Origin of the sequence: Rathayibacter sp. AY1A5, from assembly GCF_002930875.1 — a bacterium.
Classification (GTDB): domain Bacteria; phylum Actinomycetota; class Actinomycetes; order Actinomycetales; family Microbacteriaceae; genus Rathayibacter.
This window is the reverse complement of record NZ_PSTM01000004.1, coordinates 56718-112776: the sequence shown is the minus strand read 5'-3', so window position 1 is coordinate 112776 and position 56059 is coordinate 56718. Positions and strand designations below refer to the sequence as shown.

Sequence of the window (56059 nt, the reverse complement as noted above, 5' to 3'; positions counted from 1 at the left end):
GCGCCCGCGGCCATGCCGGAGTGCAGGGCGATCCAGCCGACGTGGCGGCCCATGACCTCGGCGACCATGCAGCGGCCGTGCGAGTCGCCGGTGGTGCGGAGGCGGTCCATCGCGTCGGTCGCGATGCCGACGGCGGTGTCGAAGCCGAAGGTGTAGTCGGTGGCGCCGAGGTCGTTGTCGATGGTCTTCGGGACGCCGACGATCTTGAGGCCCGCGTCCGTGAGGCGCTTGGCCGCCGCCAGGGTGCCCTCGCCGCCGATCGCGATGATCGAGTCGATGCCGTTGCGGTCCATCATCTCGGCGATCTTCTCGGGGCCGCCGTTCTCGCCCTCGAAGGGGTTCGTCCGGCTGGTGCCGATGATCGTGCCGCCCTGCTTGGCGATGCCCTGGATCTCGGGGCGGCCCAGGGGCAGGAGGTCGCCGTCGACCACTCCGCGCCAGCCGTTCCGGAAGCCCACGAACTCCTGGTCGTAGACCTTGATGCCCTTGTAGACGGCACCGCGGATGACGGCGTTGAGGCCGGGGCAGTCGCCACCGGAGGTCAGGATCCCGATCTTCACCCGCTCAGGTTAGAGGACCCGGTGAACGGATGTGCACGCGGACGACGACGGGCCCCTCCTCGCCGCCTCGAGGAAGGGCCCGTCGTCGTGCTCTGTGCTGGTGGGACTAGGTCGTGACGAGCTCGCCGTTGACGCCGCGGGGGAAGAATCCGCCGGTGCGCGTGCCGGCCGCGGGGTTCAGGTACACGATGTTGAGGACCTGGCCCGGGGTGCGGCTGAACGCGATGGAGCTGCCGTCGGTCGGGACGATGTTCGCCTGGCCGTTGACCTTGACGCCCTGGTCGAGGTCGGTCTTGCCGTCGAGGCTGTCGCGCGCGTCGGAGAGCTTGTTCGCCGAGTCGGACAGGTCGGCGGCGTAGATCGCCGAGCGGATCGCGCCCGCGTGGTACGCCTCCACCGCGAGGATGCCGGCGGCCGCGTCGAGGTAGGTCTTCGACTGGATGAGCGGGGCGGCGCCCTTGTAGGCGGTCACTCCCACGTCCTCGAAGACGAAGGCGCCGAGCAGGAAGTTCGACTCGCTCGCGAACGGGTCGAACGACTGACCGGCCTTGATCAGCCCCGCCGCAACGGCGGCGGAGTTGAAGCTGTCCTTCAGGTTGATCGCCGGGCGGGCCACCTTCGCGGTGCCCAGCGCGGCCCGCAGGAACTGCACGTGGGCCTTCTCGTCGTTCGCGACCTCGGTGGCGAAGCTCTTCAGCCACGGGGTCTTGAAGTCGACGGGGCGGCCGCCGATGACGCCGCCGGGCGTGCCCTTGCCGGTCACGTCCGAGCCGCCGAGGCCGGTGCCGTAGACGGCGCGGAGGTAGAACTCGGCCTCGAGGTACTCGAGGTTGAGGGCGAAGTTGAGGATCGAGGCGTCGCTGGGGCCGCTGGCAGCGACCTCCTCGGCGGAGGCGGTGGGCGCGGCGAGGGCCGCGGCTCCGATGCCGAGGCCGGCGACGCCGGTGGCCTCGAAGAAGCGGCGACGGTCGAGAGCGGTCTCAGAGCTCTTGACGATCGCGTTGCGGATGAAGGTCGTGTCGAACATGTGCGCATCTCCAGTGTTAGGCGGGTGCCGGGCAGCTGGAGCGCCGCCGCGACAGCGCGAAGCTACGCCCGGGACCGACCTGCTGACCAGTGGAAACGGGCGATCGGATCCGCGCATGTGTTCACGCCGTCTGAACCAATCCGCCGGGCGTGTCGCTCCGAACACGTCGTGGATGGGGGTTCTGCGGAGGAGCGTCCGATGCGGTGTCGGAGCCGCCGGTTAGCATCACTGCGTGTCGATCCCCGCCCCCGCTCCCGAGCCCTCCTGGGCGACGGTCTACGCGCCGTCGGAGCCCGTGAGCCTCGCGCTCACCCTCCGCACGCTGCTGCGGGGCTCGGGCGACCCGACCATGCTCCTCGACGCGTCCGGCTTCTGGCGGGCGTTCCGCACGCCGCTCGGCCCGGGCACGTTGCATCTGCGGCAGGCGGCGGACGGCGCGATCCACGCGCGCGCCTGGGGCGGGGGAGCGGAGTGGCTGATCGACGCGGTCCCCGAGCTCCTCGGCCACGGCGACGACTGGAGCGGGCTCGACCTGTCGGCCCACGCGCCGCTCGCCGAGGTGCTCCGCCGCTCGGCGGGCCTGCGCCTCACGCGCACGAACCTGGTGTTCGAGATGCTCGCGCCGTCGGTCCTCGAGCAGAAGGTCACGAGCACGGAGGCGTGGCGCGCCTACCGGGTGCTGGTGCGCCTCCACGGGGAGCCCGCCCCGGGGCCGGTCGCTCTGCACGTGGCTCCGAGCGCGCAGCAGTGGCGGCGCGTGCCCTCGTGGGACTGGCACCGCGCGGGAGTGGATCCGCGGCGCTCGCGGACCGTCCTCACCGCCGCGCTCGTCGCCTCCGGCCTCGAGCGGACCCTCGCGCTCGGGCGGGGCGGCGACGAGGTCGCCCGCCGGCTGCAGTCGGTGCCGGGGATCGGGCCGTGGACGGCGTCCGAGGTGATGATGCGGGCCCACGGCGATCCGGACGCGGTCAGCGTGGGCGACTACCACCTGGCCGCGGCCGTCGGCTTCGCGCTCACGGGCCGGCTCGGGGTCGACGACGACGGGATGCTCGAGCTCCTCGAGCCGTGGCGCGGGCACCGGCAGCGGGTCATCCGGCTGATCGGCTGCAGCGCAGCGAGGAAGCCGCGGCACGGCCCGCGGATGACCATCCAGGACCACCGCCGGCACTGATCCGCTCCTCCACAGGGGCGGCTCGCGGGCGAGTCGGCGCGACCACCGCGTCACGCCGCGTTCGCGCGGCGGGTCGGGCTTAGCCTCGGAGGATGCAGCAGTCGACGACCCCAGGTGTGCCCGGCAGCGACCCGGAGCGCGAGCCCGACGACGCGGCCGTGCGGAGCGGGGTCGCCGCGACTGTCGGTGGTCGGACGCCGGAGGGCGGCACGAAGTCGGACGACGAGGTCGAGGTAGGTGAGGCCCGCGACTCCGTGAGCGGGGCCGAGGTCCTGCCGGCGCCGGAGTCCGCGTCCGAGGACGTGGCCGAGCCTCAGGACGAGCAGGAGTCCGACGCTGAGGACGAGGACCTGCGCGAGTCCGGTGTTCAGGACGAGGACGAGGTCGTGCGCGACGCTCAGGACGAGGCCGTGAGCGAGTCCGAGATCCAGGACGAGGACGAGGTCGTGCGCGACGCTGAGGACGAGGTCCTGCGCGGGCCCGACGCCGCGTCGGAGTCGGAGCTCGCCGCGCCCGCCGCCGCCGAGCCCGAGGTCGACGACCGCCCGATGATCGAGCGCGTCGAGTCCCTGGTTCGCCGCTGGATCGCGCGCAGCGGCGAGTTCCCGGTCGAGCCCGCCGCCCAGCGGCTCGCGGGCGTGCTCCAGGACCCGAACGGACTCGACTTCACCGTCGGGTTCGTCGACGGCGTCGCCCGGCCCGAGGACCTCTCGGTCGCGGCCGAGAACCTCGCGGCGCTCACCGCGAAGACGCCCGCCTTCCTCCCCTCCTACCTGCGCGCCGCGATCAGCACCGGCGGCGCCGTCGGCCCCGTGCTGCCCTGGGTGGTCGTGCCCGCGGCCCGCCGGGTCCTCCGCCGCCTCGTCGGGCACCTCGTGGTCGACGCCTCGGAGGCCCGTCTCGGCGCGGCCGTCGCCGCACTGCGCGAGGGCGGCGACCGGCTCAACCTCAACCTCCTCGGCGAGGCCGTGCTCGGCGAGCGCGAGGCCCGCCGGCGCCTCGAGGGGACCCTCCGCCTGCTCGAGCGGCCGGACGTCGACTACGTCAGCGTCAAGGTCTCGAGCGTCGTCAGCCAGCTGTCGATGTGGGCCTTCGAGGAGGAGGTCGACCGCGTCGTGGAGCGTCTCACCCCGCTCTACCAGGCCGCCGCGTCCGGAGCCGACCCCACCTTCATCAACCTCGACATGGAGGAGTACCGCGACCTCGACCTGACGGTCGCCGTGTTCCGGCGCCTCCTCGAGCAGCCGGGCATGCTCGACCTCGAGGCGGGCATCGTCCTGCAGGCCTACCTGCCCGACTCCGTCCGCGTGCTCGACGAGCTGACCGAGTGGGCGCAGGAGCGCCGGGCCCGCGGCGGAGCCCCGATCAAGGTGCGCGTCGTGAAGGGCGCGAACCTCGCGATGGAGCGGGTCGACGCGGCCCTGCACGACTGGCCGCTCGCGACCGTCGGCAGCAAGGTGGAGGCCGACACGAACTACAAGCGCCTGCTCGACCGGGCGCTGCGGCCGGAGCGCGTCGACGCGGTGCGCGTGGGCGTCGCCGGGCACAACCTCTTCGACCTCGCCTGGGCGTGGCTCACGGCGACCGAGCGCGGGGTGACCGGCGCGGTCGAGATCGAGATGCTGCTCGGGATGGCGACCGGGCAGGCGCGCGCCGTCCGCGAGGACGTGGGACGCCTCCTCCTCTACACGCCCGTCGTGCACCCGCACGAGTTCGACGTGGCCATCTCGTACCTCATCCGCCGGCTCGAGGAGAACAGCAGCCCCGAGAACTTCCTGTCGGCCGCGTTCCGCCTCGACGACGAGGAGGTGCTGCAGCGGGAGCTCGGCCGCTTCCGCGCCTCGCTCGAGGCCCTCGACGACTCCGTCCCGCCGCCGAACCGCACGCAGGACCGCCTGCGGGAGTGGTCCTCCGGCTCCGGCCGCCGCCTCGTGCAGGAGCACGCCCGCGCCGGCGAGCGGGCGCAGGACCCGGCCGCCGCGGGCCTGACGCAGGCCGTCCTCGGCCTCAGCCGCGGCTCCGGTGCCGCCGCCGCGACCGCGGGCTTCCACAACGAGCCCGACACCGACCCCGCCCTCCCCGGCAACCGACGCTGGGCGCGCCTGATCACCGAGCGCATCGCCGGGTCGACCATCGGAGCGGGCACGGCCGACGCCGCACGCGTGAGCACCGAGGCGGAGCTCCAGGAGGTGCTGCGCACGGTGTCCCGCCGCGCGGAGCGCTGGGGCGAGCGCCTGGGCTACGACCGAGCGGCCGTGCTCGACCGCGCCGGCCTCGTCCTCGCCGCGAACCGCGACCGCCTGATCGAGGTGATGGCCTCCGAGACCGGCAAGACGATCGCCGAAGCCGACCCCGAGGTCTCCGAGGCCATCGACTTCGCCCACTACTACGCCACCCGCGCCCGCGAGCTCGACGCCGTCACCGGGGCCACCTTCGTCCCCGCGCGGGTCACCGTCGTCGCTCCGCCGTGGAACTTCCCGGTCGCCATCCCGGCCGGATCGATCCTCGCGGCGCTCGCCGCCGGCTCCGGAGTCGTGGTGAAGCCGGCGCCCCAGGCCCGCCGCTCGGCGGCTGTGCTCGTCGAGGCGCTCTGGGACGCGGGCGTCCCGCAGGAGCTCCTCGCCCTGGTCGACCTCGACGAGGAGGAGCTGGGACGGGCGCTGATCACCGACCCCCTCGTGGACCGCGTGCTGCTCACCGGCTCCTACGAGACCGCCCGCCTCTTCCGCTCCTGGCGGCCCGGCCTCGCACTGCAGGCCGAGACCAGCGGCAAGAACGCGATCATCGTCACTCCCCACGCCGACTACGACCTCGCCGTCGCCGACATCGTCCGCAGCGCCTTCGGGCACGCCGGCCAGAAGTGCTCCGCCGCCTCCCTGGTGATCCTGGTCGGCTCGGTCGCCCGCTCCAAGCGCTTCCGCGCCCAGCTGGTCGACGCCGTCACGTCGCTCCGCGTCGGCCGGCCCGACGACCCGTCGGCGGTGATGGGGCCGCTCATCGAGGAGCCCACCGGCAAGCTCCTGCACGCGCTCACCACGCTCGGCGGAGGCGAGTCGTGGCTCGTCGAGCCGCAGCGCCTCGACGAGAGCGGCACGCTCTGGTCGCCCGGGATCCGCGAGGGCGTCACCGAGGACAGCTACGTCCACCTCACCGAGTTCTTCGGCCCGGTGCTCGGGATCATGCACGCGGCGACCCTCGAGGACGCCATCCGGATGCAGAACGGCACCGAGTACGGGCTCACTGCCGGGCTCCACTCCCTGCACGCCGACGAGCTCGCCCTCTGGATCGACTCGGTCGAGGCGGGCAACCTCTACGTCAACCGGGGCATCACCGGAGCCATCGTCCGGCGCCAGCCCTTCGGCGGCTGGAAGCGCTCGTCCGTCGGCGGCGGCGCGAAGGCGGGCGGACCCAACCACCTCATCGGCCTCGGCTCCTGGAAGCCCTCGCCCGCGCGCTCCTCCTCGACGCTGCACCTGCGCGGCCTCGACGACCGCGCGCGCCAGTTCATCGAGGCGGCCCAGTCCTCGCTCCGGTTCGAGCAGTTCGACCTGCTCCGCCGCTCCGCCCTCTCCGACCAGCTCGCCTGGGCGACCGAGTTCGGCGTCGTCACCGACATCTCGAAGGTCGGCGTCGAGCGGAACCTGTTCCGCTACCTCCGCGTGCCGATCGCGCTGCGCCTGGCCGACGGCGGCGACCTCGGAGAGCTCCTCCGCGTCATCGCCGCCGGCCTGCTGACCCGCTCCCGGATGGACATCTCCACGTCCCTCCCGCTCCCGCCGCGGGTCCAGGAGATGCTCGGCGGCGACGAGCTCGCCGAGATGGCGGGCCTCGTCCCGCGCATCGTCGTCGAAACCGACGCCCAGTGGCTCGAGCGCGCCGCGGCCGGCCGCATCACGGCGCCGCGCATCCGCATCATCGGCGACATCGTCTCCGACCGCGTCGACGGTTACGCGGGCCCGCAGGCCCCCGGCAGTCCGACCCACGGACAGCAGGCCGTCGTCCGCCGATCGTCCGACTCGACCGGCTCCTTCACCGACGTCGTCGCCGGCATGACCCGCGGCAGCACGGGCACGCCGGTCCCGCTCACCCGCGCCGACGGATCCCGCGTCCCCCTCGCGACCGCCCTCGCCGAAGCCCTCGGCGGCGCCCTCGACACCGCCGTCTACGCCGACCCGGTCACCCCCGCCGGCCGCGTCGAACTGCTGCCCTTCCTCCGCGAGCAGGCGATCTCGATCACGAACCACCGCTTCGGCAACCCGATCGATCTGAGCGACGACGTGCTGTGAGTTGGATTCCACGCCCGTCCCTGACGGGCGTGGCGCGGTCGGCTTCTCGACGGGGTGCGTTCTGTGGAGCGGGGGGCGTTCGGCTACTGCGATCCGCTCGCACGCGGATCGCTGGTTCGCCTCGGGGGCAGTGCTTGCGGGGATGGTGTGGATCGAGTGTGGCGCGGTCGGCTTCGCGACGGGGTGCGTTCTGCAGGGCGGGGTGCGTTCGGCTACAGCGATCCGCTCGCAGGCGGATCGCTGGTTCGCCTCGGGGGCGGTGCTCGCGGGGATGGTGTGAACGGGCGTGGCGCGGTCGGCTTCTCGACGGGGTGCGTTCTGAGGGGCGGGGGGCGTTCGGCTACAGCGATCCGCTGGTACGCGGATCGCTGGTTCGCCTCGGGGGCGGTGCTCGCGGGGATGGTGTGAACGGGCGTGGCGGGGTCGGCTTCTCGACGGGGTGCGTTCTGAGGGGCGGGGTGCGTCCGGCTACAGCGATCCGCTGGTACGCGGATCGCTGGTTCGCCTCGGGGGCGGTGCTCGCGACGATGGTGGGATCAGGCTGGCGCGGGTCGGCCTCCCGACGGAGCCCCGGGACGCGGCTCAACGTGGCGCGGGGGGACTTACTTGTCGCGGCAAGTAGTGGGTAGGGTGGGGGGATGAGTGCGCCCGAGACACGTTGGCTGACGCCCGATCAGCTCGACGCCTGGCTGCGCTTCATCGCGGTCGTGGAACTGCTGCCGGGCGCCCTCGACACGCAGCTGCAGCGCGACGCGGGGCTCACGCACTTCGAGTACCTGACGCTGGCGATGCTGTCCGAGGCGCCCGACCGCGCTCTCCGGATGACCACGCTCGCCGCCCGCACCAACGCGACCCTGCCCCGGCTCTCGCACGTGGTGACCCGCCTCGTCGCCCGCGGCTACCTCGAGCGCCGCCCCTGCGCCTCCGACGGCCGCGCCACGAACGCGGTGCTCACCGACGCCGGCCTCCAGAAGATCGTCGACACGGCGCCCGGTCACGTCGCGACCGTGCTGGCCGACGTCATCGATCCGCTCGACGCCGAGCAGATCCCGCAGCTGGCCGACATCATGTCGCGCATGCTCGCCCGGCTCGACCCCGAGGGCAGGATGACGGTCGACGCCGTGCGCTCCTCGCTCGGAGACCCCGACACCCGCTCCTGCTGAGCGCACCGACCCCTCGCTCCCGGGGCGGACCGGCCTCGGCCGCGGCCGAATTCATGCACAGGGACTCCCGGACGTGCCCGTCAGGGTCCTCGAGGCCGCGCCCGCATGGAGCCGAGGTCCTGCACCGCGACCGGCTCGGCGCCGCCGGAGGCCGGCCCGTTCCCGAGTACCTCGCCGACCTCCTCCCGGCTGCCGACGCTCACCGCGAAGAGGCCCTGCACCCGGGAGCGCGCGTCGATGATCCCCCTCGACCTGGAGGTCGAGAAGGAGGGGTGCGGGAGGAGCATCGCGGACACGTGCTCGGAGGCGACGGAGCAGGCGGCGTCGTCGCTGAACAGAGGATTCAGGCCTGAACAGAGGATTCAGGCTCCGGCCGAGCGCCGTGGAGAACGCCCTCGAGCGCTCCGAATCCGTGAACGGGAGGTCGACGAGGATCGAGTCGACGGCCCTCCGCGTCAGTCCGGCGATCGGCCGCGCGACACGCGGGAGTCCGTGCCATCATCGCCTCGTGCAGTTCACCACGACGCTCTTCCAGATCGGCAACAACACCGGCATCGAGGTGCCGCCCGAGGTCCTCGAGGCACTCGGCGGCGGCAAGCGTCCCGCCGTCGCGGTAACGGTGAACGGCTACCGCTTCACCAGCACGGTCGGAGCGATGGGCGGACGCGCGCTCATCCCGTTCTCGGCCGAGAAGCGCCGCGAGACGCAGCTCGCCGGCGGTGACGCGATCGACGTCGTGATCGAGCTCGACACCGCGCCGCGCGAGGTCGCCGTGCCGGAGGACCTGGCGTCCGCGCTGGCCTCGGCGGGCGCTGCGGAGCGCTTCGCCGCGCTCTCGCCGAGCGCGCGGAAGGCCCACGTCACGTCGGTCGAGGGCGCGAAGGCCGCCGAGACGAGGGCGCGCCGCGTCGCCTCGATCGTCGCGGCGCTCGTCGGCTGACGGGCGCGCCACGGTCCGTGACGCGACCTCCCCGCCGGATAGGCTGCCTCCGGCGCCCCACGGCGGAGCGCCCTGGAAGCGGAGTCGGGGGACTTGATGGGTGCGGTTCGGCGTTGGGTGTTCCCGATCGTGTGGATGGTCATCATCGGAGCGGCGAGCATCGCCCTGGTGAAGATCGCGTTCTTCCCGGACGGCGCGGCCGAGGCCGATCCGACGCAGCCGACCGGTGAGATCACCGAGCCGACCGTCACGGTCGCCCGCGGCACGGTCACCAACGACCTCACCCTCCAGGGCACCGTCGCCGCCGACCCCGCCGTCCCGCTGAAGGCGACGGCGGCCGGAACGGTCGACGACGTCTACGTGCAGCAGGGCGCGGCCGTCGCGTCGGGCGATCTCATCTACGACATCCGCGTCGAGACTCCGCGCGACCCGGTCGAGACGACCGGCCCGGACGGCGCCGTCACCCTCACCCAGCAGGAGCCCTCCGTGCGCTTCGAGCGGGTCTACGCCGCGACCGGCGGCACCCTCAGCGCGCTCGGCGTCATCCACGACCAGGCCGTCACGGTCGGCGAGGTGACCGGACAGGTCGCGCCGCCGAGCTACGCCGTCACCGGCACGATCGACGCGCAGCAGCTCTACCGCATCCAGAACCGGCCGACGGAGGCGCAGGTCGCGATCACCGGCGGGCCCGCCGGCTTCACCTGCACCGACCTCACCATCAGCACCCCTCTCGCCGGAGCCGGCGAGGGCGGCACGACCGGCGGAGCGACGGACGGCGGCGGCGGTGGAACCTCCACCGGCGGCTCCGGCACGAGCTTCACCTGCCAGGTGCCGACGGAGGTCATCGTGTTCCCCGGGCTCGCCGCCTCGGTGACGCTCGCGGGAGGCAAGGCGGAGGACGTCCTCGTCGTGCCGACCACCGCGGTCGAGGGCACCGCCCAGTCCGGCGTCGTGTTCCGCCGGGCGGACGACGGCAGCACCGAGGAGGTCCCGGTGACGCTGGGACTCACCGACGGCAGCTCCGTCGAGATCACCGGCGGAGTGGAGGAGGGCGCCGAGCTCCTGCAGTTCGTGCCGGGCGCGGAGGAGGCTGCTCCCGACGTCCAGCTGGGCGGCGACTGCATCGCGCAGCCCGACGGCTCGGTCTTCTGCTCGTGACGATCCTCCGGCTCGAGGGGATCCGCAAGGTCGTCCCGCTGCCCGATGCACCGCCGCTGACGATCCTCGACGGCGTCGATCTCGAGGTGGGCGAGGGCGACCACGTCTCGGTCGTGGGGCGCAGCGGCTCCGGCAAGTCGACGCTGCTCAACATCCTCGGACTCATCGACGAGCCGACCGAGGGGCGGATGCTGCTCGAGGGTGCTCCCACCGAGACCCTGTCCTCGCGGGCCCGCGCGCGCATCCGCGGCGGCAGCATCGGCTTCATCTTCCAGCAGTTCAACCTGCTGGAGGGGCGGACCGCCCGCGAGAACGTGATGACGCCGCTGCTCTACGCGACCGGATCGGAGTTCTGGCGCCGCCGCGACCTCGCGGCCGAGATGCTGGAGCGGGTCGGCCTCGGGCACCGCGTGGACTCGATGCCCGGGCGCATGTCCGGCGGCGAGCAGCAGCGGATCGCGATCGCCCGCGCCCTGGTGCGCCGACCGCGGCTGATCCTCGCCGACGAGCCGACGGGCGCCCTCGACACCGACACCGGCGAGAGCGTGATGGGCCTGCTCGACGAGATCGCCCGCGAGTCCGGCTCCGCGCTGGTCACCATCACCCACGACCCGGCCATCGCGGCGCGGGCCGAGCGCCACTACCGGCTCGACCACGGCCGCCTGGGCTCGACCGCGGATGCGGGCCCCGTCGCCGAGGGGGTGGTCCTCTGATGCGCGCGCTCGTCGGGATCGCCGGCGCGATCGTCGAGGCGTGGACCGAGCTGCGGATCCACCGCGGCCGCGTGCTGCTCTCGCTGATCGGAGTCGCGGTGGCCGTCGCCGCCCTGACCGCGGTCGTCGCCGCCGGTGGCATCGCCCGCCAGGCCAGCATCGAGCAGGCCGAGCGCTCCAGCGGGCGCCCGGCGAGCCTCTTCCTCTCCGCCTACCCCTCCGGTACCGGCACCGCCGAGGTGGATGCCGACGCACTCCAGGCCGCGTGGACCGGTGCGCTCGAGCGCTACTCCATCACCTACGCGAGCCGCTCGACCTACGGCAGCGCGCGCGTCCAGTTCGCCGACGGCGCCGTCGACGTCGCGGTGCAGGCGGTCGACCAGCCCTTCGCCGAGATGCACCGGCTGAAGATCGTGGACGGCTCCTGGTTCACCGCCCGCGACTCCCAGCGCCTCGCTCCCGCCCTCGTCGTCAACGAGCGCTTCTGGGAGCGGATCGGGAGCCCGGATCTGCGCACCCACCCGGTGGTCACCCTGCTCGGCTCCGAGCGCGACGTCACGGGCGTGGTGGTCGGCGTGACTCCCTCCTCGCAGTTCGAGACGGATCCGTCGATGATGATGCTCGCGGACGCCTACCCGGCGGTCGCCCGCGACGCCGACCCGCAGTACGGCGGGCAGGGCGTGCCGAACTACGAGATGTGGGTGCCGCTCGACCTGGCCGAGCCCCTCGCCGCGGCGGTGGAGCGCGACGTGGCCGGCGCCCTGGGATCCGACTTCGAGGTGTCGGTCGACCGGCAGGACTACCTGGTCTACGACTCCGACCCCTTCGGCGTGCTGACCTGGGTGATCGGCGGCGTGGCGGGCCTGGTGCTGGCGCTCGGCGCGCTCGGACTGCTCAACATCGCCCTGGTCACCGTCCGGCAGCGGATCCGTGAGATCGGCATCCGGCGCAGCTTCGGCGCCTCCTCCGGCCGCATCTTCTTCTCGATCATGATGGAGAGCGTCGTGGCGACCGTGGTCGCCGGAGTGGTCGGCGTGACGATCGCGGTCATCCTCGTCACCAACCCGTGGACGGTGGCCTTCGTGCAGGACAACGGGATCGCCGACATCCCGCCTTTCCCGGCCGAGGCGGCGCTGCTCGGGCTCGGGGCGGCGACCCTCGTCGGCGCGCTCGCGGGCCTGGTGCCGGCGATCGTCGCCGTGCGGGTGAAGGTGATCGACGCGATCCGCTACTGAGGCCCGCCGAGGGTGACGACGAGCTCGTCGCCCTCGAGCGCGGCGCGCGCGTCGGAGTAGTGCGCGATCCGGGGCAGCCCCCGGGTGCTCGCACTCTCGTGGCTCCCGACGACGATCACGCGCATGCCGGCGTCCAGACCCGCCCGGATGCCGGCCTCGGCGTCCTCGAACACCAGCGCGTCCTCGGGGGAGACGCCGAGAAGGGCCGCGGCGGCGAGGTAGCCGTCGGGAGCAGGCTTGCCGTTCGCGACGTCGTGGGCGGTGACGACGGTGTCGGGGGAGGGGACGCCCGCCGCGGCCAGACGGGCGGCCGCCAGTGCCGGGCTCGCGGACGTGACCAGGGCGACGCGCTCGCGGGGGAGTGAGGCGAGGAACGCCGTCGCGCCGGGGATCTCGACGGTGCCCTCGGTGTGCTCGAGCTCGTACGCGTCGAGCTCCGCGACGATCGCGTCGACGTCGCTGCCGGCCGGAGCGAAGCGGCGGACGCTGTCGGCGGCGCGGACACCGTGAACGGCGCCGAGCACCGCGTCGTGGTCGAGAGCGAAGCGCTCGGCGAAGGCGCCCCAGATGGTCTCGACGACTGCCGTCGAGTCGACGAGCGTCCCGTCCATGTCGAAGAGGGCGGCGCGGGCTCGGAGGAGGTGGGGCATGCGTCCATCCTGGCGGTCGGCGGCCTCCGGCGTCTGCCGGAGCGGACAGCGCTCGGACAGCGCGCGATCAGCCCGCCCTCAGGCCATGCATCGTGTCGCGGCGCTACGGTGGTCCGAGATCGCGGGCAGACGCCCGGAGGGGAGTGGAGGACGCCATGACGGACGACAACGGAACCGGCACGGACCAGGGCGCGAGCACGGGCGGCGAGGCCTCCGGACCCCGCGCCGGGTGGTACCCGGACCCGGCGGGCTCGTCCCGTCAGCGCTGGTGGGACGGGACCGGCTGGACGGAGTCGCTCCGCGACGCGCCGGCGGCCACTCCCACCGCCCCGGCCGAGAGCGGGTCGGCGCAGGCCGCCGCGACTCCCGTTCCGCCGACCGCACCGACTCCGCCCGCGCCGCCCGCCGAGCGTCCCGCCTACGGGGAGACGTCGAGCGGAGCGGCGACGAGCTACGGGCAGTCGGCCTCGGGTCAGTATCCGCAGCAGCCGTCGTCCGCCGACCCGCAGCAGAGCTACGGGCAGCAGGGCTACGGCCAGCAGGGCGCCGGTCAGCAGCCGCAGCCGCAGCAGCCCTCCGGCCAGCCGCAGCCGCAGCAGCCCTCCGGCCAGCAGCAGCCGCAGCAGGGCTACGGCCAGCAGGCTCCCCAGCAGTACGGCCAGCAGGGGTACGGCCAGCAGCCCTACGGCCAGCAGCCGCAGCAGCCCTACGGCCAGCAGCAGCCGCAGTACCCGGCCTACGCAGCGGCTCCCGGAGCACCCGTGCAGCAGCGCGACACGAGCATCGTCACGTCCACCCCGTGGATCTGGGTGGTGGTCCTCCTGCCGCTGCTCTCGGCGCTGTCGATCTTCCTCCTCCCGCCGAGCGCGATCGTCGACTCGTCGATGGCCTCGACCTACGGGCCGAGCTCCTCGATGGGGATGTCGACGGCCTACCTCGTCGGCCTCGGCGTGCTCCAGGTCGTCGGCTTCCTGATCTACGCGGCGGAGGTCGTCTTCGCCTTCCTCGACTGGCGCCAGCTGAAGCGAGCCGGCCTGCAGCGTCCGTTCCACTGGGCGTGGGCCTTCCTCGCCGCTCCCTACGTCTACGTGATCGGCCGCAGCGTGGTCGTGAAGCGCGTGACCGGCGGCGGCCTCCTCCCGCTCTGGGTCTTCCTCGGCGTCGTGGTCGTGTCGTTCCTCATCGCGATCGGCTGGACGGTGTCGCTGTTCTCCCTGATGACGCAGGCCTTCGCTCCCGCGGGCTTCTGAACCCGTGAGCGCCGCCGATCTCGTCCTGACCGGCGGCGCCGTCTTCACCGCCGACGCCGTGCGCTCCCGAGCGCACGGCGTCGCTGTCGTCGGAGGGCGGATCGTCGCGGTCGGCGCCGACGCCTCCGACCTGATCGGGCCGCGCACCGAGGTGGTCGACCTCGAGGGCCGGATGCTCGTCCCCGGCTTCCAGGACGCCCACGTGCACCCGGTCTGGGGCGGCGCCGCGCTGCTGCGCTGCTGGCTCGGAGCGGGAGGGTCGCCCGCCGAGCACCTGGCGACGGTCGCCGGGTACGCGGCTCGGGAGAGCGGAGCGGAGTGGATCCTCGGCGGCGGCTGGAACCTGCCCGACTTCCCCGGAGGCACCCCGACCGCCCGCGAGCTCGACACGGTCGTCCCTGACCGGCCCGCCTTCCTCACCAACGCCGACGGGCACGGCGCCTGGGTCAACTCCGCCGCACTGCGCCTCGCGGGGATCGACCGCACGACGCCGGACCCCGCCGACGGCCGCATCGAGCGCCTGGCCGACGGCACCCCCTCCGGGACCCTGCACGAGGGGGCGATGGACGCGGTCCGCCGCCATCTCCCGCCCGCCAGCGCGGACGAGCTCCACCGCGCGCTGCTCCTCGGGCAGGAGACCCTGCACTCGTTCGGAGTGACGGCGTGGCAGGACGCGATCATCGGCTCCTACGGCGATGTGGGCGATCCCGGTCCGGTGTACCGCCTAGCGGCGCTGAGCGGCGAGCTGACCGGGCGCGTCCGCGGTGCGCTGTGGTGGGATCGGGGCCGCGGCGTCGAGCAGATCCCGGAGCTCGTCGAGCGGCGCGCGGCGCTCGCCGCCGACCGCTTCGCGCCGACGACCGTCAAGATCATGCAGGACGGGGTCGCCGAGAACTTCACGGCGGCGATGCTCGAGCCCTACCTCGACGGGCACGGCGGCCACGGTCACGGCGACGGCCTCTCGATGGTCGACCCGCGCCTCCTGAACGAGACCGTGCCGCTCCTGGACGCGGCCGGGTTCCAGGTGCACTTCCACGCGATCGGCGATCGTGCCGTACGCGAGTGCCTGGACGCGGTCGAGCGGGCGATCCAGGCGAACGGGCGCCGCGGCAACCGCCACCACCTCGCCCACCTGCAGGTCGTGCATCCGGACGACCTGCCGCGCTTCCGTGCGCTCGACGTCGCGGCCAACCTGCAGATGCTGTGGGCCTCGCTGGAGCCGCAGATGGTGGAGCTGACGCTGCCGTTCCTCGGTGAGCGGCGCGGCTCGTGGCAGTACCCCTTCGGCGACCTGCTCCGCTCGGGCGCGGTGCTCGCCGCGGGGAGCGACTGGCCGGTGTCGACGCCCGACCCGCTCGCCGCGATCCACGTCGCGGTGAACCGGCTCTCGGCGCCGTCCGAGCGCGAGCCGGGGTGGAGCGAGGAGGTGTTCCTCCCGGAGCAGCGCCTCGACCTCGCCACCGCCCTCTCCGCCTCCACGGCCGGCTCGGCGTGGGTGAACGGCCTGGACGGCGAGTCGGGCTCGATCGCCGTGGGACTCGCGGCGGACTTCGCCCTGCTGGACCGGGACCCCTTCGCCGGCGACCCCCGGGCGATCGGGGACACCCGGGTGCTGGGCACCTGGATCGGCGGCGGGCGCGTCCACACCGCAGCGGACGCGCCCGCCTGATCCGGGTCGTTCAGGAGGCGGCGCTCAGCAGGTGATCGCTCCGCCGATGATCCCCGCGAGCAGCCCGCCGGTCGCGGAGGCGATCGCGCCGGGACCGGAGATCGCGCCGATCACCCCGCCGGTCGCGGCACCGCTGACGCCGCTCCCGGCGACGCAGTGGCCCCATTCGGGCGAGCTCCAGTCGCTGTTCAGGTGCAGGCCGCCCACCGCCGAGCGGGACGCCGAGTCCGGGGCGAAGTGGAAGGTGAGCGTGTCGGAGTCGTCGATCGACCAGTGGCCCGACACGGTGCGGCCGCGTCCGACGTCGATCCTCTCCGGGAGTGCGTCGGACGTCTCGGCGCCGTCCGTGAAGCCGACCCCGCCGCCCGCCAGCTCGACGATCCGCGTGCCGTCGGTGACGTCGAAGGTCACCGTCGACGCCGATCCGCCCCGTGCCTCGAGGTGCACCCGGCTGCTCGTCTCCTGCCTCGCCGGCTCGGCGTGCGCGGCCTGCGCTGTGAACAGCGGCACCGCCAGCAGAGCGGCCGCCGCCGCGACCAGTGCCGTGCTCGTCCTCTGTCGTTCCATCGTCGTTCCCTCCCTCGGATTCCGATCCAGGAGGGAGGGCTCAGCGCCGCCGGTCGACGAGGGCGAGGACGACGGACGCCACCGCTGCCGCGACGGCGGCGGTGACCACGACGTCCCACGGATCCTCGGCGCCCACCGCGGTCGCGACGAGGTGCCCGGCCAGGACGCCGACGAACAGAGCCGGCAGCATCAGCCAGATGCGCCGTCTGCGTCGTGCCGCCGTACCGGCCTGTTCCCTGTCGCTCATGCTCGCCCTCCTGGATTCACCATACAGGTATGGAGTACCAGGCGGTCGCGACGCGCGTCGAGGAGGTGGCGCGATCCGTCAGGCCTCGCTGCGCTGGATGAGGCGGGAGAGGACGATCGCGGAGCGCGTGTGGTCGACGTTGGGCGCGATGCGGACCTTCTCGAGGGCGAGCTCGAGGCTGGGGATGTCGCGCGAGCGGATGTGGACGATCGCGTCGGCGGAGCCGGTGACCGTGCCCGCGTCGACGACCTCGGGGACCGCGGAGAGGATGCGGCGGAGCTCGTCCGGAGCGACGGTGCCGCGGCAGAAGAGCTCGACGTAGGCCTCGGTGGCCATGCCGTCGACCGCGGGGTCGACCTTGATCGTGAAGCCGCGGATCACGCCGTCGGCCACGAGGCGGTCGACGCGGCGCTTCACCGCGGAGGCGGAGAGCCCGACCACGCCGCCGATGTCGCCGTAGCCCGCGCGGGAGTTCTGGCGCAGCAGATCGAGGATCTTCCGATCGATGTTGTCCATGCTCCGAGGATAGGCGCGGCCGGAGCGGCGCCTGGACGGCAGCAGAGTGCCACTGGAGATTCGTGACGCCCGGCTATATAGTTGCTCTCGGTCAATAGTTGATCGCAGTCAACTAGAACCGCCGCCGTGATGAAGAGGAGCCCATGTCACACCCCGAACACCGCGCCGCATCGCGCGGAACCACCGCGCCGCACGCCCCCGCCGGGCCGGACGGCGCCATGTCGCACCGCCAGGTGCTCGAATCGCTCAGCGGCCTGCTGCTGGGCATGTTCGTCTCGATCCTCGCGGGCACGGTCGTGTCGACCTCGCTGCCCCGGATCATCTCCGACCTCAAGGGCGACCAGAACGCCTACACCTGGGTCGTCACCGCGACCCTGCTCGCGACCACGGTCTCCACTCCGCTCTGGGGCAAGTTCGCCGACCTGTTCAACCGCAAGCTGCTGATCCAGCTCGCCCTCGGCCTGTTCGTCATCGGCTCCGCTCTGGCCGGCTTCTCGCAGGACACGAACATGCTGATCGTCTTCCGCGTGTTCCAGGGCCTGGGCGCCGGCGGACTCGCCGCGCTGAGCCAGATCATCATGGCCGACATCATCAGCCCCCGTGAGCGCGGCAAGTACGCCGGCCTCTTCGGCGGCGTGATGGCGATCGGCACCGTCGGCGGCCCGCTCCTGGGCGGCGTCGTGACCGACGCGTTCGGCTGGCGCTGGAACTTCTTCATCGCGATGCCCGTCGCGATCGTCGCGATCGTCCTCCTCCAGATGACCCTCCGCCTCCCCGCGCACCCGAAGCGCAAGGTGCGGATCGACTACCTCGGCGCCGTGCTCATCGCGGGCGGTGTCTCGCTCCTGCTGATCTGGGTCTCCCTCGCCGGCAAGAACTTCGACTGGGCCTCGTGGGAGACCGCGGTCATGGTCGGCGGTGCCGTCGTGCTGCTGATCGCCGCCGTGATCACCGAGCTCACCGTGGCCGAGCCGATCATCCCGATGGGGATGTTCAAGAACCGCACCTTCAGCCTCGCCGTCGTGGCGAGCATCTCGGTCGGCGTCTCGATGTTCGGCGTCGCCGTCTTCCTCGCGCAGTACATGCAGCTGGCCCGCGGAGCCACGCCGACCCAGTCGGGCCTGCTCACCATCCCGATGATGGCCGGCCTGCTGATCGCGTCGACGATCTTCGGCGGGATCATCTCCCGCACCGGCAAGTGGAAGGCGATCATGATCAGCGGCGGCGTGCTCGCCGTGATCGGAACCTCCCTCCTCAGCACCCTCCGCTACGACACGGACCTGGTCCTCGTCGGGATCTACATGGCCGTCCTCGGCGCCGGCCTGGGCATGCTGATGCAGAACCTCGTCCTGGTGGTGCAGAACTCGATCGAGGTGAAGAACCTCGGCGTCGCGACCAGCGCGGTCACGTTCTTCCGCAGCCTCGGCGGCACCGTCGGAGTCTCGGTCCTGGGCTCGATGCTCGGCACCGTGATCGCCGACCGCATCAAGACCGGCATCGCGGGGCTCGCTCCCGCCGACCAGGCTCTCGCCGCGCAGGCGCTGGGCAGCGGCACGATCCCGCAGCCGGCCACCCTGCCCGACGCCGTGCGCGTCGTGGTCGAGAGCGCCTACGGGATCGGCGTCGGCGACGTGTTCCTCTACAGCATCCCGCTCGCCGTGGTCACGCTGATCGCCGTCGTCCTCCTGCCCAACGTGAGTCTCGGCTCGAAGAACGCGGTGCAGCTCAAGGCGGAGCCGACCACTCCGCTGCAGGCCGCGGAGGACGCCCTCATCGCCGCCTCGGACGGCCAGGCGGCGCTCCGCCCCGTCGGCCAGGCCCGGCGGACGGACGACGCGACGCACGCCCGGGAGGGTCGCGAGGCCACTCCCGCCGGACACGGCCGCCACGCCGACGACGAGCGGCAGGAGGAGCCGGTCGGGCACGCACGCCACGCCGCTCCCACCGGCTCCGTCGACGTGATCGAGCGCTCCTGATGCCCGCCGCCGCGCCCTCGGCCGAGGCGCTGCACGAGGTCGAGGAGCAGATCACCGTGCTCGCCGTCCAGGTGCGCCTCGCCGTCCGGGACGCGGCGGCGTCGATCGACCCGGCGCTGCCGCCCTTCGGACTGCGGCTGCTGCGGATCCTCGAGCGCTGCGGTCCGGTCCACTCCGGCGCCGCGGCGGAGCGGCTCGGGGTCGACCGCAGCGCGATCAGCCGCCAGGCCCGCCAGCTCGCCGAGCTGGGCCTGGTCGAGATGACCTCCGATCCCGCCGACGGCCGAGCGCGGTTCCTCTCGCTCAGCGCGGCCGGATGCGAGCGGATGCGCGACCTCGGCGGCCGTCAGCGGCAGCGGATGCAGGAGGCGCTGAGCGCCTGGCCCGAGGAGGACCTGCGTGCGTTCGCGGGATACCTGGAGCGGCTGACCGCGGCGGAGTGACCCGCATGATCTGGACGAGTGGCGCGGACCGACGGGGTCCGCGCCACTTCTGCGTGCGGGCCGCCGGACGCGGCGCGGGCGCGCTGACCGCGTGCCGTCTCGCGCCACCCGGTGCCGACGGCGTCGTGGCCGTTCTACATTTCCTGAGATGTTCTCACTCAGGAGGCGATGACCCTGTTCTCTTTCGACCACGCAGCAGCGGCGGAGCTGGTCCGCGCCTCGGACGAGGCGGCGGAGGCGCTCGCCTCCCAGGGGCTGCTGAGGTCCGTCGCTGCCGAGTACGCGCTGGGCGAGTTCCGCGGCGCGTACGCCGAGCTGTTCCGCCGGGTCTGCGTCTGCGACAGGGAGAATCGCGGTCGGCTGAGCGCCGAGCTGCACGAGCTCGCCGACACGGTTCGGCTCGTGGCACGGAAGGCCGAGGAGGAGCGTCGGCGCCGGGAGGAGTACGCGGCCTGGCAGCGGCGGGCGGACGAGCGCGAGCAGCAGCGCCGCCTCGATCCGGTCGCGGCCCTCGCGGCGGGAGTCGAGGAGGTCGTCGACCGGCCGCCGTCCGATCGGCCGGTCGTGCCTCCGCCGATCCGTGCGCTGTTCTCCCCCCGGTCGGTGCCCCGCACGTCCCCGGGCGGCCCAGTCGCGGGAGGCATGACCTCCGCCGACCCCGAGCGCCTCGACGTCTTCGTCTCGCAGACCCGGCAGGCGGACGAGGCGATGCGCTCCCGGCTCCAGGATCTGATGGCCGCCTGGGGAGCCTTCGGCAACCGCTGCTCGTGGGCGCCGGTCGAGTCCTTCTCGGTGCTCCGGGGCTTCCGCGAGCTGCTGTCGATCGGTGCGGCCGACGCGACCTGGGTCGAGCAGATCTCCCTGGCCTTCACCGCCGCGGGGGGAGCGGCGCTCTCCGTTCCGGTCCTCGACGCCGTCGGCACCCTGGCGCGGCCCCGGGGCGGCCGGAGCCTGCTCGACTCCCTCGCGGCGCTCTCGTCCGACGATCTCGCGACACTCCTGGCGGCGTCGCCCGACCTCGCGGCGCGCCTCGGGCGACTGGCTCCGACCCTCGTGAACGACTGGTGGCGGAGCCTCGACTCCACGGACGGCGCGCGCTTCTCGCCGCAGCAGGAGGCGCTGGTCGCCGGTCTGCCCGGGGTGATCGGGAATCTGGAGGGTGTTCCCTACCGCGCCCGGGTGAGGGCGAACGAGAGGGCGCTGAGGGCGCGGATCGTGGCGCTGAGGAGCGAGGCGGCGGGCCTGCGCGGGAAGGCGGGCGACGGGGAGCGACTCGCGGCGGTGGAGTCGCAGCTGGTGGCGCTGAGGGACGTGCGGGCATCGCTCCGGCGCGGTCTCGGTCAGGACCCGCGCTTCCTCATCTCCCTGACCGCCGACGAGCCTCCGCTCGCCGCCGTCTCGATCGGCGATCCCGACACCGCCACGAACGTCACCTACGCCGTCCCCGGGATGGGACAGACGACGGAGAGCATGACCCGATGGACGAAGGCGTCGCAGAATCTGCAGTCGCTCCTCCCGCCCGGCAGCGCCGTCGTCTCCTGGATCGGCTACGAGACCCCGCCGATGGCGCGGCTCGGCGGGAACGGCATGGACGTCCTCACCTCGAACCAGGCGGTCGCCGGCGGCGCCGCACTCGCCTCGGCTGTCCAGGGGCTCTCCGCGGTCAGGGGCGACGACCTGCCGAAGCCGAACGTCGTCGCCCACTCCTACGGCAGCACCGTCATGGCCGTCGCCGCCTCGCGCTCGGACGTCGAGCTCGGGGTCGTCGTGACGCTGGGCTCGGCCGGCCTCCCGGACAGCGTCGACGAGGCGAGCGACCTGCACGCGGAATCCGTCTTCGCGGGGCAGGCGCGGGACAAGTACCTCGGCGAGACCGAGAGCGGCGACGAGGCCGCGTGGATGGGCCGCGCCTTCAGCTGGAACCACCACACGGATCCCGCTGACGAGGACTTCGGCGCGCGCGTCTTCGGTGTCGAGACCGGAGGCGACGCCGGGAGGATCGTGACGGATCACGCTGCGCTGAAGAGCGACGACGGCGATCTCGCGGGGTACCTCGACACGAACACCGAGTCCCTGCAGAACGCGGCGTGGGCCGTCTCCCGGCGACTCGACCTGCTGACCGAGAACCGGCCGCTCGGACCGACCGCCTTCCAGAAGGCGGTCGTGGGAGCCTCCCATGGCGGGTAGAGGCTCTCCTCAGCGGACGGGCGTCTCGCTGACCGTCGCCGCTCTGCTCGTGATGTCGATGACCGCTTGTGCAACGGAGAAGGAGGCGAGACCGGTGAGCACGATGAGTCCTCGGGAGGGTCGGGACCGGGTGGTGGAGTTCGTGCGGGACTCCGCGGGGCGGCTCGATGTGGAGGGGTGGTGGCCGCGGAGCGGCGCGGCCAGGCCCGATGTGTGCGGCCCCGGCGACCGGGTGAGCGGTGCGAGCTACAGCTACGACTGGTGGGCTCCGGCGGGCACCGATGTCGAGGGGGATGCGCGGAAGGTCGCGGACTACTGGGAGTCGCTGGGGATGACGGTGAGAGTGACCGATTCGACTCCGCGCCCGACGGTCTACGGGCAGGGCGGACCGGTGCTGCGGGCGAGCTTCGTCACCGGCGCTGTCGAGGAGATGTACATGATCGGGGCGGAGATGCCGTGTGCGCCCGGCGATTTCGAATCACTCCTCCTCGAGGACGAGGCTCAGCGCGCGGCGGGCGCGGTCCTTCCGGGTGATGAAGGGGTCGTCCCGAAGCCGGATCCGCGGGACCTCCCAGTCCCCTCCGATCCGTCGGGTTCCGGCTCGGAGGGATGAGCCGCCCCGTCCACCGTGTCCGGATCGGACGATGCCGACGTCGCTTCCGTTGCCGGGGGAGGGGTCGGCCTCAGCGCGGTGCGCCCACCAGCTGCGCGACGTGCACGACGAAGGCGCGGCGGCGGTCGCGCGTCTCCTCCCCGCCCCGGGAGGCGAAGGGGGTGAGGTGCCAGATCTCGCAGAGGCCGAGGAGGGCGATGAAGAGGTCGTCGGCGGACCAGCTCGCGTCGACGACGCCGGTGCGCTGCCACTCGAGGACCCGGGCCTCGGGGGCGGGGACCCCGCCGAGCTGCTCGCCGGCCTCCTCCCAGACGCCGGCTCCCTCCAGGCGCGCCCACGTGAGCAGGCGCAGGAACTCCGGGTGCTCCCACACATGGTCGAACATGCGGCCCGCGAGGTCGGGGAGGTCCGCCGCCTCGGCGAGGAGCGTCTCGTCGAGAGCGCCGAGCGCCTCGACGACGGTCGCGACGAACAGGCCGCGCTTGCCGCCGTAGTAGGCGTAGAGCCGCTCCTTGTTCAGACCCGCCGCCGCGGCCACACGGTCGACCCGGGCGCCCGCGAAGCCGTGGGCGGCGAACTCGACGGAGGCCGCGCGGAGGATCCGCTCGCGTGCGGGCAGCGCCGCATCGGATGTCGGCTCCATGGTTCACCTCCGGGCGCTCGAACGATACACTCTTCTTCGCCCAACCAACTGGTTGGGGTGGTTCGGCCCCGATGACGCGGCTCGGATCCGGACCCGCCGGTCCCGCTCCGCTCCGTGTGAAAGGCCGCCATGCCCTCCCCGTCCGCTCCCTCCTCCGCCCGCCGCTGGTGGGTGCTCGTGATCCTCGCGCTCACGCAGCTCGTCGTCGTGCTCGACGGCACCATCGTCACGATCGCCCTCCCCGCCGCGCAGGCCGACCTCGGCCTCACCGACGTCGAGCGCCAGTGGGTCGTCACCGCCTACGCCCTCGCGTTCGGCGCGCTCCTGCTCCTGGGCGGCCGCATCGCCGACTACACCGGCCGCAAGCGCACCTACCTGATCGGCATGATCGGCTTCGGCGCCGCCTCCGCCTGGGGCGGCCTCGCCACCTCGGGTACCGAGCTGATCGCCGCCCGCGGGCTGCAGGGCGCCTTCGCCGCGCTGCTCGCTCCGGCCGCTCTGGCCCTCCTCACCGTCTCCTTCCCCTCCGGCCGCGAGCGGGGCACGGCCTTCGCCGTCTTCGGAGCGGTCGCCGGAGCGGGCGCCGCCGTCGGCCTCGTGCTGGGCGGGCTGCTCACCGAGTTCGCCGACTGGCGCTGGTGCCTCCTCGTCAACGTCCCCGTCGTCGTGGTCGGCGCGATCGCCGGCCAGCTGCTCGTCACCGAGAGCCGCGCGGAGGGGCGCAACCGCTTCGACGTCGCCGGGACGATCACCGTCGCGCTCGGGCTCGCGAGCGTCGTCTACGGCTTCACCCTCGCCGAGCAGGGCTGGCTCCGCGTCGACACCCTCGGCTTCCTCCTCGTCGGCGTGCTGCTGCTGGCCCTCTTCGTGCGGATCCAGGCCCGCTCCGACCACCCGTCGCTGCCGCTGCGCATCGTCGCCGACCGCGTCCGCGGCGGAGCCTTCCTGGTCCAGGCGATCGTCGGCAGCGTGATGATCGGCTCCACCCTCTACCTGACCCTGCACCTGCAGCTGGTCCTGGGCCTGCCGCCGCTCGAGGCGGGCCTGGCCAATCTGCCGATGACGGTGACGATCATGATCGTCGCCGGAGTCGCCGCCAAGCTGCTGCCGCGCATCGGCCCGCGCGTGCTGATGATCGTCGGCCCGCTGATCGCGGCGGCCGGGCTCCTCTACCTGAGCCGCATCACCCCCGACGGCGGCTACCTCCTCGAGGTGCTGCCCGCGCTGATCCTCCTGGGCATCGGCATGGCGATGGTCTTCGTGCCGCTGCAGAACCTCGCGCTCACCGGAGTCGCGGCCCACGACGCCGGTGCCGCCGGAGCGACCGCGAACGCCGCCATGCAGATCGGCGGCTCGATCGGGCTGTCGATCTTCACGACCCTCTACGCGGGAGTCGCGGGTGAGCAGCAGTCGCCGGTCGCCTTCGTCGACGGCTACTCCGCGGTCTTCGTCGCGGCCGCGATCGGGCTGGTCGTCGCCTCCGTCGTCGCCGTCGCGATGATCCGGGTGAAGAAGGAGGAGTTCCTCGCCCATGCTCCGAAGGAGGCCGTCGCCCACCTGGGCTGATCCCGGCCTAGGCTCGGAAGCGCTATGCAGCCACTGACCGAGACCGAGATCCGCGAGTCCTTCGTCAACGCCTCCCGCAGGGAGGTCGCCGACCTCGCGCTGCCGAAGGACTTCGACGCGCTGGACTGGTCGGTCATCGACCATCTCGGCTGGCGCGACCGGAGGATGGGCCGCCGCGCCTACGTCGTCGTGCCGCTGGAGGAGCGCCTCGTCGGGGTCCTGCTCACCCAGGCCGACGCCCTGCCGCGCTCGCGGGCGCAGTGCTCGTGGTGCCGCGACGTGCAGCTCCCGAACGACGTCGTCTTCTTCGGGGCGCGGAAGGCCGGAGCGGCCGGGCGGGCGGGGGACTCGCTCGGCACGCTCGTCTGCTCCCGCTTCGAGTGCTCGGTGAACGTGCGGCGGCGCCCGTCGGTGGCCTACATCGGGTTCGACCTCGAGGCGGCGCGGGCGCAGCGGATCGCGACTCTGCGGGCGCGCACCGAGGGCTTCGCGCGCGAGGTGCTCGGCGAGGCGTGACCGCGCTCAGCGGCGCGTGGACGCGCGCACGTGCATCCGCTCGCCCTGGCGGCCGAAGAGGCTGAGGAACTCGACCTGCTGCTCGTCGGCGCGGCCGAACCAGTGCGGCACCCGGGTGTCGAACTCGGCGGCCTCGCCGGCCGGCAGCACCAGATCGTGCTCGCCGAGCCGCAGGCGGAGCCGCCCGCTCAGCACGTAGAGCCACTCGAAGCCCTCGTGCGCGCGCTGCTCCGCCGGCTCCGTCACCGGCCCGGCCGGGAGCGTGTGCTTGAACGCCTGGAGCGCGCCCGCGTCGCGGCTGAGCGGCTGGATGACCATGCCGTTCCGGCGCACCGGCCGCCCGTGCACGCGGGGATCCTCCGGCGCGGCGCCGACGAGCTCGTCGAGCGGCGCCCCGAGGGCGCGGGCGATCGGGAGGAGCAGCTCCAGCGTCGCGCGGCGGCCGCCGCTCTCGAGGCGCGAGAGGGTGCTCGCCGAGATGCCGGTCTCGGCCGCGAGGGACGCGAGCGTGCGGTCGCGGCGGGTGCGCAGGCGCCGGAGCCGTGGCCCGACGGCGGCGACGATCTCGTCGTCGGACGGGGCGGGCGGGGTTTCGGGCACGACGCCATCCTGGCACGTGCGGTCGCGCCGCATGCCGGAACGGCACGGATCCTCGCGGCCCAGCCCGGGGCGGCGGAGCATCGACCCAAGACCTCCACCGACGCCCCCACCGGCCCGCCCGTCCCCGCCCCCGCCGACGTCCTGATCCTCGGCGCCTCCTTCGCCGGCCTCGCCGCTGCCACCGCCCTCGGCCGCAGTCTCCGCGACGTCCTCGTCGTCGACGGCGGACCTCCACGCAACGCACCCTCGCCCGGTGCCCACAACGTGCTGACCCGCGACGGCGTCCCGCCCACGGAGCTGGTGCGCCTGGCGCGCGCCGAGGCCGAGGGCTACGGTGCCCGGGTGGTCGAGGGCGAGGCGGTCCGCGCGTCCGCGGGACCCGAGGGCGTGACCGCGACCCTCGCCGACGGCACGGTCCTCCGCGCGCGCCGCCTCCTGCTCGCGATAGGCGTCCGCGACCTGCTGCCGGAGATCCCCGGGCTCGGCGCCCGCTGGGGACGGGACGTCCTGCACTGCCCCTACTGCCACGGCTTCGAGGTGCGCGGCCGGCGGATCGGCGTGCTCGGCAGCTCGTTCGCCGGGCACCAGGCGCAGATGTTCCGGCAGCTCAGCGACCGGACGTCGATCCTGCTCCACGGCGCACCCGCGCCCGCCGGCGACGAGGCGGCGGCGCTGGCCGCCCGCGGGATCGCTCTGGTGCCCGGCCGCGTCGAGAGGGTCCTCGTCGAGGACGACCGCCTGGTCGGCGTGGTGATCGACGGTCGGCGGCACGAGCTCGACGCGCTCGTCGTCGGCCCGCGGGTCGAGGGGCGGCTCCCCGAGGGGCTCGGCCTCGAGCTCGCCGACCACCCGTCGGGAGTCGCGCGGCACCTCGCCGTCGATCCGATGGGCCGGACCGGCGTCGCCGGGGTCTTCGCCGCGGGCTCGCTGGTCGAGCCGATGGCTCAGGTCGTCGCCTCGTCCGCCGACGGGCTGCGCGTGGGCGCGGCGATCAACCACGACCTGATCGAGGAGGAGATCGCCGACGCGCTGCAGGCCGCCTGACGCGCGCTCAGCGGCGGCGGTACTCCAGCTGCGGGCGGCCGGGGGAGCCGTAGCGGGGCGCGCGGTCCGCGACTCCGGAGTCGGCGAGGTGCTCGAGGTAGCGGCGGGCCGTCACCCGCGAGATGTCGAGGCGGGTGGCGAGCTCGGCCGCCGAGAGGCCGACGGGGCCCAGCAGTGCGGTGACGGCCTCGAGGGTCTGGGCCGAGAGCCCCTTGGCCAGACCCGGGGCGTTGGAGGTGCGGAGCGCCGCGAAGGCCCCGTCCACCTCGTGCTGGCTGGCGACGTCGGCGCCGTGCATCCGCTCGCGGTACGACCGGTAGCTGGCGAGCTTGGCGGCGAACGCGCTGAAGACGAACGGCTTGATCAGGTACTGCACGATGCCGGCGGCGACGGAGGCGCGCACGTTCGCGGCGTCGCGGACAGCGGTGATCGCGATGACGTCGACGTCCAGGCCCGCCGCCCGGACGGCCCGGCAGAGGTCGAGGCCGCCCATGTCCGGCAGGTTCATGTCGAGCAGGATCAGCGCGATGCCCGGGTCCGCGCGCAGCGCCCGGATCGCCTCCGCGCCGCTGCCGGCGACCGCGGCCACCTCGAAGCCGTCGACCCGCCGGACGTAGTCGGCGTGGGCGCTCGCGGTCAGAGGCTCGTCCTCGACGACGAGCACCCGGATCACGACGCCACCCGCGCGGGCAGCGGCAGCTGCACCGTGAACACCGCGCCGACGTGGCGCGAGACCTCGATCGAGCCGCCGAGCCGCTCCACCACCTGCTGCACCAGCGCCAGGCCGATGCCGCGGCCGAAGCCGTCCGACTCCTTCGTCGAGTAGCCGCGCGCGAAGACGTCGGCGGCGCTCGCGACTCCGGGGCCGCTGTCCGACACCTGCACCACCAGCTCGCCCTCCGCGAGGCCGAGGTAGACCTCCACCCACGGCTCGCGGTCCGGAGCGGAGGAGGCGGCCGCGTCGAGGGCGTTGTCGATCAGATTGCCCAGCACCGTCACGAGGTCCCCGGGCTCCAGCCCCTGCGTGCCGGGCTCGAGGTGCGTCTCGAAGTGCAGCTCGACGCCGCGCTCGCGGGCCTGCGCGGCCTTGCCCAGCAGCAGGGCGGCGATCACCGGCTCCTGCACGGAGCCGAGGACCCGGTCGGCCAGGCGCTGGCTGAGGTTCAGCTCGCCGGCGGCGAACGCGAGCGCCTCGTCGGGCCGGCCGAGCTCGATCAGCGACGCGATGGTGTGCAGGCGGTTCGAGAACTCGTGGGTCTGCGAGCGCAGCGCGTCCGAGAGGGTGCGCAGTGACTCCAGCTCGCCGCTCACCCGCTGCAGCTCGGTGCGGTCGCGGAGCGTGACGACCGTGCCCAGGGGGCGGGCGCCGGGGGAGGCGGCGGGCCGCTCGTTCACCACGAGGATCCGCTCGCGGGCCACGACCAGGCGGTCCGAGACGGGCTCGTCGTCCTGCAGCAGCTCGCGCAGGGCGACGGGGAGGTCGAGCTCGGCGACCGGCACCGGCGTCCGCACGCCCTCGAGCCCGAGCAGCTCCAGCGCGTGGTCGTTGGCGAGCACCAGTCGGCCGCGGTCGTCGACCAGCAGCAGCCCCTCCCGCACCGAGTGCAGGACGGACTCGTAGTAGGCGAAGACCTGGCTCATCTGCTCCGGGCCCCGCCCGCCCGTGACCCGCCTCAGGTAGCGGGCGAGGAGCCACGAGCCGAGCGCGCCGAGCGCGACCGCGCCGAGCGCGCCCCACGCGACGACCTGCACGCGGGCGGCGAAGGAGGCGTCCACGGCCGAGAGCGTGACGCCCGCCGACACGAGCGCGACGACCGCGCCGTCGGCGTCCTCGATCGGCGCGACGGCGCGGACGGAGGGCCCGAGCGTGCCGGTGTACGTCTCGGTGAAGGTCCGCCCCTCCAGCGCGGGCTCGATCGTGCCCTGGAACGGCAGGCCGATCCGGTCGCGGTCGCGGTGGGTGTACCGGGTGCGGTCGGGGGCCATGATCGTGAGGAAGTCGACGCCGGTGTCCCGCATGACCTCCTCGGCGTACGGCTGCAGGCTCGCGGAGGGATCCGCGCCGGCCGTCGACTCGAGGACGAACGGATTGTCGGCCACCGTCCGCGCCACGACGAGGCTCCGCTGGGCGGCCTCGTCGCCCGCCCGGCTCCGCGCGTCGAGGGCCAGCACCGCGACGGCCGCTGCGGCGATCAGCAGGATGCTCAGCAGCTGCACGGCGAACAGGCGCGCGGCGATGCTGCCGCGCGGTCCGCGTGCGCTCGGCGTCCTGACCATGCCACTCCCTCGTGAGCGAGCGCTCGGGGCGCCCCGCCGTGAACAGTATGAACGCAACCGTGCCGGGCTCCGGAGGCGGGGCCACCATCGTCCTACCCCCTCACCTCGACGAAGAGAAGGACACCCCCATGGCGAAGACGCCTCAGACGCCGTCCGACCGGCTGATCCCCGCGGTCACCCCTCCGAAGACCCGGCGGCGCATCGACCGGAACCACTGGCTCTACATCGCCGTCATCATCGCCGTGGTCGCCGGCGTCGTGGTCGGACTCGTCGCTCCCGCCTTCGCGGCGACGCTCGAGCCCGTCGGCAAGGCCTTCGTCGGACTGATCAAGATGATGATCGCGCCGATCATCTTCTGCACCATCGTCATCGGCATCGGCTCCATCGCGAAGGCCGCCACGGTCGGCAAGGTCGGCGGACTCGCGCTGGGCTACTTCATCGTGATGTCGACCTTCGCCCTGGCGATCGGCCTCGTCGTCGGCAACATCCTGCACCCGGGCGAGGGCCTCGATATCTCGAGCGCCACCTACGACACCAGCGACCTCAAGGCCGAGAGCACCAGCGACTTCGTCCTCGGGATCATCCCCGTCTCGCTGTTCTCCTCGCTCGTGGACGGCAGCATCCTGCAGACCCTCTTCGTCGCGCTGCTCGTCGGCTTCGCGCTGCAGAAGATGGGCGCCAAGGGACAGCCGATCCTCGGAGCGATCAAGCAGCTCCAGGTCCTGGTCTTCCGCATCCTCTCGATGGTGCTCTGGGTCGCCCCGATCGGCGCGTTCGGCGCCATCGCCGCGGTCGTCGGCAAGACCGGCTGGGGAGCGGTCGTCGCTCTCGCCACCCTGATGATCGGCTTCTACATCACCTGCGCGATCTTCGTGGTCGTCGTCCTCGGCCTGCTGCTGCGCCTGGTGACCGGCGTCAGCATCTTCTCGCTGATGAAGTACCTGGCCCGCGAGTACCTGCTCATCGTCGGCACCTCCTCCTCGGAGGCGGCGCTGCCCCGCCTGATCGCGAAGATGGAGCACCTCGGCGTCTCCAAGCCCGTCGTCGGCATCACCGTGCCCACCGGCTACTCCTTCAACCTCGACGGCACGGCGATCTACCTCACGATGGCGTCGCTGTTCATCGCCTCGGCCACCGGAGCGCCGATGTCGATCCCGGAGCAGATCGGCCTCCTCCTCTTCATGATGATCGCCTCGAAGGGCGCCGCGGGCGTCACCGGAGCGGGCCTGGCCACGCTGGCCGGCGGCCTCCAGTCCTTCCGTCCCGACCTGGTCAACGGCGTCGGTGTGATCGTCGGCATCGACCGCTTCATGTCCGAGGCCCGCGCGGTCACCAACTTCACCGGCAACGCGGTCGCCACCCTTCTCGTGGGCACCTGGACCAAGCAGATCGACATGGTGCAGGTCCGCGAGGTCCTCGGCGGGCGCTCGCCCTTCGACGAGACCACGCTCGGAGCGGACGAGCACGAGGCCCCCGCGTCGGGCACCTCGATCACCGAGGGGATCGCCTCGATCCAGGACTCCGACGAGGCGTCGCGGATGCGCGCGGAGATCGCGGCCAAGCGCTAGCCGATCCGATCGCGAAGGCCCCGCCTCCCGGAACCGGTCCGGGAGGCGGGGCGTCCGTCGTGCGCGGGTCCGTGCCTCCGCACCCCGAGCAGAGGCAGGGTCACCGAGCAGAGCGGCCCGATCAGCACCGCGAAGAGGAGGGTGCCGAGGCCGGCGTCGCCGCCGAGGGCCCAGCCGATGAGCAGCACCGTGAGCTCGACGCCCGAGCGCGCCACCCAGATCGGCAGGCCCGTGCGGGTGTGCAGGCCCAGCATCAGTCCGTCGCGGGGCCCCGGACCGAGGCGGGCGCCGATGTAGATCCCGCTCGCGACCGCCAGCAGCACGAGACCGCCTGCGAAGAGCAGGCCGCGGGCCCACCACTCCTCCGGCGTCGCCAGCACGCGCAGCCCGACATCGATCATCGTGCCGACCACGAGCACGTTCAGCACGGTGCCGAGACCGGGCCGCTGTCGGAGGGGGATCCACAGCAGCAGGACGAGCAGGCCGATCACGTTCGTGAGCAGTCCGATCCCGAGCCCGGTCTGGTGCGCGACCCCCTGGGCGAAGACGGTCCACGGGTCCACGCCGATCGCCGCGCGGATCATCATCGCGTCGGCGAATCCGTAGAGGATAAGGCCCACCAGCAGGCGCGGCACGGGTCGGAGGCGCCACTGGCCCGCTGGGGGAGCGGCGGCGGCAACGGGAGCGGTGAGCGTCATGGACTCATCACAGCGCGACATTGGCCTTCTTCGCGCGGTCCAATCCGGCTACCTTGGACGCATGGCTGATGTCCACTTCGGCGCGCGCGCCCTGCAGACCCTCCTCGGCGACTGGCGCGAGCAGCGCGGCACCCGGCCCGCCTACCTCGCGCTGGCCGACCGGATCCGCCTCCTCGGGATCGACGGCCGCATCCCCGCGGGCAGCCGCCTGCCCGCCGAGCGCGAGCTCTCGGCCCGCCTCGGCGTCAGCCGCACGACCGTGGCCGCCGCGTACCGCGAGCTGCGCGACAGCGGCTACCTCGTCAGCGTGCGCGGCTCCGGCAGCGTCACCCGCCTGCCGGGAGCGGCCGTGCACGCGGTGCCCTCGCTCGCGCCGGACTTCCTCGACTTCACCAAGGCGGCCCTGCCCGCCGTCCCCGAGCTGGCCGAGGCGTACACCCGCGCGGCGCAGGCGGCCCCCGAGCACTTCGACTCCGGCTCCTACGACACCGTCGGCCTGCCGGTGCTGCGCCGCGCGATCGCCGAGCGCTACACAGCGCGGGGTCTGCGCACCGAGCCCGGCCAGATCATGGTGACCATCGGCGCGCAGCACGCGATCGCGCTCGTCGCCCGCACGCTGCTCGCGCGGGGTGACCGGGCGCTGATCGAGGCCCCGACCTACCCGCACGCCTACGAGGCCCTCCGGCTGGCCGGCGCGCGGCTCGTGCCGGTGAACGTCGACGGGGCGGACGGCTGGGACGGAGAGGGCCTGATCGCCGCGCTGCGCGGCACGAGCCCGAGCCTGGCCTACCTGATGCCCGACTTCCACAACCCGACCGGCCGCTCCATGGCCCCCGAGCTGCGGGAGCGGGCGATCGCCGCCGCGGCCCGGCAGGGCACGCTGATCATCGCCGACGAGACGACGGCCGAGCTCGACATCGACCGGCGGATGACGCCGCTGCCGTTCGCCGCCTACGGGCCCGAGGGGACGGTGCTCTCGATCGGCTCCGTCGGCAAGACGCTGTGGGGCGGCATCCGGATCGGCTGGATCCGCGCCGAGCGAGCGGTGATCCGCAAGCTGGCGCTGGCGCGCTCGGCGAGCGACCTCGGCACGCCGATCCTGGAGCAGCTCCTGGTCGCGGACATGCTCGGCCGGATGGACGGCGTGCTGGAGCTGCGGCGCTCGCAGCTGCGCGCGGGCCGCGACCACCTCGAGGCGGCCCTGGCGCGCGCGATCCCGGAGTGGAGCGTGCCGCGGGTCTCGGGCGGCCTCTCCACCTGGGTGGGCCTGGGCCGGCCGGCGAGCTCGCAGCTCGCGCTCGCCGCCCGGACGGCGGGCCTGCTGATCACCGCGGGCCCGCGCTTCGGGATCGACGGCGCCTTCGAGCGCTTCCTCCGCATCCCGATCGGCTACTCGCCCGAGGCGACCGACCGGGCCGTGGAGGCGCTCGCGACGGCGTGGGCGCAGGTCGCCCGGCACCCGGCGGCCGACCCGGGGTACCTCGCCGACGTGGTCTGAGGTGGAGTGCCCGCCGAGCGTGTGAGATCGTTCTCTCATGTGCGACGGGTACGGCTACCTGCTGGTCCACTTCGTGGAGGACCGGACCGGCCACAGCGAGAAGATCTTCCTCTCGCTCAGCCGGGGCGACGATCCGCTGCGCTGGCGCGCGCTCGGGCCGGTGCTGGAGTGGACCGGCGGCACGGGCGGCGTCCGCGACCCCCACATCGTCCGCGGGCCGCGGGGCTTCCACCTCGTCGCCACCGATCTCCGCGTCTGGCGGCCCGAGGGCCCGGACTGGGACCTCTACCGGCACCGGGGGAGCCGCGACCTCGTGGTCTGGGACTCCCCGGACCTCCTCGAGTGGTCCGAGCCGCGAGCGGTCGCCGTCGCTCCCGAGGGCGCGGGCATGGCCTGGGCGCCGGAGTCGGTCTACGACCCGGTCTCGGGTGACTTCCTTGTGCACTGGTCCTCCGGGCTGGCCGAGGACGGCGACCCCGCCTCCGGCGAGACGGGCGACAGTCGCATCCTGCTCTCCCGCACGCGCGACTTCCGCACGTTCACCGAGCCCGAGACCTACCTGCGGCTGCCCGGCGGAGTGATCGACATGACGCTGCTGATCGAGCGCACGGCCGTCCACCGTTTCGCCAAGCAGCACGACGAGGCCCCCGACACGATGCAGGTGTTCCAGCAGGTCGGCTCCTCCCTCCTCGCGGACGACTTCACCACCGTCGCCCGGGGGATCGGGCAGGAGCTCGGCCCGAGCATCGAGGGGCCGCTGGTCTTCCGGCACCACCGCGAGGAGCGCTGGTCGCTCTGGGTCGACCAGTACGCTCTCCGCCCCTACGGCTACCGCGCCTACACGAGCACCGACCCGGCCTCGGGCCGCTGGGAGCTCGCGGAGGAGTTCGACCTGCCCGAGGACACCAAGCACGGAGCGGTCCTCCCGCTCACCCGATCCGAGTACACGGCGCTCGACGAGCGCCACCCCGCCTGAGAGGCCCCGCATGACCGACTTCAGCCCCCGTCTCGCCGACGCCCTCGTCACCGTCCTCGGTGCCGACGGCGCTCCGCTCGCCCACGCCGACGTGACGGTCGAGCAGCGACGCCACGCCTTCGCCTTCGGCTGCACCCCTCCGAGCACCGACCCCGCGCGCGCCGAGGAGCGCCGGCTCTGGCTCGACCTGTTCGACACGGCGACGCTCCCCGTCTACTGGGGCCGCTTCGAGCCGGAGCGCGGCCGCACCGCGACGGAGGAGGTGCTCGCCGAGGCGCGCGCGCTCGCCGCGGACGGCGTCCGGCTGAAGGGGCACCCGCTGGTCTGGCACTACGTGAAGCCGGAGTGGCTCGACGCGCTGCCGCTGGACGAGGCCGAGCAGCTCCTCCGCGCGCGCATCCGCCGGGAGGTGGGCGCCTTCGCCGGGCTGATCGACACCTGGGACGCGATCAACGAGGTCGTCATCATGCCGCGCTTCGCGAACGAGCCGGACGGCGTGACGAACGCCGTCACCCGCCTCGCCCGCGAGAAGGGACGCGTCGGCATGGTCGAGCTGGCCTTCTCGGAGGCGCGCAGCCTCGGCACCGGACCGGTGCTCGTGCTGAACGACTTCGACCTCGGGCCCGAGTACGAGCGGCTGATCGAGGACGTGCTCGAGGCCGGGATCCGGCCCGATGCGATCGGCCTGCAGTCGCACATGCACCAGGGGTTCCGCGGGGAGGAGCAGATCACGGCGATCTGCGACAGGTTCGCGCGCTTCGGCCTGCCGCTGCACTGGACCGAGACCACCCTCGTCTCGGGCGAGCTGATGCCCGCCGAGATCGAGGACCTCAACGACCACGTGGTCGAGGACTGGCCGACCACCCCGGAGGGGGAGGCGCGGCAGGCGGACGAGATGGTGCGGCACTACGAGACGCTGGTCGCGCATCCGGCGGTCGAGGCGATCACCTACTGGGGCTTCGACGACGCCGGCGCCTGGCTCGGAGCGCCGGGCGGGTTCCTCCGCCGCGACGGGAGCCCGAAGCCAGCCTACGAGGCGCTGCGCTCGCGGATCCGCGGGGACTGGTGGCTCGAGCCGACGGTGCTCCGGACGGACGCCGAGGGGCGCGTCGGCGTCCGGGCCTTCGCCGGGGACTTCGCGCTCTCGAGCGCCGGGGCGGGCGCTGCAGTGAGCCTCCCCGTCGGGTCGTCGACGGCGGAGGTCCGCCTGGGCTGAGGGCGTCCGGGGCCGGCCGGTGGCGCCGGTCGCCCCGTCGCGCGCCCCGGAACGCCGCGTCCCTCCCAACACTCAGTCGGCTGATGGAAGACTCGGAGGGTGCATCTCCTCGCGGTCCTCAGCATGAAGAACCGGGCGCTCATCGCGCTCGTCACCGTCGTCATCGCCGTCTTCGGCGGAGTCGCCCTGACCGGGCTCAAGCAGGAGCTCGCGCCGTCGATCTCCTTCCCGCAGCTCGCCGTCGTCACGTCCTACCCGGGCGCCGCTCCGGAGGTGGTCAACGACGACGTCTCGACGCCGATCGAGACCGCCATCCAGGGGGTGCCGGGGCTCGAGACGACCAGCGCGACGTCCTCCACGGACTCCTCCCTCATCTCGGCGTCCTTCACCTACGGCACCGACCTCGCCACCGCCGAGCAGAAGATCCTGCAGGCGGTCAACCGGATCAAGAGCACGCTCCCGGACGGCGTCGACCCGCAGGTGGTCACCGGCTCCCTCGACGACCTGCCGGTGCTGCAGCTCGCCGTGTCGAGCGACGGCGACGCGGACGCGCTGGCCGAGCGCCTGCGCACCACGGTCATCCCGGACCTGGAGAAGGTCGAGGGCGTGCGCGAGGCGGCGCTCGTCGGCGAGACCGCCCAGCGCGTCACGATCACTCCGGACGACGCGGCGCTCGCCGCGGCCGGCCTCTCGACCGGCGACATCCGCTCGGCCCTGCAGCAGAACGGCGTGCTCGTCGCGGGCGGACAGATCACCCAGGACGGGTCGACCTTCTCGGTGCAGTCGGGCGTCAAGCTCGACTCGACCGACGCGATCGCGGCGCTGCCGCTGCTGCCGTCCGCAGGTGCCTCCGCGGGTGCGGGCGGCGCCGGTGCGTCAGCGGGCGCGGGTGCCTCCGCGGGTGCCGGGGCTTCCGCCGGCGGCTCCGACGTCGGAGCGGCGGCGGGAGGCGCGGCCGTGACCGCAGAGCCGACGGTCACCACCCTCGGCTCCGTCGCGACCGTCGCCGTCACCGACGCCCCCGTCACCTCGATCTCGCGCGTCAACGGCCAGCCCGCCCTGACCCTCTCGATCACCAAGCTCCCGGCCGCGAACACCGTCGACGTGTCGACCGGCGTGGCCGCGCTGCTCCCGGACCTCGAGGAGTCGATCGGCGACAACGCAGCCTTCACCCCGGTCTTCGACCAGGCGCCCTACATCCAGGAGTCGATCGCGTCGCTCGCGCAGGAGGGGGCGCTCGGCCTCGTCTTCGCCGTGCTGGTGATCCTGCTGTTCCTGCTGTCGGTGCGCTCGACCCTGGTCACGGCCATCTCGATCCCGACCTCGGTGCTGATCACCTTCATCGGCCTGCAGACGGCCGGCTACACCCTCAACATCCTGACCCTCGGTGCGCTCACCATCGCGATCGGGCGTGTGGTCGACGACTCCATCGTCGTGATCGAGAACATCAAGCGGCACCTCGACGCGGGCGAGGACCGGGCCCGGACCATCGCGGTCGCCGTCCGCGAGGTCGCCGGCGCGATCACCGCCTCCACGATCACCACGGTCGCGGTGTTCCTGCCGATCTCGTTCGTCGGCGGCACCACGGGCGAGCTGTTCCGGCCCTTCGCGCTGACCGTGTCGATCGCCCTGCTCGCCTCCCTCGTGGTGGCGCTGACGATCGTGCCGGTGCTCGCCTACTGGTTCCTCCGCCCCTCGAAGCGGCCGGCGGTGCGCCAGGCCGCGCAGGCGGCGCTCGCGGAGGAGCGCGCGGCGGCCGGAGGGGCACCCGCCTCGGGCGTCCCGGCCGACACCGCCGCGCCGGTCGACGAGGCCCCGCACCACGGCGCCCACGCCGCTCGCCGCCGGGCGCGCGGGCTGCAGTCGGTCTACGGCCCGATCATCCACTGGACGCTGAAGCACTCGGTCGTCACCGTCCTCCTGGCGCTGCTCGTGCTCGTCGGGACCGGTGCGCTGTACCCGCTGATGAAGACGAACTTCCTCGGCTCCAGCGGGCAGGACACCTTCACCGTCACCCAGACGGTCCCCGTCGGCCAGAGCCTCGACGCGCAGGACGCGACGGCGCAGCAGGCGAGCACGGCGATCCTCGGCGTCGACGGCGTCGAGACCGTCCAGCTCACCGTCGGCTCCTCCGGCGGCCTGCAGAGCGCGTTCGGCGGGGGAGGCGGCGGCGGCACCTCGATCCGCTACTCCGTCACCACCGATGAGTCGGCCGACCAGGAGGCCGTGCAGGCGGACGTCCGCGACGCGCTGTCGGGCGTCGCCTCGGCCGAGGACATCAGCGTCGCCGCCTCCTCCGGCTTCGGCGCCTCCTCGGACATCGAGGTCGACCTCTCGACCGCCTCGCAGAGCGACCTCCAGAGCGCGAGCGACCAGCTCCTCGAGGCCCTGCGCGGGACCGACGGGATCAGCCAGGCCGAGAGCAACCTCTCCTCCTCGCTGCCCTACATCGCGGTGCGGGTCGACCGCGACGCCGCGGCCCGGGCGGGTCTCAGCGAGGTCGCCGTGGGCACGATCGTCAGCCAGGCGCTCCAGCCCAGCCAGGTCGGCAGCGTCGTGATCGACGACCGCACCCTCTCGATCTACCTGGCCGACGGGCAGCCGCCGGCCACCGTGGACGAGCTGCGGAACCTCGAGGTGCCGACCCTCACCGGCACCGTCGCGCTCTCCACCCTCGCGGCGGTCGAGCAGACGGACGGTCCGGCGAGCATCACCACCGAGCGCGGGCAGCGCACCGCGACCATCACCGTCACCCCGGAGGGCGACGACCTCGCCTCGGCCAACGTCGCCGTGCAGAACGCGATCGACGCGACGGCGCTTCCGGCCGGTGTCGACGCCTCCCTCGGCGGAGTGACCGCCGACCAGGCCGACGCGTTCTCGCAGCTGGGCATCGCGCTGCTGGTCGCGATCCTGATCGTCTACGTCGTGATGGTGGCGACGTTCCGCTCGCTCCTGCAGCCGCTGCTCCTGCTCGTGTCGGTGCCGTTCGCGGCGACCGGCGCGATCCTCCTGCAGGTGATCACCGGCGTGCCGCTGGGCGTGCCGTCCCTGATCGGCGTGCTGATGCTGATCGGCATCGTCGTCACGAACGCGATCGTGCTCGTGGACCTGGTGAACCAGTACCGCGACCGCGGGATGCCGGTGCGGGAGGCGCTGCTGCACGGCACCGAGCGGCGGCTCCGGCCCATCCTGATGACCGCCCTCGCGACGATCTTCGCCCTGCTGCCGATGGCGCTGGGGATCACGGGCCACGGCGGCTTCATCTCGCAGCCGCTGGCGATCGTCGTGATCGGCGGCCTGGTGTCCTCGACGGTGCTGACCCTCGTGGTCCTGCCCGTCGTCTACAACCTGGTCGAGGGGTATCGTGAGCGGCGGCGTGCCGCCCGCGCCGGGAAGGCGTCGGCATGACGGACATCAGGGATGCGGCCGAGACGGTCGGCTCGCGCTGGCGCAGCGGCCCGGAGCGCGCCACCGCGGTCCTCGACGAGATCGGTCCGGAGCGCTTCGTCGCCCGCGACTTCCGCCCGGGCACGCTCCGGCACCTCGTCCTGATCCGCTTCCGCCCGACGGCGCTGGTCGCCGAGGCGGACGAGGTCACCCGCCGCTTCCTCGCCCTGGCCGACGAGTGCGTCCGCGACGGACGGCCCTACATCGAGTCGATCGAGACCGGGCCGCAGCTGAGCATCGAGGGCGCGGGCGAGGGCTTCGACCGCGCGTTCCTGCTGACCTTCTCCTCCGAGGGCGACCTGCACTACTACCTGGGCCGGCCGGCCGTCGAGCACCCCGCGCACTGGGATCCGGCGCACGACGCGTTCAAGGAGTTCGTCGGGCCGTTCGTCGACACGGCCGGCATCGTCGCGTTCGACTTCCGACCCGAAGAGCACTGATGGCGACTCCCGACTTCGTGCTGCGGCTGCGCGAGCGGATCGGGACCGAGCTGCTCTGGCTCACCGGCGTGACCGCGGTGATCCTCCGCGAGGAGCCGGCGCTCGAGGTCCTGCTCGTCCGGCGCGCCGACACCGGAGCCTGGACGGCCGTCACCGGGATCATCGACCCGGGCGAGACCGTCGCCGGCACCGCCCGCCGCGAGGCGCAGGAGGAGGCGGGCGTCGAGATCGAGGTCGAGCGCCTCGTGCAGGTGCACACCCTCCCGCCGATGCAGTACCCCAACGGGGACCGCTCGCAGTACCTCGACCACGTGGTGCGCTGCCGCTGGATCTCGGGGGAGGCCCACGTCGCGGACGACGAGTCGACCGAGGTCGGCTGGTTCGCGCCCGACGCGCTGCCGCCGATGTCGGACGAGCACCGCGCCCGGATCGAGCGGGCGCTGTCGGACGAGCCGGGCTGCTCGATCGACTGACGGCGGGCATGCGCGCCGGACGAGGCGGGGCCGCCTCTCGGGAGCGGCACACGCCTCGGATCGGGCGCTGCTCAGACCGGACGCGCGAAGCAGAGCACCGCGTCGTCGCCGACGTGGGCTCCGAAGCCGTCGATCGCCGTGAAGCCGAGCGCCCCGGCCGCTGGGGCGAGCTCCGGAGCGGCGGCCAGGCGCAGCGTGCGGATCCGCTGCACCCGCGCCCACGACTCCGCCGCCGCGACGAGCCGTCGGGCGACTCCCGTGCGCCGGTGGACGGAGGCGACCACGAGCTCCAGCACCTCGGCGAAGTCGTCCGGGCCGGGAGCGAGCACCAGGGCGCCCGCCGCTGCCCCGTCGATCCGGGCGATCAGGACGCGGGCGTGCGGGGGCGGGACCGCGGCGAGGAGGCCCTCCGCTCCGGCTGCGTCCTCGAGGCGGACGACGACTCCGCTCACGAGCCCAGGTGGGCGCGGAGGAACTCGACGACCCGAGCGCGCAGAGCGTCGTCGAGCAGCGCGATCGAGTGCAGCGAGCCGGGGAGGACGAGGAGGTCGACCCTCGAGCCCGCTCCGCGCAGCGCCTCGGCGAAGCGGGTCGACTGGCTGAGCGCGACCCGTTCGTGCGCCGCGTGCGCGATGAGGAACGGCGGCTCGGAGCCGTCCACCTGCGCGAGGGGCGAGGCGGCGGTCGCAGCGGGGCAGGAGGCGAGGTCCGCGCAGTCGAGGTAGCTGCGCACGGCGGCCGCGACTCCGACCACCGGGTCGTCGTCGGCGAGGCCGGCGGCGCTGAGATCGGAGGGACCGCTCAGGTCGACCACGGCGGCCAGGCGCGACGAGGTCGACGGCAGCGTGCCGAGCAGAGAGGCGAGGTTGCCGCCGGCCGAGCCGCCGAAGGCCGCCACCCGCTCCGGATCGATGCCGAAGCGCGCGGTCTGCTCCGGCTCGAGCAGCCAGTCGAGGGCGGCCGTCACATCGTCGAGCTGCGCGGGGAACACGGCGGCGGGCGCGAGGCGGTAGTCGACCGAGACGGCGACGAACCCCTCCGATCCGAGCCACTGGCAGATCGGGCGCCAGTTCGCGTCGGCCTTGCCTCCACGGGCCCAGCTGCCGCCGTGCACGACGAGGACGGCGGGCCGCGGCTCCGCCGACGGGGCAGGGGAGGAGCAGACGTCGACGCTCTGCCCGATGCTCGCGTCGTAGACGACGTCGGCCGTCACGCTCACGCCGGACCAGTCGGGTGCAGGTGCCGCTCCGAGCGCCTGCGCCACCGGCTCCGAGACGGGAGTGGTGCTCGCGCAGCCCGAGAGGAGGAGTGCGAGGGCGGCCAGGACCGCGGCGACGCGTCGCGGGGATCGGGTGGGCTCGCGCATGAGTGCGATCAGCGTACGGGGTGCCCGGCGCCCCGGATGCGGCACCCCCGCGATCAGGGGGTGCCGGGCTCGCGCTGCAGTCGGACCAGGACGACCCCCGCGAGGATCAGCGCGCCGCCGCCGAACTGGATCGGCGCGGGCAGCTCGCCGAGGATCAGCCACGCGGCCGCGATCGAGAACAGCACCTCCGTCAGCCCGACGAAGGAGGCTATCCGCGTGCCGAGACGGCGTCCGCCCTCGATCCCGAGCAGATACGCCAGCACCGTCGACATGCCGAGGATCACGCCCGCGGGGAGGAGCCAGCTGACCTCCGCTCCGACGAACACCACCTCTCCGAACGTCGCGCGCAGCGGTGTGACGCCGAGCGCCCCGAGTGCCAGCAGGATCGCGGCGCCGACCGTCATCGCCCCCGCCGTGAGCGCGATCGGCGGCAGCTCCGGATCCACTCGACCGGCGATGACGTAGTAGACGCACAGGCCGAGCGAGGCGGTCAGCGCCCAGGCGATGCCGACCAGCTCGGGGGTCGACTCGCCGGACAGGTCGAGCACGAGCACCAGGCCGCCGAGCGCGAGAGCGGAGCCGGCGAGGGTGAAGCGGCCGGGGTGCCGGCGGGTGCGCGCCCAGGCGAGGAGGACGAGGAACACCGGCGCGAGGTACTCGATCAGCAGGGCGACGCCGACCGACATGTGCTCGATCGCGCTGTAGAAGCAGAGCTGCGCGGCGATCACGGCGAAGACTCCGTAGAGGGCGATCGTGCCGAGGTTGCGGCGGAGCACGGGCCAGCGGCCGCGGAGGGACAGGACCGCCGGGATCGCGAGGATCAGGGCGGCGCCGCCCGCGCGCCAGAGGACCGCGGACGCCGGCGTCCAGCCCGCCTCGAGGAGCGGCTTCACGAACGGCCCGCCCAGACCGAACGCCGCCGACGCGGCCAGCGCCGCGACGAGGCCTGAGCCGAGGCGCCGTGCAGGCGCGGGCGCGCTCGCGGCGGGGAGGGTGACGGCGGCGGTGCTCTCGGCGGTCATGGCCGGCTCCTTCAGGAGTCAAAAGGATTACACTCGTGACAGCGAGCTGATCGCACACTACTGAGCCGCACTGTCAGGAGTCAACATGGTGTTCGCCTATGACGTCGAGGCGTCACTGACCTCCACCGCCACCCTCGTCAACACGCTCCCCGAGCTGTCGCCGTCCGGCGAGGACGAGATGGCGACGATCGAGCAGCTGGACGACTTCCTCCTCGAGAACCGGTACACGGGCAGCCGCGACGGATCGGCCGAGGAGCTGGAGGCCGTGCGGGCGATTCGCTCCTCCCTCCGCACACTCTGGCTCACGCGGGCCGAGGAGGACCTCGTCCCCGTCGTCAACGGGATGCTCGACTCCGGCCGCGCGCTCCCGCAGCTGGTCCGGCACGGACCCTACGGCTGGCACCTCCACGCGACGCGCGACGAGAGCCCGCTCGCCACCCGCATCCTGGTCGAGGCCGCCATGGCGTTCGTCGACGTGATCCGCGGCGACGAGCGCGAGCGGATCCGCGTCTGCGCGGCGGAGGACTGCGAGGCGGTGCTCGTGGACTTCTCCCGCAACCGCTCGAAGCGCTACTGCGACACGGGCAACTGCGGCAATCGCGCGAACGTGGCCGCGTACCGGGCTCGGCGGGCGTCGCAGTAGCGGACGGGCGGTAGCTGCGCACGGGCTCGCGCGTCGATCGTGCTGCGGCTCGGGGTCGGGGGGCTGTATGCGGGGCGACTCCGCGGGGGACCGGTTGCGGAGATGCGCGACTCCCGGGCTTCGCGGCTCCCGGGCTTCGCGGCTCCCGGCTTTCGCGGCCCCCGACCTGAGCGGCTCCTGGCCGCACGTCTCCCCGCCCTAGCCAGGCTCCGGGGCCGCGTGTAGACTCGCTCGGTCGGCTCTTGACACCGTGCGTTCTCGTGCGGATGGGTTTGTTAGTCAAGTGGGCCGAGTCTCCGACAGTCGTCGTGAGACGAATCACATGTGTGAATCGGCCCCGGTCAATGACTCGCCCGGGTTCTCCCCCCTGCTGCCCCGCAGCAGTCCAGCGCACGGACGCCCCTCACGACGGGGCTCCTCCGGCGTCGCCTCCTCGCGCACGACCTGAACCCAGGAAGAACTGCCATGCCCAAGAACAAGAAGCCCGCCGGCGGACGTCCGGCCAAGAACTTCGAGCCCAACCGCTTCGGCGCCTCGAGCGGCAAGTCCCAGCTCGGCGGCCGCTCGCGCTTCCCCGGCGCCAAGCCGGGCTCGCGCAGCGAGGGCCACCGCGGATTCCGCGCCGTCGACGAGAACGCCCCCAAGAAGGCGCGCTGGAACGCCGACGAGCGCGCCGAGCGGGCCACCGAGCGCGCCGATCGGCCCGCCCGCGGGAACGACCGCGACGAGCGGCCCTCTCGCGGCTACGACCGCGACGCGCGTCCGGCGCGCTCGAACGACCGTGACGAGCGTCCGGTCCGCGGGTACGACCGCGACGCACGCCCGGCCCGCTCGAACGATCGCGACGACCGTCCGGCCCGCTCGAACGATCGCGACGATCGTCCGGCGCGTTCCTACGGGCGCGATGAGCGTCCGGCGCGTTCCTTCGACCGGAGCGACCGCCCGGCCCGTTCCTTCGACCGTGACGCGCGTCCGGCCCGCTCGAACGACCGCGACGATCGTCCGGCCCGCTCCTACGGACGCGACGAGCGTCCGGCGCGTTCCTTCGACCGGAGCGACCGCCCGGTCCGTTCCTTCGACCGTGACGCGCGTCCGGCCCGCTCGAACGACCGCGACGATCGTCCGGCCCGCTCCTACGGACGCGACGACCGGCCCGCCCGTACCGGCGACCGCGACGAGCGCCCCTCGCGCGGCTACGACCGCACCGAGCGTCCCGCCCGCTCGTTCGACCGCAGCGACCGTCCGGCTCGCTCCTTCGACCGGGACGCGCGTCCCTCGCGCGGCCACGACCGAGGCGACCGCCCGACCCGCTCGTTCGACCGCGACTCCCGGCCCTCGCGCCGCGACTCCGGCTCGGACTTCTACCCCAGCCGCGACGCCCGCGCGCCGCATCAGGCCGACGACGTCGTGCTCGAGCGCCTCGAGGCGACGGCCACGCTCGCCGTCGACGTCGAGGGCGTCACCTTCGGCGACCTCGGCCTGGGCGGGAACATCGTCCGGATGCTGACCGAGCTCGGAGCGGCCGCGCCGTTCCCGATCCAGGCCGCGACCATCCCCGAGGTGCTCGCCGGCAAGGACGTCCTCGGACGCGGCAAGACCGGCTCCGGCAAGACCATCGCCTTCGGCGCCCCCGTCGTCGAGCGCCTGATGGAGAACAACGGAGCGAAGGGCCGCAAGCCGGGCCGCGCTCCGCGCGCGCTCATCCTCGCGCCGACCCGCGAGCTCGCCATGCAGATCGACCGGACGATCCAGCCGATCGCCCGCTCCGTCGGCCTGTTCACGACGACCATCTACGGCGGCGTCCCCCAGTACAAGCAGGTCGGAGCCCTCCAGCGCGGAGTCGACATCGTCATCGCGACGCCGGGCCGCCTCGAGGACCTCGTCGAGCAGGGCCGCCTCGACCTCTCGAACATCACCATCACGGTGCTCGACGAGGCCGACCACATGTGCGACCTCGGCTTCCTCGAGCCCGTGCAGCGCATCCTCCGCCAGACCGCCGACGGCGGCCAGCGGCTGCTGTTCTCGGCCACGCTCGACAAGGGCGTCGCGACGCTCGTGGACGAGTTCCTGGTCGAGCCGAGCGTCCACGAGGTCGCCGGCGAGGACCAGGCGTCCTCGACCATCGACCACCGCGTGCTCCTGATCGAGCACCGCGACAAGGCCGAGATCATCGAGCAGCTCGCCGCCCGCCAGGGCAAGACGCTGATCTTCGCCCGGACCCGCGCGTTCGCGGAGCAGCTCGCGGAGCAGCTCGACCACGCGGACATCCCCGCGACGAGCCTCCACGGCGACCTCAACCAGTCGCGCCGCACCCGCAACCTCGCACTGCTCACCAGCGGACGCGTGGACGTGCTGGTCGCGACGGACGTGGCCGCGCGCGGCATCCACGTCGACGACATCGACCTGGTGATTCAGGCCGACGCTCCCGACGAGTACAAGACGTACCTCCACCGCTCCGGCCGCACCGGCCGCGCGGGCAAGACGGGCACGGTCGTGACGCTCATCACGCGCAACCGTCGCCGCCGCATGGAGGAGCTGCTCGACCGGGCCGAGATCGAGGCCGAGATGATCGAGGCCCGCCCCGGCGACCGCGTCCTGCGCGAGATCAGCGCCCCGGCCGAGTAGCCGCCGACCGCACGACGACGAGGCGCGGACCCCTGCATCGGGGTCCGCGCCTCGTGTCGTTCGTGGTGGGCGCTGTGGTGCGGCGTGACGGCGAGTGTCGAGTCGTGGTGACCCTCCGACTCCGCACTGCGCAGGGCTCCGCGCTGTGCGGCTTCCCGTGGGGCGGCGCTGCGTTGCGCGACTCTGTGCTGGACGGCTCTGTGCTGGACGGCTCTGCAGTGCCCGGCTTCGCGGAGGGCTTCTGCACGCACGAACGCCGAAGGGCGGACACCGCGAGGTGCCCGCCCTTCGGCGTGTTCACCGGCCGGAGCCGGTGAGGGGAATCAGCTGGCCGGGGGGGTCAGCACGGTGTCGATGAGGTAGACGGTCGCGTTGGCGGTCTGGACGCCACCGCAGATGACGGACGCGTCGTTGACCTTCAGGTCGTCGCCGGAACCGGTGACGGTGAGGTTGCCACCCTGGACGGTGGCGTGGTCGCCGGCGATCGCGTCAGGGGCGATCTGGCCGGGGACGACGTGGTAGGTCAGGATCGAGGACAGCGTGGCGGCGCCCTCGGGGGTCTTGAGGGAGTCGACGGTCGCGGCGTCGAGCTTGGCGAACGCGTCGTCGACCGGGGCGAAGACGGTGAACTCGCCGCTGTTCAGCGTGTCGACGAGGTTGACGTCGGGGTTGAGGCCACCGGAGACCGCAGCGGTCAGGGTGGTGAGCAGCGGGTTGTTCGACGCGGCGGTCGCGACGGGGTCGAGCGACATGCCCTCGACCGAGCCGGCGCCGTCCGGGACCTGCTCGGCGTAGGCGGCACAGCCGGGGCCGACGAGGTTCGCGGCCGGGTCCATGGTCGCCATGGGGGTCGAGGAGGCGGAGGCCGACGAGGTGGCCATCGGGGTCGCCGCGTCGCTGGCGGCGGTGGTCGAGCCGCTTCCGCTCGAGCAGGCGGTGAGGCCGAGGGCGGCGGTGCCCAGCAGGGCGAATGCGGCGAGGGCGGAACGCTTGGTGGATCGCATGGGATTACTCCTTCGTGAGACGGCCCCCACGTGATGCGGAGGACCTGTTCTGTGTGGACCGTTTCGCGGCCGTTGACATGTGTTCGGAGCCCTCCCTGCGGGGGTTTGGATTTCTTTCGGTGATCTAGGTAACGGCTTCGTAACGGCAAGGATCCGGAACGCGGGGGGCTGCTCCGCCGCGTCGATTACCCTGGAGACGTCGCGCGCACGCGTCGACGCGACGAGAGGACGGGCGAGTGCAGACCCGAGGTGCACGAGTGGCTCGCGGCGTCGCCGCCGCTCTCGCCGCGACCGCCACGGCCGCCGCCTCCCACACGGTCGCGGGCGCCGAGACCCCCGCTCCTGCCGTGCTCGCCCTCGCCGCGGCGTTCGCCGTCGTCGTCTGCGTCCTCCTCTCGGGGCGCCGTCCGTCCCTTCCCCGGCTGACGCTCTCCGTGCTCCTCAGCCAGATCGCGTACCACGGCCTCTTCCTCATCACGGGCAGCGGTGGGGAGGTGAGCGTGGTCGGGACGACGGGCACCGGCGCGCACTTCCACGATGGGTCGACCATCGAGCTGATCGCCGGCGGAGGCGGACACGCGGCTCACGCGCCGGTGATGCTCCTCGCCCACCTCGCTGCGGCTGCCTTCACGATCGCGGCGTTCCGGTACGGCGAGCGCCTCTTCTGGACGCTGGGAGCAGGCCTCCACCGCGTCGTCGTACGGATCGTCGCCCGCGCGTCCGCGGTCGCGCTCCCGTCGGCACCCGGCGTCTCGATGACGGGCACCCCCGAGCCGCGGGCGCCCCGATCCCTCGACGCGGTCCTCTCGATCCTCCGGCACCGCGGGCCGCCGCTGCGGGTCCTCCGCGCCGCCTGACGCCCCTCCCGTGCGGGAGCGGCTCCGGTCGGCGCCCCGCACGCACCGCGGACCCGCGCTGCGTCCAGAATTCCCGGCCCCGCGCCGGATCTCCCCCGAGGACACGACCGTCATGACCCGTTCTTCTTCTTCTTCTTCCTTCTCGCGGCTCCGCCTCGTCGGCAGCGGCGCACTCGTCGCCGCCGGATCGATCGCGCTCGCTGTCGCCGCGCCCACGGCGGCCAGCGCCCACGTGACCGCGGCGGCGAGCAGCACCGCCGCCGGCTCGTACACGGTGGTGACGTTCTCGCTGGCCCACGGCTGCGAGGGCTCGCCGACGACGGGACTCACGATCACGATGCCCGACGGCATCAACTCGGTCAGCCCGACGATCAACCCGAACTGGGACGTCGTGAAGAACGAGGTCGCGATCGCCGACCCGGTCACCGACTCCCACGGGAACACCGCGACCAAGCGGGTCTCGGACGTGGTCTACACGGCGAAGACGCCCCTCGCCGACGGCTACCGCGACACCGTCGCCCTCCAGCTGCAGCTCCCCGAGGACGCGGCGGGCTCCACGCTGGAGTTCCCCGTGCTGCAGACGTGCGAGACCGGCAGCACCGCCTGGGACCAGCCGACCGTCGACGGCCAGGACGAGCCCGAGCTGCCCGCTCCCACCGTCGCGGTGACCGCGGCGGTAGCGGGGTCCGGCCACGGGGGCGGACACGACGACGACGGCGACGGTGACGACGCGGTCGCCACCACCGCCTCGGCGACGACGGCCACGAGCGGCGACGACGTGCTCGCCCGCATCCTCGGAGTCGGCGGGCTCGTCGTCGGCGCGGTCGGCGTGGCCGTCGGGCTCGCCTCCCGCCGTCGCGGACCCCGGGCGTCGGCGTGACCCGTCGGAAGGCCCTCGTCGCCGCGACCGCGATCGGGCTGCTCGGTTCGATCGCGGTGGCGGCGCCCGCCAGCGCGCACAACTACCTCGTCTCGACGACTCCCGCTGCGGACTCGACCGTGACGGAGCAGCCGGGAACGCTGGTGCTGACGACGAACGACGACCTGCTCGTCCTCGGGACAGACGGAACGGCGGCAGCTCTGCGCGTCGTCGGGCCGGACGGGCTCTACTACGGCGACGGCTGCGTCAGCGTCGTCGGGCCGGAAGCGTCGATGCCGCTCGAGCTCGGCGCGGCGGGGGAGTACGAGGTGACGTGGCAGGTCGTGTCGACCGACGGGCACCCCGTGTCGGGCCAGTACGCGTTCGACTGGACGCCGGCCGACGGGACCGCGCTCGCCGACGGGTCGGACTCGGTCCCGGACTGCAACGGCACCGTCGCGGTCTCAGGAGGACAGGCCGAGTCCGCCGACGAAGCGCAGGCGACGTCCGGATCGGACCCGGCACTCCTCGGGGACGTCCTGTGGATCGGCGGCGCTCTCGCCGCGGTCGCCGCCGCCATCGGAGTGACGCTCCTCGTGCTGCGACGGCGACCCCGCGACTGAGGCTCGTGAGCCTCCTGGGGTGGCGGTCGGTCAGTTCAGGAGGCTCGCGAGGGGCCCCTCACCGAGACCGGTGAGGACGGCCGCCGCGTCCTCGTAGACGGCGACGGCTCCGGCCTCGCGGAGTTCGTGCTCCGAGGTTCCGCCGGAGAGGACTCCGACCGTTGCCAGGCCTGCGCGCTCGGCGGCCAGGACGTCCCAGGTCGCGTCGCCGACCATGACGGCGCGGTCGACGGAGACGCCCGCGCGGTCGAGCGCGATCGAGATCAGGTCGGGTGCTGGCTTGGCGGTCGAGACGTCTGCGCCGCTGGTGACAGCGTGGACGGAGCCGCCGAAGTCGAGGACGTCGAGAAGCACGTCCAGCTCGTTCTGCGGTGCCGAGGTGGCGAGGACGACGTGGACGCCTCGACCGACGAGCGTCGCGACGAGCTCGCGAGCTCCCGGGAGTGGAACGATGCGTGCTGTCATCTCGGCGTAGTTCTTGGTGTGCAGCGACTTCACCAGTGCGCGCTGCTCCTCCTTCACGTCGTCCTCGAGGAGCATGTCGAGCAGCTCCGACGAGTCTGCGCCGATCGCTCGTTGGATGCGCCAGGCGGGGACGACGAGGTCGGCCTGCCAGAAGGCGCGCGACCACGCCTCGACGTGGAGGAAGTTCGTGTCGGCGAGGGTCCCGTCGATGTCGAAGAGCACCGCCGAGGTCCCCGTCGTCGCGTCTTTCCTGTCCTTCGTTCCTGCCATGTCGCTGCCCCTCTTGTCGCTTCCACGCCGATCGGCCCGTGCGTCCACGCTACGCGGGCGCGCCGAAGCGGGCCCGCCCCTTGACCTGCCTGTCTCGACCATCCGACCTGCCCGTGTCACGGCCCGCGGTCTCCGCTCGGACCGTGTCCGCCCTCCGCCCTGTCCGCCGGCTCGCCCGGTCGGGTGACATGCTGCCGTCCCGTCGGGCTCGTCCAGTGCAGCGTGCCGTCCGGCTCCTGCCGGTGGGTCCACCCCGTGGTGTGGCGGAGCCGGTGGTGGTGTCGGCAGAGGTGTGCGAGGTTGTCGACCGACGTGGTGCCTCCGTGCTGCCAGTCATTCGTGTGGTCGACGTCCGCGTGGCGGGTGCTGCGGGTGCAGCCCGGGAACCGGCAGGTCCCGTCGCGGTGCTGGAGGTGGCGACGCAGGTCCGCCGGCACTCGGTAGGAGTCGCGTCCGACGGAGAGGACCGCTCCGCTCTCCGGATGGGTGAGCAGCCGCGTGAACGAGGGAGCACCTGCTGTGAGACGCCGCGCGGTCTCCGGATCGACGGGTCCGTATCCGTCGAGGACGGCGGGCTGGTCGGACCGCCCGAGGAGGGTCAGCGCCGGCACGGTCACCGCGACTTCGGCGCGCACTCCCGCCGGCATCGACGTGCCGTCTCCGTCGGCCGATGTCTCCCCGTCGACCAGCAGCGCAGCGGCGACGTCCGCGCGGAGCTGGCCCAGCGTCCTCTCCTCGTCCGGCAGATCCGCGAGGGAGCGGGCGGCCCGGTCGATCCTGTCCATCGCGCCGAGCACATCGGGAGCTGCGGTGTAGAGGTGCAGGATCGCCATCCCGTCGTCGAGGCCCTCCACCCAGAGCGCGCGTCGACGGGCGCAGTCCCGATGACGTTCGCTGAGCGTCTGCGGGTGCAGCCGTTCCCGGAGCGACCGGAGGGCGCGTCGCAGCTGGGGCGGCGTGCAGGCGACCGCGATCGTCGCGGCCTCCTCGTCGAAGCGCCCACGGACCTCGGCGGGGACGTCGAGCGCTCCTCGCACCACGAGTCGCGCGTGCTCGGGGGAGAGCGCTCCGTCCGCGAGTGCGCGCAACGTCTCCGGGAGGTCGTTCACCAGCAGGCGTGCCTCGTCGACCAGTGCAGAGGCGTGCGCCTCCGAGACCCGGAGTCCCGTCGCGAGCTCCGCGATCAGCGCCCGGTGCGCCGCCTCCGCCCGATCCACCTGCACCTGGACGTGCTCGCCGACGAGCGCCGCGGGTGCCGCCATCGCGAGGCGGCGTGCCTCCTCGACTGCCCGGTACCGGGATGCCTCGACGGCGGACCGCTCAGCGTGCCGTGAGCCGGCGAGCGCGAGCGCCTCCGTGAGCGCGTCGTCTACTGTCGCCGATTCCTTCATGCCCTGATCTCACCGGACGAAGTCTCGCCGTGGGCCTCGGGAGCGCCGTTTCATCGGACAGCATCGCGAAGAACCGTCTGTGGAGGAGCGTCGCCCCCCTCACACCTTCCGCGGCACCGTGAACACGGTCTCCACTCCCGCCGAGTACAGCACCGAGTCCGGCGCGCGCGTCGCCAGCCCGGGGAAGCCCGCGGCGTCGAGCAGCCCGTCGTCGAGCGCGAGCAGCTCCGCGCGTCGCAGCGGCCACGGCCGGTGCAGGTTGCGGCCGTACCAGGTGGAGCCCAGGTGGCGCTCGTGGTAGGCCCAGCGTGCGGTGAGGAACGAGCCGAGCGGGTCCTCGTCGACCGGCTCGCCCGGGCGGACGACGATCCGGGAGCGGGCGGCCGAGTCCGAGTGCCGGATCGTGTCGTAGATCACCGCGCCGTGGCGGTGCTCGATGCTCATCCGGGCCCAGCGGTAGGGGAGCCCGAACACCGCCTGCGCGGTGAGCACGGGAAGGAGGTGGGAGGCGTCGAGCGAGACGAACACGACTCCGCGTCGTCCCTGCTCGTCGACGGAGTAGAGCCGGACGTTCACCTCGGGGAAGGTGCCGAGCCAGGGCACCCGCGGGCCGCCGAGGAAGGCCGTCCGCGAGAGCCGGAACGGGATCAGGCCCACCCAGGAGGAACCGTCGTGCTCGTCGGGCCTCGTCCCGGCCGGGAGGTGGGGCGCCACCAGGGCGGGGTCGACCCGCCAGTGCAGGAACGTCGCCTCGGTCCAGCGCTGTTTCAGGATGCGCGGTCCGCCGAGCGCGGGCGCGGAACGGGTGACGGGTTCGACGGATCTCACGCGCCCATCGTGCTCCGATGTGCTGCGAGCTCGCCCGTGCAGGCGCGCTCAACGGCGTGCGACGAGTGCCTTCAGTGTCTCCAGCACCAGGGCCACCGGTGCGGAGGAGGCGGCGGAGTTGCGCACGACGGCCTCGAGGGAGCGGACGGGCCGGGGACGGACGACGGGCACGGCGCGGACGCCGTCCGGCAGGCGGTGGGCCGCGAGCTCCGGCAGGACCGTCACTCCCATGCCCGCGGCGACGAACGCGGCGGCGGTGATGTGGTCGTTCGCCTGGACGTGGAAGGGCGGCGCGAACCCGGCGGCGGCGCAGGCCTCCACGACGTTCCGGCGGCACCAGCCGGTGGGCAGGTCGTTGTCGACCCAGCGCTCGTTCGCGAGCTCGGCGAGGTCTATCTCGCTCCGTGAGGCGAGCGGATGACCGTCGGGCAGGACGACGAGGTAGGGGTCGTCGAGGAGGTGGTGCGCCGTGAATCCGGGGGCGGTCGGCTCGGAGGAGGCGACGAGGAGCTGCACGTCGGGGCGCGCTCCGAGGTCGTCGTCGAGCTCCTCTCCCAGGCGCAGATCGAGGGCGAGGCCGGGGAACGCGGCGGTCAGCCGGCGGGCGACCTCCGGCATCCAGGCGCTGCCGACGGAGGCGAAGTACGTCACCGAGAGGCGGCCGGAGCGGCCCTCGCGCAGCTCCTCCACCACGGCCTCCGCTTCGGCGAGGCGCTCGAGGACGCGGTCCGCCTGGGCGGCGAGGGCGCGTCCGGCTGGGGTCGGGCGGACGCCGCGGCCCACCCGCTCCAGCAGGGTCAGTCCGGTCTCGCGCTGCAGAGCGGAGAGGTGCTGGCTGACGGCGGAGGACGTGTAGCCGAGGCCGGAGGCGGCTCCCGCGATCGAGCCGGAGGCGACGACGGAGCGGAGGATGCGGAGCCGGTGCACGTCGAGCATGAGACGACCGTACAGTCCGGCTGAACGATCCGACAGTGAACGGAACTGGTGCTGAATCCCCGGCAGCGCCACGATGGCCTCATGACCGACGTCTCCTCCTCCGCCCCGCCCTCCACGAGGGACGCCCTCCTGCTGTGGGGCGCGATCGCGGTCACCGTCCTGCTCTGGGCGTCGGCCTTCGTCGGCATCCGCGCCACGACGGAGGACTTCGGCCCGGGCACGCTGACCCTCGGCCGCATCGTGGTGGGGTCGCTCGCGCTCACGGTGGTGCGCGTCGTCCTCACCGCCCGGAGGCGCCGCTCGGAGGCGGCTCCGGATCCGCGCACGGCGGTCCCGCGCGGGCGCCTCCTCCTGCTCGTGCTGGGCTGGGGGGTCGCCTGGTTCGGGGTCTACAACCTGGCGTTGAACGCTGCGGAGCGGCACGTCGACGCGGGGACGGCGGCGCTGCTGGTGAACATCGCGCCGATGATCACCGCCGTGCTCGCCGGGCTGCTGCTGGGGGAGGGGTTCCCCCGCCGTCTCCTCGCCGGGATGCTCGTGGCGCTGACCGGCGTCGCGGTGATCGCGTTCTCCACCTCCACCGGGCAGTTCGACGTGATCGGCGTCGCCCTCGGCCTGGTGGCCGCCGTCGTCTACGGCAGCGCGGCGACCCTGCAGAAGCGCCTGCTGGGCCGGATCGACGCGCCGACGATGACCTGGCTCGGCTGCCTCGCCGGCACGGTCGCGTGTCTGCCCTTCGCACCGGAGCTCGTCGAGGCGCTCGCCGCCGCTCCGCTCTCCTCGATCCTGGCCGTGGTCTACCTCGGGATCTTCCCGACGGCCGTCGCCTTCACGACGTGGGGGTACGTCCTCGCGCGCTCCAGCGCGGGTCGCACCGCGGCGTCCACCTACGCGGTGCCCGCGGTGGTCGTGCTGCTGTCCTGGCTCGTCCTGGGCGAGACCCCGCCGCTCGCCGCGCTGCTCGGAGGCGCGCTCGCCCTGGCCGGAGTCGCGGTGGCGACGCTGCGGAGGCGCCCGAAGGCGGTCTGACCGGCGGCGGATGCTCCTCCACAGCCGCCCGATCGCGTCGAGTCCTCGGACGAGGCGGCTCGCGGGGATCCCGCGGGAGGGCCCGGGATATGCTGGGCGGACGTTCATCCCAGTCGGCGCCGAGCGCCAGGAACGGTGAGGATCCCGATGACCGAGGCCCTGCAGCCGCCCGTCCAGAACGCCCTCTCGCTCACGCCTCCGGAGCCGGTGGCAGCGGTGCCGACCACCTCGGCGCCGTCGATCGCGCCGAAGGTGCCCGAAGCCGCCCTGCCCGGCCTCGAGGCGAAGGTCGACGGCTACCTCGACACGCTCCTGGCGACGGAGTCCCGCAGCCCCGAGTTCGCGACGCGGGCCAACGACATCCGCACGATGGGCGACGCCGACATCCGCTCGGCCGCCGACTCGTCGAACCGGCTGCTGAGCACGCCGGTGCGCGCCCTCCAGGAGGGCGGGCTCTCCGAGGGGTCGACCATCGGCAAGACGCTGCTCGAGCTGCGCCGCACGGTGGAGGATCTGGACCCGTCCGAGGACAACCTGCAGAAGAAGATCCTGGGCTTCATCCCGTTCGGCAACAAGATCACCGACTACTTCCGCCGCTACGAGAGCGCCCAGTCGCACCTGAACGCGATCATCCAGGCCCTGTACGACGGGCAGGACGAGCTGCGGAAGGACAACGCGGCCCTGAATCTCGAGAAGCAGAACCTCTGGGAGACGATGACCCGTCTCAACGAGTACATCTACGTCGCCGAGCGGCTCGACGTGAAGCTCTCGGCGAAGATCGCCGAGCTCGACGCCACCGACCCGGAGCGGGCGAAGGCGCTGCGTGAGGACGTCCTCTTCTACGCGCGCCAGAAGCACCAGGACCTGCTGACCCAGCTGGCCGTGTCGATCCAGGGCTACCTCGCGATCGACGTCGTCATCAAGAACAACGTCGAGCTGATCAAGGGCGTCGACCGCGCGACGACCACGACCGTCTCGGCGCTGCGCACGGCGGTCATCGTGGCGCAGGCGCTCGCCAACCAGCGCCTCGTGCTCGATCAGATCACGGCGCTGAACACCACGACGTCCAACATGATCGAGGCCACCTCGCGCATGCTCGCCGACCAGTCGGCCTCGATCCAGTCGCAGGCCGCCTCGGCCACGGTCGGGCTGCCGCAGCTGCAGGCCGCGTTCGCGAACATCTACCAGACGATGGACTCGATCTCGGACTTCAAGATCAAGGCGCTCGACAGCATGGCCCAGACCGTCGGAGTCCTCCAGACCGAGACGGCGAAGGCCGGCGAGTACGTCGAGCGGGCCCGCCGCAGCAACTCGGACATCGACGCGACGTCCTCGCTCGATCTCGGCCGCTAGCCGATGGGCTGGTTCTCCCGACTGTTCACGGGTGCCCCCGCGGCGCCGGAGGAGACCGCGCCCGCTCTGCCGAGCGTCCCGACGAGCGAGGACATCCTCGCGGCGCTCGACAGGGTGGGCGCGCGGACGGAGGGCCGGGTGCCCGGCATCGTCGCGGCGCGCATCCAGCGGATCGACGAGACGGTCCGCGAGATGGTGCCCCGTCTCGACCGCCTCGGCGGGATGAGCCGTCAGGGCCACACCGTCGTCGCGACCGCGACCAGCTACCTCCCCGAGGCGGTGGAGGGCTACCTCCGCCTGCCGAGGGACTTCGCCGACCGCCGCGCCGTGCACAGGGGGAAGACCTCGCTGATGATCCTCTGCGACCAGCTCGACCTCCTCGGAGGCACGCTCGACCGCATCTCGGACGCCGTCTCGCGGCAGGACGCCTCGGCGCTGATCGCGCACGGGCAGTTCCTGGCCGAGAAGTTCACGGAGTCCTCGCTCTCCCCGAGCGGTCTCGACGCGCCTCCGCAGCCGGGAGCGCCGTCCGGATCCGGCTCGCTGACCCCGCCGAGCGCCTCGTGACCGCGCTCGCCCCGGCGCTGGACGCCCTCGTGCTCGCGGGGACGGCCGCCGGCCTCGACGCCGCGGCCGTCCGCGACGAGGGTGCGCGGCTGGCCGCCGCCGTCGCCGAGTCGATCCGCGGCGCCGGGCAGGACTGGCTCGCCGCGACCGGCGCGACGGGCGGTCTGGAGGCGTTCTTCACCGCCGCCTCGAGCGGCCGGCGCTGGCGGTCGGGGCCGACCGATCAGCTGGCCGCCCTGGTCGGCGCGGGCTCTCACCACTCCTCCGCCTACGCCCGCGCCCTGACCGAGGTCGTCTCGGCGGCCAGCGCTCTCGGCGACCCGGGCATCGGCGGCATCGCCTCCGCCTCCGCGACCGCCGCGGCCCAGCTCTCCGCCGTCCCGGGCGCCCGGGGCGCCGCTCCGACGAGGAGCGGAGGAGTACCGCACACGACCGGCCGGACGCCGGACGGTGCCGCGAGCGCCGACCTGCCGACCGGTCTGCCCGCCGGCGTGCCCGGGGTCGACGAGATCCTCGAGCGCCTCCGCCGGACCGAGCACGACGGTCCGCAGGACGAGCCGGCGCCCGCCGCCGCTCCCGCCGCGGAGCCCGCCTCCGAGCCGGAGCCGCTCGACCCGCCGGAGTCCATCGACGACCTGCTCGCCGAGCTCGACGCGCTGATCGGCCTCGACCGGGTGAAGAGCGAGATCAAGCGGCAGACGCAGCTGCTCCGGATCGACACCCTGCGCCAGGCCGCCGGTCTCAGCACGCCCACGCTCACCCGCCACCTCGTCCTCACGGGGAACCCCGGCACGGGCAAGACGACGGTGGCGCGGCTGGTCTCGCGGATCTACCGCTCGCTCGGCATCCTCTCGAAGGGCGTGCTCGTCGAGGTCGACCGATCGGAGC

52 protein-coding genes (2 of these 52 only partly in view) are annotated in these 56059 nt (G+C 73.2%); 32 read left to right on the top strand and 20 right to left on the bottom strand.

The annotated features are described in order from the left end of the window. Window positions 1–560, bottom strand: the 5' portion of a protein-coding gene (locus C5B98_RS03895; protein ID WP_104226151.1) for a 6-phosphofructokinase. Its footprint begins 469 nt before the window's first position; only the first 560 of its 1029 coding nucleotides appear in the window; it begins with the start codon at window positions 558–560; its stop codon lies beyond the left edge, outside the window. A 106-nt stretch (window positions 561–666) separates the two neighbouring features. Continuing rightward, window positions 667–1587 (bottom strand): ferritin-like domain-containing protein, encoded by a 921-nt coding sequence (locus tag C5B98_RS03890; RefSeq protein WP_104222865.1) that lies wholly within the window; start codon window positions 1585–1587, stop codon window positions 667–669. A gap of 232 nt (window positions 1588–1819) precedes the next feature. Between C5B98_RS03890 and C5B98_RS03885 the strand changes: the two genes are divergently transcribed. From C5B98_RS03885 to C5B98_RS03875, 3 genes are all read left to right on the top strand, one after another. Further along, complete coding sequence (locus C5B98_RS03885; protein ID WP_258063430.1) at window positions 1820–2758, top strand: DNA-3-methyladenine glycosylase; 939 nt, start codon at window positions 1820–1822, stop codon at window positions 2756–2758. A gap of 548 nt (window positions 2759–3306) precedes the next feature. Continuing rightward, complete coding sequence (locus C5B98_RS03880) at window positions 3307–7044, top strand: proline dehydrogenase family protein (RefSeq protein WP_104327381.1); 3738 nt, start codon at window positions 3307–3309, stop codon at window positions 7042–7044. Between the two features lie 638 nt (window positions 7045–7682). Next, window positions 7683–8207 carry a MarR family winged helix-turn-helix transcriptional regulator gene (locus tag C5B98_RS03875; RefSeq protein ID WP_104233099.1) on the top strand — a complete coding sequence of 175 codons (525 nt, stop codon included), beginning with the start codon at window positions 7683–7685 and terminating at the stop codon, window positions 8205–8207. Window positions 8208–8287: 80 nt separating this feature from the next. Here C5B98_RS03875 and C5B98_RS03870 read toward each other — a convergent pair whose 3' ends face one another. Beyond that, window positions 8288–8503: a hypothetical protein gene (locus tag C5B98_RS03870; protein WP_104327362.1), complete on the bottom strand. Its 216-nt coding sequence runs from the start codon at window positions 8501–8503 to the stop codon at window positions 8288–8290. Window positions 8504–8715: 212 nt separating this feature from the next. On the opposite strand from C5B98_RS03870, the gene C5B98_RS03865 reads away from it, so the two are divergent. The 4 genes from C5B98_RS03865 (at window position 8716) to C5B98_RS03850 (ending at window position 12253) form a co-directional block, all read left to right on the top strand. Next, window positions 8716–9147, top strand: a complete 432-nt coding sequence (locus tag C5B98_RS03865) for a YdeI/OmpD-associated family protein (protein WP_104233100.1) — start codon at window positions 8716–8718, stop codon at window positions 9145–9147. Between the two features lie 117 nt (window positions 9148–9264). Beyond that, window positions 9265–10305 carry an efflux RND transporter periplasmic adaptor subunit gene (locus C5B98_RS03860; RefSeq protein ID WP_104327361.1) on the top strand — a complete coding sequence of 347 codons (1041 nt, stop codon included), beginning with the start codon at window positions 9265–9267 and terminating at the stop codon, window positions 10303–10305. Further along, window positions 10302–11018 carry an ABC transporter ATP-binding protein gene (locus tag C5B98_RS03855; protein WP_104233102.1) on the top strand — a complete coding sequence of 239 codons (717 nt, stop codon included), beginning with the start codon at window positions 10302–10304 and terminating at the stop codon, window positions 11016–11018. The genes C5B98_RS03860 and C5B98_RS03855 overlap by 4 nt, the downstream gene beginning before the upstream one ends. Further along, on the top strand, window positions 11018–12253 hold the full coding sequence (locus C5B98_RS03850; RefSeq protein WP_104226156.1) for an ABC transporter permease: 1236 nt from the start codon (window positions 11018–11020) through the stop codon (window positions 12251–12253). The genes C5B98_RS03855 and C5B98_RS03850 overlap by 1 nt, the downstream gene beginning before the upstream one ends. On the opposite strand, the gene C5B98_RS03845 is transcribed toward C5B98_RS03850, so the two are convergent. After that, complete coding sequence (locus tag C5B98_RS03845) at window positions 12247–12903, bottom strand: HAD-IA family hydrolase (protein WP_104327360.1); 657 nt, start codon at window positions 12901–12903, stop codon at window positions 12247–12249. The genes C5B98_RS03850 and C5B98_RS03845 overlap by 7 nt on opposite strands. A 155-nt stretch (window positions 12904–13058) precedes the next feature. On the opposite strand from C5B98_RS03845, the gene C5B98_RS03840 reads away from it, so the two are divergent. Together C5B98_RS03840 and C5B98_RS03835 are read left to right on the top strand one after the other, a co-directional pair. Then, entirely contained in the window at window positions 13059–14153 is a 1095-nt protein-coding gene (locus C5B98_RS03840) for a DUF2510 domain-containing protein (RefSeq protein WP_146076884.1), read from the top strand. A gap of 4 nt (window positions 14154–14157) precedes the next feature. After that, the gene (locus tag C5B98_RS03835; protein WP_104327358.1) at window positions 14158–15822 is read left to right on the top strand and encodes an amidohydrolase; all 1665 of its coding nucleotides are present in this window, start codon (window positions 14158–14160) and stop codon (window positions 15820–15822) included. Window positions 15823–15846: 24 nt separating this feature from the next. On the opposite strand, the gene C5B98_RS03830 is transcribed toward C5B98_RS03835, so the two are convergent. The 3 genes from C5B98_RS03830 to C5B98_RS03825 all read right to left on the bottom strand — a co-directional run bounded on the left by C5B98_RS03830 (window position 15847) and on the right by C5B98_RS03825 (window position 17152). Next, on the bottom strand, window positions 15847–16389 hold the full coding sequence (locus C5B98_RS03830; RefSeq protein WP_104327357.1) for a hypothetical protein: 543 nt from the start codon (window positions 16387–16389) through the stop codon (window positions 15847–15849). 40 nt (window positions 16390–16429) lie between these two features. Continuing rightward, window positions 16430–16636 (bottom strand): hypothetical protein, encoded by a 207-nt coding sequence (locus C5B98_RS16585; protein ID WP_146076614.1) that lies wholly within the window; start codon window positions 16634–16636, stop codon window positions 16430–16432. A 78-nt stretch (window positions 16637–16714) separates the two neighbouring features. Then, window positions 16715–17152 (bottom strand): Lrp/AsnC family transcriptional regulator, encoded by a 438-nt coding sequence (locus C5B98_RS03825; protein ID WP_104222855.1) that lies wholly within the window; start codon window positions 17150–17152, stop codon window positions 16715–16717. Between the two features lie 218 nt (window positions 17153–17370). Between C5B98_RS03825 and C5B98_RS03820 the strand changes: the two genes are divergently transcribed. The 4 genes from C5B98_RS03820 to C5B98_RS03805 all read left to right on the top strand — a co-directional run bounded on the left by C5B98_RS03820 (window position 17371) and on the right by C5B98_RS03805 (window position 22371). Further along, window positions 17371–19128, top strand: coding sequence for an MDR family MFS transporter (locus C5B98_RS03820; RefSeq protein WP_104222854.1), 1758 nt, complete (start codon window positions 17371–17373; stop codon window positions 19126–19128). Then, window positions 19128–19571, top strand: a complete 444-nt coding sequence (locus C5B98_RS03815; RefSeq protein WP_104222853.1) for a MarR family winged helix-turn-helix transcriptional regulator — start codon at window positions 19128–19130, stop codon at window positions 19569–19571. The genes C5B98_RS03820 and C5B98_RS03815 overlap by 1 nt, the downstream gene beginning before the upstream one ends. Window positions 19572–19739: 168 nt before the next feature. Further along, window positions 19740–21758, top strand: a complete 2019-nt coding sequence (locus C5B98_RS03810) for an alpha/beta hydrolase (protein ID WP_104327356.1) — start codon at window positions 19740–19742, stop codon at window positions 21756–21758. Window positions 21759–21807: 49 nt separating this feature from the next. Next, window positions 21808–22371 carry a hypothetical protein gene (locus C5B98_RS03805; protein ID WP_146076883.1) on the top strand — a complete coding sequence of 188 codons (564 nt, stop codon included), beginning with the start codon at window positions 21808–21810 and terminating at the stop codon, window positions 22369–22371. Between the two features lie 70 nt (window positions 22372–22441). Here C5B98_RS03805 and C5B98_RS03800 read toward each other — a convergent pair whose 3' ends face one another. Next, window positions 22442–23014: a TetR family transcriptional regulator gene (locus C5B98_RS03800; protein ID WP_104222850.1), complete on the bottom strand. Its 573-nt coding sequence runs from the start codon at window positions 23012–23014 to the stop codon at window positions 22442–22444. 129 nt (window positions 23015–23143) lie between these two features. Between C5B98_RS03800 and C5B98_RS03795 the strand changes: the two genes are divergently transcribed. Both C5B98_RS03795 and C5B98_RS03790 read left to right on the top strand, forming a co-directional pair. Continuing rightward, window positions 23144–24580 (top strand): MFS transporter, encoded by a 1437-nt coding sequence (locus C5B98_RS03795; protein ID WP_104260398.1) that lies wholly within the window; start codon window positions 23144–23146, stop codon window positions 24578–24580. A gap of 24 nt (window positions 24581–24604) precedes the next feature. Continuing rightward, entirely contained in the window at window positions 24605–25096 is a 492-nt protein-coding gene (locus C5B98_RS03790) for an FBP domain-containing protein (RefSeq protein WP_104327355.1), read from the top strand. 6 nt (window positions 25097–25102) lie between these two features. Here C5B98_RS03790 and C5B98_RS03785 read toward each other — a convergent pair whose 3' ends face one another. Then, window positions 25103–25696 (bottom strand): helix-turn-helix domain-containing protein, encoded by a 594-nt coding sequence (locus C5B98_RS03785; protein ID WP_258059383.1) that lies wholly within the window; start codon window positions 25694–25696, stop codon window positions 25103–25105. A 141-nt stretch (window positions 25697–25837) separates the two neighbouring features. On the opposite strand from C5B98_RS03785, the gene C5B98_RS03780 reads away from it, so the two are divergent. Continuing rightward, complete coding sequence (locus C5B98_RS03780) at window positions 25838–26740, top strand: NAD(P)/FAD-dependent oxidoreductase (protein ID WP_258063436.1); 903 nt, start codon at window positions 25838–25840, stop codon at window positions 26738–26740. 7 nt (window positions 26741–26747) lie between these two features. Here the strand turns inward: C5B98_RS03780 and C5B98_RS03775 are convergent, their stop codons facing one another. Beyond that, on the bottom strand, window positions 26748–27413 hold the full coding sequence (locus C5B98_RS03775) for a response regulator (RefSeq protein WP_104327354.1): 666 nt from the start codon (window positions 27411–27413) through the stop codon (window positions 26748–26750). After that, window positions 27410–29017 (bottom strand): sensor histidine kinase, encoded by a 1608-nt coding sequence (locus tag C5B98_RS03770; protein WP_104260395.1) that lies wholly within the window; start codon window positions 29015–29017, stop codon window positions 27410–27412. The genes C5B98_RS03775 and C5B98_RS03770 overlap by 4 nt, the downstream gene beginning before the upstream one ends. Before the next feature lie 128 nt (window positions 29018–29145). On the opposite strand from C5B98_RS03770, the gene C5B98_RS03765 reads away from it, so the two are divergent. Beyond that, window positions 29146–30585 (top strand): cation:dicarboxylate symporter family transporter, encoded by a 1440-nt coding sequence (locus C5B98_RS03765; protein ID WP_104223811.1) that lies wholly within the window; start codon window positions 29146–29148, stop codon window positions 30583–30585. Here the strand turns inward: C5B98_RS03765 and C5B98_RS03760 are convergent. Beyond that, a complete protein-coding gene (locus C5B98_RS03760) occupies window positions 30582–31283 on the bottom strand; it encodes a YitT family protein (RefSeq protein ID WP_374953046.1) in 702 nt (233 codons plus the stop codon). The genes C5B98_RS03765 and C5B98_RS03760 overlap by 4 nt on opposite strands. A gap of 61 nt (window positions 31284–31344) precedes the next feature. Here C5B98_RS03760 and C5B98_RS03755 point away from each other — a divergent pair, with 61 nt between their 5' ends. The 6 genes from C5B98_RS03755 to C5B98_RS03730 all read left to right on the top strand — a co-directional run bounded on the left by C5B98_RS03755 (window position 31345) and on the right by C5B98_RS03730 (window position 39333). Then, window positions 31345–32781, top strand: coding sequence for a PLP-dependent aminotransferase family protein (locus C5B98_RS03755; RefSeq protein ID WP_104257666.1), 1437 nt, complete (start codon window positions 31345–31347; stop codon window positions 32779–32781). 37 nt (window positions 32782–32818) lie between these two features. Beyond that, window positions 32819–33757, top strand: a complete 939-nt coding sequence (locus C5B98_RS03750; protein WP_104327353.1) for a glycoside hydrolase family 43 protein — start codon at window positions 32819–32821, stop codon at window positions 33755–33757. 10 nt (window positions 33758–33767) lie between these two features. After that, entirely contained in the window at window positions 33768–34973 is a 1206-nt protein-coding gene (locus tag C5B98_RS03745) for an endo-1,4-beta-xylanase (RefSeq protein WP_104246897.1), read from the top strand. Window positions 34974–35072: 99 nt separating this feature from the next. After that, on the top strand, window positions 35073–38381 hold the full coding sequence (locus C5B98_RS03740; protein ID WP_104327352.1) for an efflux RND transporter permease subunit: 3309 nt from the start codon (window positions 35073–35075) through the stop codon (window positions 38379–38381). After that, window positions 38378–38860, top strand: a complete 483-nt coding sequence (locus C5B98_RS03735; protein WP_104327351.1) for a Dabb family protein — start codon at window positions 38378–38380, stop codon at window positions 38858–38860. Before C5B98_RS03740 ends, C5B98_RS03735 begins: the two co-directional genes overlap by 4 nt. After that, entirely contained in the window at window positions 38860–39333 is a 474-nt protein-coding gene (locus C5B98_RS03730) for an NUDIX domain-containing protein (RefSeq protein ID WP_104226172.1), read from the top strand. The genes C5B98_RS03735 and C5B98_RS03730 overlap by 1 nt, the downstream gene beginning before the upstream one ends. Before the next feature lie 71 nt (window positions 39334–39404). Here the strand turns inward: C5B98_RS03730 and C5B98_RS03725 are convergent, their stop codons facing one another. Genes C5B98_RS03725 through C5B98_RS03715 form a run of 3 tightly spaced genes read right to left on the bottom strand, consistent with a single transcriptional unit; the run spans window position 39405 to window position 41721 of the window. Further along, window positions 39405–39785 carry a GNAT family N-acetyltransferase gene (locus tag C5B98_RS03725; protein WP_104327350.1) on the bottom strand — a complete coding sequence of 127 codons (381 nt, stop codon included), beginning with the start codon at window positions 39783–39785 and terminating at the stop codon, window positions 39405–39407. Next, on the bottom strand, window positions 39782–40699 hold the full coding sequence (locus C5B98_RS03720; RefSeq protein ID WP_104327349.1) for an alpha/beta hydrolase: 918 nt from the start codon (window positions 40697–40699) through the stop codon (window positions 39782–39784). Before C5B98_RS03720 ends, C5B98_RS03725 begins: the two co-directional genes overlap by 4 nt. 53 nt (window positions 40700–40752) lie before the next feature. Further along, window positions 40753–41721, bottom strand: coding sequence for a DMT family transporter (locus tag C5B98_RS03715; RefSeq protein WP_104257663.1), 969 nt, complete (start codon window positions 41719–41721; stop codon window positions 40753–40755). Window positions 41722–41806: 85 nt separating this feature from the next. Here C5B98_RS03715 and C5B98_RS03710 point away from each other — a divergent pair, with 85 nt between their 5' ends. Continuing rightward, complete coding sequence (locus C5B98_RS03710; protein ID WP_104226176.1) at window positions 41807–42364, top strand: CGNR zinc finger domain-containing protein; 558 nt, start codon at window positions 41807–41809, stop codon at window positions 42362–42364. Window positions 42365–42829: 465 nt separating this feature from the next. After that, complete coding sequence (locus C5B98_RS03705; RefSeq protein ID WP_104327348.1) at window positions 42830–44989, top strand: DEAD/DEAH box helicase; 2160 nt, start codon at window positions 42830–42832, stop codon at window positions 44987–44989. Window positions 44990–45312: 323 nt separating this feature from the next. Here C5B98_RS03705 and C5B98_RS03695 read toward each other — a convergent pair whose 3' ends face one another. Further along, window positions 45313–45993, bottom strand: a complete 681-nt coding sequence (locus tag C5B98_RS03695; RefSeq protein WP_104327346.1) for a fasciclin domain-containing protein — start codon at window positions 45991–45993, stop codon at window positions 45313–45315. 257 nt (window positions 45994–46250) lie between these two features. Here C5B98_RS03695 and C5B98_RS03690 point away from each other — a divergent pair, with 257 nt between their 5' ends. From C5B98_RS03690 to C5B98_RS03680, 3 genes are all read left to right on the top strand, one after another. Further along, complete coding sequence (locus tag C5B98_RS03690) at window positions 46251–46850, top strand: hypothetical protein (protein WP_104327345.1); 600 nt, start codon at window positions 46251–46253, stop codon at window positions 46848–46850. Between the two features lie 112 nt (window positions 46851–46962). Next, window positions 46963–47730 (top strand): YcnI family protein, encoded by a 768-nt coding sequence (locus C5B98_RS03685; RefSeq protein ID WP_104226179.1) that lies wholly within the window; start codon window positions 46963–46965, stop codon window positions 47728–47730. Further along, complete coding sequence (locus C5B98_RS03680; RefSeq protein WP_104273642.1) at window positions 47727–48332, top strand: copper resistance CopC family protein; 606 nt, start codon at window positions 47727–47729, stop codon at window positions 48330–48332. The genes C5B98_RS03685 and C5B98_RS03680 overlap by 4 nt, the downstream gene beginning before the upstream one ends. Before the next feature lie 30 nt (window positions 48333–48362). Here the strand turns inward: C5B98_RS03680 and C5B98_RS03675 are convergent, their stop codons facing one another. The 4 genes from C5B98_RS03675 to C5B98_RS03660 all read right to left on the bottom strand — a co-directional run bounded on the left by C5B98_RS03675 (window position 48363) and on the right by C5B98_RS03660 (window position 52222). Next, complete coding sequence (locus C5B98_RS03675) at window positions 48363–49067, bottom strand: HAD family hydrolase (protein ID WP_104327344.1); 705 nt, start codon at window positions 49065–49067, stop codon at window positions 48363–48365. Window positions 49068–49183: 116 nt separating this feature from the next. Beyond that, entirely contained in the window at window positions 49184–50458 is a 1275-nt protein-coding gene (locus C5B98_RS03670; RefSeq protein ID WP_104327343.1) for an HNH endonuclease signature motif containing protein, read from the bottom strand. Window positions 50459–50557: 99 nt separating this feature from the next. Continuing rightward, window positions 50558–51286 carry a YqjF family protein gene (locus C5B98_RS03665; RefSeq protein WP_104327342.1) on the bottom strand — a complete coding sequence of 243 codons (729 nt, stop codon included), beginning with the start codon at window positions 51284–51286 and terminating at the stop codon, window positions 50558–50560. A 48-nt stretch (window positions 51287–51334) separates the two neighbouring features. Next, window positions 51335–52222, bottom strand: coding sequence for a LysR family transcriptional regulator (locus tag C5B98_RS03660; RefSeq protein WP_104262737.1), 888 nt, complete (start codon window positions 52220–52222; stop codon window positions 51335–51337). 81 nt (window positions 52223–52303) lie between these two features. Here C5B98_RS03660 and C5B98_RS03655 point away from each other — a divergent pair, with 81 nt between their 5' ends. The 4 genes from C5B98_RS03655 to C5B98_RS03640 form a co-directional block, all read left to right on the top strand. After that, window positions 52304–53251 carry a DMT family transporter gene (locus tag C5B98_RS03655; protein WP_104223832.1) on the top strand — a complete coding sequence of 316 codons (948 nt, stop codon included), beginning with the start codon at window positions 52304–52306 and terminating at the stop codon, window positions 53249–53251. A 147-nt stretch (window positions 53252–53398) separates the two neighbouring features. Further along, window positions 53399–54604: a toxic anion resistance protein gene (locus C5B98_RS03650; RefSeq protein ID WP_104223833.1), complete on the top strand. Its 1206-nt coding sequence runs from the start codon at window positions 53399–53401 to the stop codon at window positions 54602–54604. A 3-nt stretch (window positions 54605–54607) separates the two neighbouring features. Beyond that, complete coding sequence (locus C5B98_RS03645) at window positions 54608–55171, top strand: hypothetical protein (protein WP_104249860.1); 564 nt, start codon at window positions 54608–54610, stop codon at window positions 55169–55171. Beyond that, window positions 55168–56059, top strand: the 5' portion of a protein-coding gene (locus tag C5B98_RS03640; RefSeq protein ID WP_258063429.1) for an AAA family ATPase. 671 nt of this gene lie beyond the right edge of the window; 892 of the gene's 1563 nt are visible here — the first part of the coding sequence; the start codon lies at window positions 55168–55170; its stop codon lies beyond the right edge, outside the window. The genes C5B98_RS03645 and C5B98_RS03640 overlap by 4 nt, the downstream gene beginning before the upstream one ends.

Excerpts from the sequence above, each read along its gene's own strand:
- C5B98_RS03890 (WP_104222865.1), bottom strand. The coding sequence starts at position 1,587 with ATGTTCGACACGACCTTCATCCGCAACGCGATCGTCAAGAGCTCTGAG.
- C5B98_RS03880 (WP_104327381.1), top strand. The coding sequence starts at position 3,307 with ATGATCGAGCGCGTCGAGTCCCTGGTTCGCCGCTGGATCGCGCGCAGC.
- C5B98_RS03875 (WP_104233099.1), top strand. The coding sequence starts at position 7,683 with ATGAGTGCGCCCGAGACACGTTGGCTGACGCCCGATCAGCTCGACGCC.
- C5B98_RS03850 (WP_104226156.1), top strand. The coding sequence starts at position 11,018 with ATGCGCGCGCTCGTCGGGATCGCCGGCGCGATCGTCGAGGCGTGGACC.
- C5B98_RS03845 (WP_104327360.1), bottom strand. The coding sequence starts at position 12,903 with ATGCCCCACCTCCTCCGAGCCCGCGCCGCCCTCTTCGACATGGACGGG.
- C5B98_RS03840 (WP_146076884.1), top strand. The coding sequence starts at position 13,059 with ATGACGGACGACAACGGAACCGGCACGGACCAGGGCGCGAGCACGGGC.
- C5B98_RS03830 (WP_104327357.1), bottom strand. The coding sequence starts at position 16,389 with ATGGAACGACAGAGGACGAGCACGGCACTGGTCGCGGCGGCGGCCGCT.
- C5B98_RS16585 (WP_146076614.1), bottom strand. The coding sequence starts at position 16,636 with ATGAGCGACAGGGAACAGGCCGGTACGGCGGCACGACGCAGACGGCGC.
- C5B98_RS03825 (WP_104222855.1), bottom strand. The coding sequence starts at position 17,152 with ATGGACAACATCGATCGGAAGATCCTCGATCTGCTGCGCCAGAACTCC.
- C5B98_RS03820 (WP_104222854.1), top strand. The coding sequence starts at position 17,371 with ATGTCGCACCGCCAGGTGCTCGAATCGCTCAGCGGCCTGCTGCTGGGC.
- C5B98_RS03815 (WP_104222853.1), top strand. The coding sequence starts at position 19,128 with ATGCCCGCCGCCGCGCCCTCGGCCGAGGCGCTGCACGAGGTCGAGGAG.
- C5B98_RS03810 (WP_104327356.1), top strand. The coding sequence starts at position 19,740 with ATGACCCTGTTCTCTTTCGACCACGCAGCAGCGGCGGAGCTGGTCCGC.
- C5B98_RS03800 (WP_104222850.1), bottom strand. The coding sequence starts at position 23,014 with ATGGAGCCGACATCCGATGCGGCGCTGCCCGCACGCGAGCGGATCCTC.
- C5B98_RS03795 (WP_104260398.1), top strand. The coding sequence starts at position 23,144 with ATGCCCTCCCCGTCCGCTCCCTCCTCCGCCCGCCGCTGGTGGGTGCTC.
- C5B98_RS03790 (WP_104327355.1), top strand. The coding sequence starts at position 24,605 with ATGCAGCCACTGACCGAGACCGAGATCCGCGAGTCCTTCGTCAACGCC.
- C5B98_RS03770 (WP_104260395.1), bottom strand. The coding sequence starts at position 29,017 with ATGGTCAGGACGCCGAGCGCACGCGGACCGCGCGGCAGCATCGCCGCG.
- C5B98_RS03765 (WP_104223811.1), top strand. The coding sequence starts at position 29,146 with ATGGCGAAGACGCCTCAGACGCCGTCCGACCGGCTGATCCCCGCGGTC.
- C5B98_RS03760 (WP_374953046.1), bottom strand. The coding sequence starts at position 31,283 with ATGACGCTCACCGCTCCCGTTGCCGCCGCCGCTCCCCCAGCGGGCCAG.
- C5B98_RS03755 (WP_104257666.1), top strand. The coding sequence starts at position 31,345 with ATGGCTGATGTCCACTTCGGCGCGCGCGCCCTGCAGACCCTCCTCGGC.
- C5B98_RS03750 (WP_104327353.1), top strand. The coding sequence starts at position 32,819 with ATGTGCGACGGGTACGGCTACCTGCTGGTCCACTTCGTGGAGGACCGG.
- C5B98_RS03745 (WP_104246897.1), top strand. The coding sequence starts at position 33,768 with ATGACCGACTTCAGCCCCCGTCTCGCCGACGCCCTCGTCACCGTCCTC.
- C5B98_RS03735 (WP_104327351.1), top strand. The coding sequence starts at position 38,378 with ATGACGGACATCAGGGATGCGGCCGAGACGGTCGGCTCGCGCTGGCGC.
- C5B98_RS03730 (WP_104226172.1), top strand. The coding sequence starts at position 38,860 with ATGGCGACTCCCGACTTCGTGCTGCGGCTGCGCGAGCGGATCGGGACC.
- C5B98_RS03720 (WP_104327349.1), bottom strand. The coding sequence starts at position 40,699 with ATGCGCGAGCCCACCCGATCCCCGCGACGCGTCGCCGCGGTCCTGGCC.
- C5B98_RS03715 (WP_104257663.1), bottom strand. The coding sequence starts at position 41,721 with ATGACCGCCGAGAGCACCGCCGCCGTCACCCTCCCCGCCGCGAGCGCG.
- C5B98_RS03710 (WP_104226176.1), top strand. The coding sequence starts at position 41,807 with ATGGTGTTCGCCTATGACGTCGAGGCGTCACTGACCTCCACCGCCACC.
- C5B98_RS03705 (WP_104327348.1), top strand. The coding sequence starts at position 42,830 with ATGCCCAAGAACAAGAAGCCCGCCGGCGGACGTCCGGCCAAGAACTTC.
- C5B98_RS03695 (WP_104327346.1), bottom strand. The coding sequence starts at position 45,993 with ATGCGATCCACCAAGCGTTCCGCCCTCGCCGCATTCGCCCTGCTGGGC.
- C5B98_RS03685 (WP_104226179.1), top strand. The coding sequence starts at position 46,963 with ATGACCCGTTCTTCTTCTTCTTCTTCCTTCTCGCGGCTCCGCCTCGTC.
- C5B98_RS03675 (WP_104327344.1), bottom strand. The coding sequence starts at position 49,067 with ATGGCAGGAACGAAGGACAGGAAAGACGCGACGACGGGGACCTCGGCG.
- C5B98_RS03670 (WP_104327343.1), bottom strand. The coding sequence starts at position 50,458 with ATGAAGGAATCGGCGACAGTAGACGACGCGCTCACGGAGGCGCTCGCG.
- C5B98_RS03660 (WP_104262737.1), bottom strand. The coding sequence starts at position 52,222 with ATGCTCGACGTGCACCGGCTCCGCATCCTCCGCTCCGTCGTCGCCTCC.
- C5B98_RS03655 (WP_104223832.1), top strand. The coding sequence starts at position 52,304 with ATGACCGACGTCTCCTCCTCCGCCCCGCCCTCCACGAGGGACGCCCTC.
- C5B98_RS03650 (WP_104223833.1), top strand. The coding sequence starts at position 53,399 with ATGACCGAGGCCCTGCAGCCGCCCGTCCAGAACGCCCTCTCGCTCACG.
- C5B98_RS03645 (WP_104249860.1), top strand. The coding sequence starts at position 54,608 with ATGGGCTGGTTCTCCCGACTGTTCACGGGTGCCCCCGCGGCGCCGGAG.